The sequence below is a fragment of the Epilithonimonas zeae genome, assembly GCF_023278365.1.
Classification (GTDB): domain Bacteria; phylum Bacteroidota; class Bacteroidia; order Flavobacteriales; family Weeksellaceae; genus Epilithonimonas; species Epilithonimonas zeae_A.
The window spans coordinates 3517050-3574720 of sequence record NZ_CP075338.1; the positions used below are offsets into that span (position 1 = coordinate 3517050).

General features: G+C 35.8%; 47 protein-coding genes (2 of these 47 cut by a window edge). 23 read left to right on the top strand and 24 right to left on the bottom strand.

The features are described from left to right. From hisC to KI430_RS16145, 10 genes are all read right to left on the bottom strand, one after another. Positions 1–169, bottom strand: the start of a protein-coding gene (gene hisC, locus KI430_RS16100; protein WP_248875931.1) for a histidinol-phosphate transaminase. Its footprint begins 866 nt before the window's first position; the window shows 169 of its 1035 coding nt (coding positions 1–169); its start codon is at positions 167–169; its stop codon lies off the left edge, out of view. Positions 170–283: 114 nt separating this feature from the next. Next, complete coding sequence (hisD, locus tag KI430_RS16105) at positions 284–1588, bottom strand: histidinol dehydrogenase (protein WP_248878358.1); 1305 nt, start codon at positions 1586–1588, stop codon at positions 284–286. Beyond that, a complete protein-coding gene (gene hisG, locus KI430_RS16110; RefSeq protein WP_248875932.1) occupies positions 1588–2445 on the bottom strand; it encodes an ATP phosphoribosyltransferase in 858 nt (285 codons plus the stop codon). The genes hisD and hisG overlap by 1 nt, the downstream gene beginning before the upstream one ends. Before the next feature lie 231 nt (positions 2446–2676). Continuing rightward, positions 2677–3483, bottom strand: coding sequence for an aminotransferase class IV (locus KI430_RS16115; RefSeq protein WP_248878360.1), 807 nt, complete (start codon positions 3481–3483; stop codon positions 2677–2679). A 48-nt stretch (positions 3484–3531) separates the two neighbouring features. Further along, on the bottom strand, positions 3532–3918 hold the full coding sequence (locus tag KI430_RS16120; RefSeq protein WP_120213323.1) for an START-like domain-containing protein: 387 nt from the start codon (positions 3916–3918) through the stop codon (positions 3532–3534). A gap of 393 nt (positions 3919–4311) precedes the next feature. Further along, the gene (locus KI430_RS16125; protein ID WP_248875933.1) at positions 4312–5490 is read right to left on the bottom strand and encodes an aspartate aminotransferase family protein; all 1179 of its coding nucleotides are present in this window, start codon (positions 5488–5490) and stop codon (positions 4312–4314) included. Positions 5491–5752: 262 nt separating this feature from the next. Next, complete coding sequence (locus tag KI430_RS16130) at positions 5753–7501, bottom strand: OstA-like protein (protein WP_248875934.1); 1749 nt, start codon at positions 7499–7501, stop codon at positions 5753–5755. Next, on the bottom strand, positions 7501–7980 hold the full coding sequence (locus tag KI430_RS16135; protein WP_034976696.1) for a Fur family transcriptional regulator: 480 nt from the start codon (positions 7978–7980) through the stop codon (positions 7501–7503). The genes KI430_RS16130 and KI430_RS16135 overlap by 1 nt, the downstream gene beginning before the upstream one ends. A 28-nt stretch (positions 7981–8008) precedes the next feature. Continuing rightward, positions 8009–9988 carry a KUP/HAK/KT family potassium transporter gene (locus KI430_RS16140; RefSeq protein WP_248875935.1) on the bottom strand — a complete coding sequence of 660 codons (1980 nt, stop codon included), beginning with the start codon at positions 9986–9988 and terminating at the stop codon, positions 8009–8011. Positions 9989–10124: 136 nt separating this feature from the next. Next, positions 10125–10451, bottom strand: a complete 327-nt coding sequence (locus KI430_RS16145; protein ID WP_248878362.1) for a hypothetical protein — start codon at positions 10449–10451, stop codon at positions 10125–10127. Between the two features lie 41 nt (positions 10452–10492). On the opposite strand from KI430_RS16145, the gene KI430_RS16150 reads away from it, so the two are divergent. Together KI430_RS16150 and KI430_RS16155 are read left to right on the top strand one after the other, a co-directional pair. Next, positions 10493–10666, top strand: a complete 174-nt coding sequence (locus KI430_RS16150) for a DUF5522 domain-containing protein (RefSeq protein ID WP_177165167.1) — start codon at positions 10493–10495, stop codon at positions 10664–10666. Positions 10667–10721: 55 nt separating this feature from the next. Next, on the top strand, positions 10722–11258 hold the full coding sequence (locus tag KI430_RS16155; protein WP_248878363.1) for a DUF4136 domain-containing protein: 537 nt from the start codon (positions 10722–10724) through the stop codon (positions 11256–11258). A 115-nt stretch (positions 11259–11373) separates the two neighbouring features. Here the strand turns inward: KI430_RS16155 and KI430_RS16160 are convergent, their stop codons facing one another. The 3 genes from KI430_RS16160 to KI430_RS16170 all read right to left on the bottom strand — a co-directional run bounded on the left by KI430_RS16160 (position 11374) and on the right by KI430_RS16170 (position 15230). After that, positions 11374–12213 carry a restriction endonuclease gene (locus KI430_RS16160; RefSeq protein ID WP_248875936.1) on the bottom strand — a complete coding sequence of 280 codons (840 nt, stop codon included), beginning with the start codon at positions 12211–12213 and terminating at the stop codon, positions 11374–11376. Positions 12214–12396: 183 nt separating this feature from the next. Then, positions 12397–13713, bottom strand: coding sequence for a sensor histidine kinase (locus KI430_RS16165; RefSeq protein ID WP_248875937.1), 1317 nt, complete (start codon positions 13711–13713; stop codon positions 12397–12399). Between the two features lie 173 nt (positions 13714–13886). Beyond that, a complete protein-coding gene (locus tag KI430_RS16170; protein ID WP_248875938.1) occupies positions 13887–15230 on the bottom strand; it encodes a sigma-54-dependent transcriptional regulator in 1344 nt (447 codons plus the stop codon). 352 nt (positions 15231–15582) lie between these two features. Here KI430_RS16170 and KI430_RS16175 point away from each other — a divergent pair, with 352 nt between their 5' ends. The 11 genes from KI430_RS16175 to KI430_RS16225 all read left to right on the top strand — a co-directional run bounded on the left by KI430_RS16175 (position 15583) and on the right by KI430_RS16225 (position 33216). Beyond that, a complete protein-coding gene (locus tag KI430_RS16175; protein ID WP_248875939.1) occupies positions 15583–16824 on the top strand; it encodes an efflux RND transporter periplasmic adaptor subunit in 1242 nt (413 codons plus the stop codon). A 43-nt stretch (positions 16825–16867) separates the two neighbouring features. Beyond that, complete coding sequence (locus tag KI430_RS16180; RefSeq protein ID WP_248875940.1) at positions 16868–17644, top strand: GIN domain-containing protein; 777 nt, start codon at positions 16868–16870, stop codon at positions 17642–17644. A 35-nt stretch (positions 17645–17679) separates the two neighbouring features. Then, entirely contained in the window at positions 17680–19137 is a 1458-nt protein-coding gene (locus tag KI430_RS16185; RefSeq protein ID WP_248875941.1) for a DUF4932 domain-containing protein, read from the top strand. A 21-nt stretch (positions 19138–19158) separates the two neighbouring features. Next, the gene (locus KI430_RS16190) at positions 19159–20025 is read left to right on the top strand and encodes an aspartyl protease family protein (protein ID WP_072963168.1); all 867 of its coding nucleotides are present in this window, start codon (positions 19159–19161) and stop codon (positions 20023–20025) included. Between the two features lie 14 nt (positions 20026–20039). Then, entirely contained in the window at positions 20040–20762 is a 723-nt protein-coding gene (locus tag KI430_RS16195; RefSeq protein WP_120213337.1) for an ABC transporter ATP-binding protein, read from the top strand. A gap of 83 nt (positions 20763–20845) precedes the next feature. Next, complete coding sequence (locus tag KI430_RS16200; RefSeq protein WP_248875942.1) at positions 20846–23260, top strand: ABC transporter permease; 2415 nt, start codon at positions 20846–20848, stop codon at positions 23258–23260. A gap of 93 nt (positions 23261–23353) precedes the next feature. After that, positions 23354–25768, top strand: coding sequence for an ABC transporter permease (locus KI430_RS16205; protein WP_248875943.1), 2415 nt, complete (start codon positions 23354–23356; stop codon positions 25766–25768). An 87-nt stretch (positions 25769–25855) separates the two neighbouring features. Further along, the gene (locus KI430_RS16210; RefSeq protein ID WP_248875944.1) at positions 25856–28291 is read left to right on the top strand and encodes an ABC transporter permease; all 2436 of its coding nucleotides are present in this window, start codon (positions 25856–25858) and stop codon (positions 28289–28291) included. Position 28292: 1 nt separating this feature from the next. Then, positions 28293–29114 carry a GLPGLI family protein gene (locus KI430_RS16215; RefSeq protein WP_248875945.1) on the top strand — a complete coding sequence of 274 codons (822 nt, stop codon included), beginning with the start codon at positions 28293–28295 and terminating at the stop codon, positions 29112–29114. Positions 29115–29135: 21 nt separating this feature from the next. Then, a complete protein-coding gene (locus KI430_RS16220; protein ID WP_248875946.1) occupies positions 29136–30425 on the top strand; it encodes a TolC family protein in 1290 nt (429 codons plus the stop codon). 691 nt (positions 30426–31116) lie between these two features. After that, positions 31117–33216 carry a type IA DNA topoisomerase gene (locus KI430_RS16225; RefSeq protein ID WP_248875947.1) on the top strand — a complete coding sequence of 700 codons (2100 nt, stop codon included), beginning with the start codon at positions 31117–31119 and terminating at the stop codon, positions 33214–33216. Positions 33217–33331: 115 nt separating this feature from the next. Here the strand turns inward: KI430_RS16225 and KI430_RS16230 are convergent, their stop codons facing one another. Further along, positions 33332–34819 (bottom strand): glycoside hydrolase family 28 protein, encoded by a 1488-nt coding sequence (locus KI430_RS16230; RefSeq protein ID WP_248875948.1) that lies wholly within the window; start codon positions 34817–34819, stop codon positions 33332–33334. A gap of 385 nt (positions 34820–35204) precedes the next feature. Here KI430_RS16230 and fabV point away from each other — a divergent pair, with 385 nt between their 5' ends. Next, positions 35205–36407, top strand: a complete 1203-nt coding sequence (fabV, locus tag KI430_RS16235) for an enoyl-ACP reductase FabV (protein ID WP_248875949.1) — start codon at positions 35205–35207, stop codon at positions 36405–36407. An 88-nt stretch (positions 36408–36495) separates the two neighbouring features. Here the strand turns inward: fabV and KI430_RS16240 are convergent, their stop codons facing one another. From KI430_RS16240 to KI430_RS16250, 3 genes are all read right to left on the bottom strand, one after another. Then, positions 36496–37293, bottom strand: coding sequence for a lysophospholipid acyltransferase family protein (locus tag KI430_RS16240; RefSeq protein WP_248875950.1), 798 nt, complete (start codon positions 37291–37293; stop codon positions 36496–36498). Positions 37294–37389: 96 nt separating this feature from the next. Next, the gene (locus tag KI430_RS16245; RefSeq protein WP_248875951.1) at positions 37390–38019 is read right to left on the bottom strand and encodes an NUDIX hydrolase; all 630 of its coding nucleotides are present in this window, start codon (positions 38017–38019) and stop codon (positions 37390–37392) included. A 115-nt stretch (positions 38020–38134) separates the two neighbouring features. After that, a complete protein-coding gene (locus tag KI430_RS16250; protein ID WP_248875952.1) occupies positions 38135–39496 on the bottom strand; it encodes a TolC family protein in 1362 nt (453 codons plus the stop codon). Between the two features lie 173 nt (positions 39497–39669). Between KI430_RS16250 and KI430_RS16255 the strand changes: the two genes are divergently transcribed. The 4 genes from KI430_RS16255 (at position 39670) to KI430_RS16270 (ending at position 44296) form a co-directional block, all read left to right on the top strand. After that, positions 39670–40359, top strand: a complete 690-nt coding sequence (locus KI430_RS16255) for an ABC transporter ATP-binding protein (protein ID WP_248878364.1) — start codon at positions 39670–39672, stop codon at positions 40357–40359. A 109-nt stretch (positions 40360–40468) separates the two neighbouring features. Next, positions 40469–41698 carry an ABC transporter permease gene (locus tag KI430_RS16260; RefSeq protein WP_248875953.1) on the top strand — a complete coding sequence of 410 codons (1230 nt, stop codon included), beginning with the start codon at positions 40469–40471 and terminating at the stop codon, positions 41696–41698. Between the two features lie 87 nt (positions 41699–41785). Next, the gene (locus KI430_RS16265) at positions 41786–43054 is read left to right on the top strand and encodes an ABC transporter permease (RefSeq protein ID WP_248875954.1); all 1269 of its coding nucleotides are present in this window, start codon (positions 41786–41788) and stop codon (positions 43052–43054) included. A 45-nt stretch (positions 43055–43099) separates the two neighbouring features. Beyond that, entirely contained in the window at positions 43100–44296 is a 1197-nt protein-coding gene (locus KI430_RS16270) for an efflux RND transporter periplasmic adaptor subunit (protein ID WP_248875955.1), read from the top strand. Positions 44297–44361: 65 nt separating this feature from the next. Here KI430_RS16270 and KI430_RS16275 read toward each other — a convergent pair whose 3' ends face one another. The 4 genes from KI430_RS16275 to dapF form a co-directional block, all read right to left on the bottom strand. Then, positions 44362–45027 carry a hypothetical protein gene (locus KI430_RS16275; protein ID WP_248875956.1) on the bottom strand — a complete coding sequence of 222 codons (666 nt, stop codon included), beginning with the start codon at positions 45025–45027 and terminating at the stop codon, positions 44362–44364. Positions 45028–45122: 95 nt separating this feature from the next. Then, entirely contained in the window at positions 45123–47636 is a 2514-nt protein-coding gene (locus tag KI430_RS16280) for a TonB-dependent receptor (RefSeq protein WP_248875957.1), read from the bottom strand. Positions 47637–47662: 26 nt separating this feature from the next. Further along, positions 47663–48688 carry an endolytic transglycosylase MltG gene (gene mltG, locus KI430_RS16285; RefSeq protein ID WP_248875958.1) on the bottom strand — a complete coding sequence of 342 codons (1026 nt, stop codon included), beginning with the start codon at positions 48686–48688 and terminating at the stop codon, positions 47663–47665. A 20-nt stretch (positions 48689–48708) separates the two neighbouring features. After that, positions 48709–49473, bottom strand: coding sequence for a diaminopimelate epimerase (dapF, locus tag KI430_RS16290; protein ID WP_248875959.1), 765 nt, complete (start codon positions 49471–49473; stop codon positions 48709–48711). Positions 49474–49687: 214 nt separating this feature from the next. Between dapF and KI430_RS16295 the strand changes: the two genes are divergently transcribed. Then, positions 49688–50245 carry an RNA polymerase sigma factor gene (locus KI430_RS16295; RefSeq protein ID WP_248875960.1) on the top strand — a complete coding sequence of 186 codons (558 nt, stop codon included), beginning with the start codon at positions 49688–49690 and terminating at the stop codon, positions 50243–50245. Between the two features lie 15 nt (positions 50246–50260). Beyond that, complete coding sequence (gene lipA, locus KI430_RS16300) at positions 50261–51115, top strand: lipoyl synthase (protein WP_248875961.1); 855 nt, start codon at positions 50261–50263, stop codon at positions 51113–51115. Positions 51116–51149: 34 nt separating this feature from the next. On the opposite strand, the gene KI430_RS16305 is transcribed toward lipA, so the two are convergent. Next, entirely contained in the window at positions 51150–51338 is a 189-nt protein-coding gene (locus KI430_RS16305) for a hypothetical protein (protein ID WP_120213357.1), read from the bottom strand. Between the two features lie 175 nt (positions 51339–51513). Here KI430_RS16305 and KI430_RS16310 point away from each other — a divergent pair, with 175 nt between their 5' ends. Then, positions 51514–52857 (top strand): ammonium transporter, encoded by a 1344-nt coding sequence (locus KI430_RS16310; protein WP_248875962.1) that lies wholly within the window; start codon positions 51514–51516, stop codon positions 52855–52857. Positions 52858–52922: 65 nt separating this feature from the next. Here KI430_RS16310 and KI430_RS16315 read toward each other — a convergent pair whose 3' ends face one another. After that, a complete protein-coding gene (locus tag KI430_RS16315) occupies positions 52923–53621 on the bottom strand; it encodes a class I SAM-dependent methyltransferase (RefSeq protein ID WP_248875963.1) in 699 nt (232 codons plus the stop codon). Between the two features lie 130 nt (positions 53622–53751). On the opposite strand from KI430_RS16315, the gene KI430_RS16320 reads away from it, so the two are divergent. Beyond that, positions 53752–55083, top strand: coding sequence for a hydroxymethylglutaryl-CoA synthase family protein (locus KI430_RS16320; protein WP_248875964.1), 1332 nt, complete (start codon positions 53752–53754; stop codon positions 55081–55083). 94 nt (positions 55084–55177) lie between these two features. Here KI430_RS16320 and KI430_RS16325 read toward each other — a convergent pair whose 3' ends face one another. Beyond that, positions 55178–56095: a helix-turn-helix domain-containing protein gene (locus KI430_RS16325; protein WP_248875965.1), complete on the bottom strand. Its 918-nt coding sequence runs from the start codon at positions 56093–56095 to the stop codon at positions 55178–55180. Between the two features lie 210 nt (positions 56096–56305). Between KI430_RS16325 and KI430_RS16330 the strand changes: the two genes are divergently transcribed. Further along, a protein-coding gene (locus KI430_RS16330; protein ID WP_248875966.1) for an aldehyde dehydrogenase family protein crosses the window boundary here: on the top strand, positions 56306–57671 show its 5' portion. The gene runs 161 nt beyond the window's last position; 1366 of the gene's 1527 nt are visible here — the first part of the coding sequence; it begins with the start codon at positions 56306–56308; its stop codon lies beyond the right edge, outside the window.

Here is a 57671-nt window from a genome sequence, read left to right on the forward strand (position 1 = left end):
CTTTAATTTTTCTTTGATATGGGTCAGGATAACGGTTCAGTTCTCCGAATGGATTTTCGTTCGCATCCAGAAAAATCCCGTTATTGCCTTCAAATTCATCTCTTGCAGAAGAGTACGATCTGAGGTCAAGAATATTTTTGCGTGCTAATTTTTGTATTTCAATTGTCATTTTTTTAATTGTTTTTTGTCATTGCTAAAATTGGGAACACTTCGGCAATCCTTCGAGAACCTCAGGATGATAAAGTGTGACATCTCTGATACTAACTGTTTTAATTATCCATTGTCAGGCTGAGCCTGTCGAAGCCTTTTCTAAAGATTTTAATCGGATTGAAACTGCGTTTTTGTGAGCGGTTAATTCTTCTGCTTCTGCCATTACTTCAATGGTTTTTCCAAGATTTCTGATTCCTTTTTTTGTGATATTTTGAAAAGTAATTTTCTTCACAAAACTGTCCAGGGAAACACCGTTGTAGTTTTTGGCAAAACCATTGGTTGGTAGTGTATGATTGGTTCCTGAAGCATAATCGCCTGCACTTTCCGGACTGTAATTTCCCAGAAAAACTGAGCCTGCATTAGTGATTTTATTGGTGAAATTTTCAGCATTTTCTATTGCTAAAATCAAGTGTTCCGGAGCATAATAATTCGAAAATTCAATCGCTTCATCGATAGAATTAAACAAAATTGATTTGCTGTTTTGTAATGCAATTTCAGCAATATCTTTTCTGGGTAATCCTGAAAGTTGTTGTTGGATTTCAATATGAATTTCATCAATTATTTTTTCAGAATTACTTAAAAGAATCACTTGAGAATCGGTTCCGTGTTCGGCTTGTGAAAGCAAATCAGAAGCGACAAACTCAGCAATAGAAGTTTCATCGGCGATGACCAGAACCTCGCTTGGACCAGCCGGAATATCGATAGCAACATTATAATTGAGCGCCAATTGTTTCGCAGCTGTCACATATTGATTGCCAGGTCCGAAAATTTTATCCACTTTCGGGATTGTTTCTGTTCCAAACGTTAAACCTGCAATCGCTTGACTTCCTCCTACTTTGAAAATATTTTTAATTCCGATTAAGTTTGCTGTAAACAAAATCGCCGGATTGATTTTTCCATTTTTATCGGGTGGTGAACAAAGTGCAACGTTTTGACAACCTGCAATGTTAGCAGGGATTCCCAACATCAAAACTGTTGAAAACAACGGCGCAGTTCCTCCGGGAATATAAATTCCAATATTTTCTATCGCACGACTTTCTCGCCAGCAAAAAACGCCTTCGGTTGTTTCTATAATTTTTTTCTCCTCTTGTTGGGAATTGTGAAATTTTCTGATATTCTCAGAAGCCAATTTTATCGCTGATTTTAACTCATCGGAAACGAATTGTTCTGCATCATTAATTTCTGATTCAGAGACTTTTACATCCTGAATAGAAACTTTGTCAAACTGTTCTGTGAAGTATTTTAACGCTTTATCTCCTTTTTTTTCGACTTCCGAAAAAACTTGTTTAATCTGAGATTCGAGACTTTCCTGTTTTTGCAAAGGTCTTTCACAAAGCGATTTCCAGTCTTCTTTTTTTGGATATTTATACTGCTTCATCATAAAATCATTTTTTCAATTTCTAAAACTAAAATTCCTTGTGCACCTTCCTTTTTCAGGTTCTCAATCACTTCCCAAAATTGATCTTCTTTGATGACTGAATGAATAGATGACCAACCACTTTCGGCTAAAGGAAGAATAGTTGGCGATTTCATTCCGGGTAAGAGATTGATAATTTTTTCAAGATTCTGATTAGGTGCATTTAAAAGAATATACTTGCTTTCCGAAGCTTCTTTTACGGCATTGATTCTGAATAAAAGTTTGTTTAAAATCTCCAGATTTTCATTAGATAGATTCTCATTGGAAATCAATATAGCTTCACTTTCCAGAACAGTTTCAACTTCTTTCAAACCATTAGTCAGTAGAGTAGAACCGGTACTGATAATGTCAAAAATTCCGTCGGAAAGTCCGATTCCAGGTGCGATTTCTACACTTCCACCAATCTTTTCGATTTGTGCATTGATGTTATTTTCTTGGAAATAGTTTGAAAGAATCTCTGGATAAGAAGTTGCCACTTTTTTATTTTCGAAATATGGGATTCCGTTATAATTTTCTTCTTTAGGAATTGCCAGAGACAATCTGCATTGGGCAAATCCAAGCTTTTGAACAATTTCAATATTTTTCTTTTGTTCCAAAACTTCATTCAGACCGATAATTCCGATATCAGCAACGCCTTGCTCTACATATTGCGGAATATCATCATCACGAAGAAATAAGATTTCTAATGGAAAATTAGTGGAAACAGCCTTTAGTTTTCTGGTTCCGTTGGAGATTTTGATGCCACATTCTTCCAGCAGTTTCAGAGACTTTTCGCTCAGTCTTCCATTTTTTTGTATGGCTAATTTTAGTTTACTCATTTTTGATTTTATAGATAAGGTCTGAGTAAACGACAAGGAAAATTGGAAAACAAAAAACCGCCTGATTACTCAGACGGTTAATATTATTTTGAAGTTATGACATACCATTACCTTCCCGCCTGAACGTGAGAATGGTGATGATGATGCATAAGTTGTATAGACATTTCTTGCTTTTTTGTTGGGACAAATGTAGAACTAATTTTTAAATAATTATAAAATTATGTAAAAAAATTAATTAAAACTATTTTTCCATTGGGTAATCATTTCTGAAAATCTCGTGTTCTCAAAAGTTTTATTTCTGATTTTTGAAACTGTGTGAATGCCTTTTTCATCGGAGATTCTCAGGATTTCTTCAGCTTTTTGAGATTCGAAGGCGATGATTTCTGCTTCTTCAATTTCTGCCAGTTTATTTTTGTGAACAAAAGTGACAAAGTTTTCCATTAATGGTGAAATATAAGCACCTTCCGTTTGTTTCGGAATTTTAATCACATTATTCTGGAGAAACAAAAGATTTCCGAAGATACTTCTGGCAATTTTCTTGTTCGGATTCAGAAGAATAACGTCATCCAAATCATTTTCTTTGGCATAAATTTCAGCATAGATATTCTCGGCAGAATGAACACGGATGTTACTCAAAAGATTCGCATTAACATTGATTTCCTTAATGAGATCCAGTTCAATATTACCTTGTATATAAAGAATGTCTCCCGATTCTTCCACTTCAAAATAGAAAGCGGTTTCAGATTTCGGAAGCGGTTTGTCTTCCTGCTTTCTGTAAGCCATCAGTTGGATAATTCCATTCTCAATACCCTTACTCAAAACTTCTCTCTGAAACAGTTCCTGAAAAAATTCTAAGGTGTATGTCAGCGGAATATTCAGTCTCATTTTCCGCATCGATGCCATCAGAAAAAAATAAGATTCCTCGGCCATTATGAGATTTCCGTTTCTTACAAAGAACGATACCCAAACCGAATCACCATAAAGAAAAGAACGGTTGATAACTTGAAGATTTTCTTCAGTATAAACTAATTTTTGCATTGTAGTATAAAAAAATAATGAACGATAAAATCGTTCATCCATTTATTTTTAAGCGGCGCCTAATTTTATCTGTAAGTTCTCTATCAGGTTTTCCCAATAGAGTTTGTTTTCTTCCTCATCGCCAGGCTCACAAAAGTCGGTGATGTTAAGCGAAAGGTCATCCGTTATTTCATCAATGACGATAGAAAGCTCGAAGAAATATTTCGTCCCTTCATCCTCTTCCCAACGGAAACGCACAAAACTTTCCGGCTTGTAACGGATCAGCGTCGCCTTCTCAGCAGGGCCACCGCCCCAGCTGAAATAGAAATCGTCTCCACGTTCTACAACGTCGTCTGCAAACCATTCTGATAATCCTTCTGCACTTGCCAGATACTCATACAAAATCTCCGAGAGACAATGCATATTGTATTCATACTGCACTTTCGTTTTCGCCATATACTAATTCTAATTGTGGCGCAATATATAAATTAATTTCTTATTTCCAAATCAAAATGTCTATGGAAATTCAAATTTTTTATAGAAAATAAATATGATTTTTATTAGCTGATTTTGTACCGTTGATGAACACTAATTTTTAAAATTATTTGACATCATCCAACCTAAAGATTTGGGCAGCTTAATCCGCCTTCCGCTCCCAATCTTTTTTGCAGATCATTTCAGATTAAATAGAACTTGATGGTTGGCAAAAAAGGATTTCCGCTCAAGTCGGGCTGCAGATTCGTCATAAAAACAAAGGCTTCCCTCAAAACGAAATTTGTCATTCCGTAGGAATCTCGACAGCGACGTTTAGATTCCTACGGAATGACAAATTGGATGTTAATTTAAAATCTATTCCACTTCATTCAAAGCTTCCAGAATAATCGCGCAACCTTTTCGGATTTCGTCTTCGGAGATTGTGAGTGGAGGAGAGATTCTCAGATATTCGTTTCTGTACAGTTGCCAGAAAACAATCAATCCTTTTTCCATACATTTTGAAGCCACTTTCAAAGTATATTCCGGAGAACCGAGATTCACAGCTAACATCAGTCCTTTCCCGTTGACGTTTTTGATTTTCGGATGAACCAATAATTCCCGGAAGAGTTTTTCCTTCTTATCTGTCTCATTCATCAGTCCGCTTTCCAAAACTTCTTTCAGAGTAGCGTGAGAAGCCGCAGCAATCAAAGGATTTCCTCCAAAAGTGGTAATATGTCCCAACTTCGGCGAATGTGAAAGGCTTGACATAATTTCTTTCGAACTCATAAAAGCACCAACCGGAACGCCGCCGCCCATTCCTTTTCCCATTACAAGAATATCAGGGACAATCCCAAAATGTTCAAAAGCAAATAATTTTCCGGTTCTTCCAAACCCCGGCTGAATCTCGTCCAAAATCAGTAGCGCACCAACTTCTTCACAACGTTTTTTAAGCTGAATGAAATAATTATCTTTTGGCATAATAAAACCCGCCGCACCCTGAATAGTTTCTACGATGACACAAGCCGTTTTCTCTGTGATTTTATCAAAATCATTTTCATTATTAAACTCGATGAAATTGACCATTGGCAGCAACGGACGGAATTCTCTTTTGTGAACTTCGTTTCCTGCAACAGAAAGCGCGCCGTGGGTATTTCCGTGATAAGCATCTTTGAAGGCGATTATTTCTTCTCTTCCAGTATAGCGTTTAGCTAATTTCAAACTGCCATCAATCGCCTCCGCTCCAGAATTAACAAGATAAGTGACTTCCAAAGGTTCTGGTGTTGCTTCTGCCAAAAGTCTGCAAAGTTCCACTGGTTTTTCTTGCGCATATTCGCCGTAAACCATTACGTGCAAGTATTTGTCCGCTTGTTCTTTGATGGCGTTAACCACTTTTGGATGAGAATGTCCAAGCGTATTGGCAGAAACACCAGCTACAAAATCCAGATAAGCTTTTCCGTCTTTTCCGTAGATGTAACTTCCTTCCGCTTTTTCAACTTCGAAGCCTGCTGCATAAGGTGTTGTTTGAGCTTGGTATTTAAAGAAATCTTGTTTCATTTTTCAATGTAGATGTTAGAAATTAGATTTTAAAAGTTTCTATATCATTTAGTTTTTTGAATTTTTTGAGAACTTTTAAACTTTTGCAAAGGTCGTGAATTTTGAGTTTCGATTCTATGAAATGACAAAATTTTCGACTTGGCGAAGCGCGCCCCGACTTGAACGGAGCTCTTTTTCTTTTTTTTGCCAAAAAAGGAAAAAGCGGGAGTGGAAGGCGGATAAAGGCGCCCAAATTTCGACTCCGCTCAATGTGACCGATATTTTATTTTTTTACCCGAACTGGTGTCTTAGGTTTATTCTTTTCTTCCTGTTTTTTCCGTTCGGCTTCAGCTAGGTTGAAGAGAGTGTTGTCGGACTCGTAGACTATTTCGGGATAATTAGGTGTGTCGAGAAAAATATCGCTGGGTTTCTGTAAGCGGTCTTTGGTGTTCCAATTGAAATCTTTGAAAAAACGTTCCTCTTTTGAGATTTGACTCATCGGATAAGTGTCGTTATTCGCACCAATATTGCAGGAAACAATCTCCAGTCGGCGCTCCAAAAACTCTGCTGTAATCTCGCCACAAGTGGACAACATTACGCCAATTCTTTTCATTTGTTTTGTTTTTTTATCCTCGTCATCCGCATAAGTAATAGCTTGCGCATTGCCTACCGCTTTTGCACTATCTATGGCATTGTTGTTGAGATAGACAATCATATTCTTGCTTTTGATCTGATTGAACTCATCTTTCAAATTCAAAGAATCTGCTTTACTGATAGCGAAGGCATTGCCTAAAACTCTGATGGAATCTGTGATTTCTTTTTCGGGATTACTGTAAACACGGATTTCGTCTCCGGTAACTTGTTTTACACCCATCCAAAGAATTGGTTTTCTCATCAGGTGCATTTCGCCGTCAGTTTCATTAAAGCTTAATGAATCTCCGCGACCTTGCATATTGGTTTTGAAAATTCTTACTTTTCTGTAAGCTCGCAAATAGCTTTTTTTCTTCAGTGCGTTGGCCGAATCTGGTCTTTGAAATGTAATGAATTTCTCTGCAGAAAAATAGGCAGAATCTTTACTTAGAATCTTTACAGCATAAGGTTTGTCCGTAACCATTGCAGAGTCTTTCTTTTCATAGATCTCTCCATAGCCACCTTTGATAAAACGTTTTTGCTGAGGGTCGTCCAACGTTACATTGCCTGTTCCTTTGCCGAAGCCTGTATTTCTGTTGAAGTATAATTTGTCTCCAGTCAGGATTTTCCCATTATTATGGATTCTTGAATTTTTGTTGAGGAAAGATTCGCCTGTTTTGGAATTATGGGTTCCAAGTTCTGTATAGACATAGTTGGCGTAATTTTCCTTACTTCTAATGGTTGTTGGCCCTGTAAAATCTGAAACGCCTGTATTTTGATTGGTTTTGATATTATCGCTTATGATAGTGTATTTATCAGTTTCGATATTAGAACGACCAATGAAATCTATCATTTTTGAATTGAGATAATAGGTAGCAGATTTGGTGTACATCACACTTCCATCATTACTATAAATTGTTCCGCCTGTGTTGAAATAAGCCGTGTTCGGGATTTTATCGTAATAAAGCGTTTCTGTTTTGATGGTTTGTTTTGGGTCGGTAAGAACTACATTTTTGCGTGCAATTCCACGTTGGGTGTTACCATCGTATTCCATTTCTTCTGCCGTGATTCTGTTTCCGTCGGCAGTTGTTAATACAGCATTTCCAATGGCTTTCAAAAAATTTTCTTTCTCATACCAAACAACTTCATTTGCTGTAAGAACAGAACCTTGATGTTCGAATTGAACATTTCCAGAGAAAACCATATTTCCTTCATATTTATCAGGTTTTTTACCTGCAGTATCTGAATGGACGTGTTTTACTTTTTTAGAAGGCTGTGTTTGCGGATTTTGATTTTTGAAAAAAGGGTCTTTAACCACACCCGTATTTTGGGTTGGCGGAGTGACCTGCGAAAATATTCTAACAAAAATTAGAAGTAGAACAACAAAAAAGGATTTCTTCATTAATTTTCAGACTTCTTGTGTCCGTAGAAGTACAACGAGTGCGTATCAATACTTACGCCAAATGCTTTTTCTATTGAGTCTTTGATGCCTTGGATTCTCGGGTCGCAGAACTCTATAATCTCTGCAATTTCTTTATCAGAATCTTCTTTATAAATGACCAAATGGTCGTGCTGCTTATCAAAATAAGACTTCTCATAAGAAGATGTGCTCAATGTTTTTTCTCCGAATTGGTGCTTTCTAATCAAGCCTGCATCCAAGAAAATCTCTATAGTATTATAAATCGTAGCCTTGCTTACGTGGTATTTTTTCTGCATCATCAGCAGATAAAGGTCATCCACGTTGAAGTGGTGCTCCATATTGTAAATCTCCTCAAGAATAGTATATCTCTCAGGCGTATTGCGGAAGCCTTTATCCATAAGATATTGTCTAAGGACGTCTTTTATAGTTGCGATATTCAACTCTTTTTGTTTCGTATCCATAGTACAAAAATAAAGAATTTTTTCGGGATTATTCGAAATGCTTGTGTTCGACTTTTTCGATTCTCTCGATTTTGATTTTCTGGTCAAGAAGCGGCGCCGATTCTACCACAACATTATGACTTGCAACGCCATAAGCTGTGAAGTCGTTACTGCCAAGTTTCTTTACAAAATTATAAATATTAAGAATGATTTTATCTCTAATTGTAAGAAGGAAATCATTGATATAAACATTATCGATAATCACAAACTTCAAATCAGGCGGAATGTTATGTGCTCTCAAAGAGGGATGTGAACTGCGTGAAGGAATCGTTCCTTCTTCCATCATTTCTGCTAAAATCTGCTGAAAATAATCGTTGATTCTTCTGTCTCTTTTGAAGCCCAGCAAGAAACTTATCTTATAAATTGTTCCAGGCAAAACCTCTTCCACATTGTATTTGAAGCTGTATGGGTCTTCCTGATTCACAATATTCAAAATAAAATAATGGTCAGCTCTTTTAGGTTGTGCTCGGATGATGGAATAAATGATTTTCGATTCTACTTCATCCTCTCTTTTTGCTCGACTAATGAAAGCAAGATTGGTCGCATACTTAGGAATCGTTTCATCCAGCTTCATATCTTTTATTGTAGAAACATATTTTTGAAGTTTTACAAATTTGATGAACGTTGTTTTGATAAGTCGCCCATTATACCAGGCATACATACAGATTCCTATAAATCCTGCCAAGAGAACGGACATCCAGCCACCTTCGAAAAATTTAATAATATTGGCACTGAAAAAACCACCTTCTATCACAATATAAACCAATGCAAAAAGTGCAATCCAGAGTTTGTTTGTTCTCGTTTTCAAAAACCAGAATACCAGCAGGATGGTTGTCATTAACATTGTCACGGTAATGGAAAGTCCATAGGCAGCTTCCATTCTTCCGGATTCTTTAAAATAGATCACAACAACAAAGCACAAAAGCAAAATTCCCCAATTGATTTTCGGGATGTACATTTGGCCTTTTATTCCGGAAGGATATTCGATTTCCTGATTAGGCCAGAAATTGAGGGCCATTGCTTCGGAAAACATTGTGAATGCTCCTGTGATTACCGCCTGGCTTGCGATGATTGCCGCAGCTGTTGCAATTACAACGCCCGGAATAATAAACCATTCCGGCATAATTCCGAAAAATGGATTTTTACCACGGAATACTTCGTGATAGTTGCTCAACAGCCAGGCACCCTGGCCAAGATAATTGAGGATCAGCATAGCTTTCACGAAAATCCAGCTCACTCGGATATTCTTGATACCACAATGCCCAAGATCGGAATATAATGCTTCTGCTCCGGTAGTACAAAGAAAGACAGCACCAAGGATGACAATGGCACTAGGAGAGTTATAGATCAATTTAATGGCATAATAAGGATTAAAAGCTTTTAGAATCATTGGATGTTCAACTAAATGAACAAGACCAAAACCTCCTAAAACCAAAAACCAAAGTACCATTACCGGTCCGAAAAACTTCCCGATAAAGCTGGTGCCAAATTGCTGAACCACAAAAATAATTACCAAAATGGCCAATGTGATAGGAACAACAGGTGGCTTGTGCGTAACGAGTTCCAGCCCCTCAATGGCGGACATTACAGTAAGAGAGGGCGTGATGATACTGTCCGCTACCAGAGCAGCTGCTCCGATGATGGCAATGATATAAAGCCATTTTTTCTTAAACCTTTTGACGAGTGAATAAAGTGATAGAATGCCACCTTCTCCTTTGTTGTCGGCTCTCAAAGCAATAATAACGTATTTTATCGTCGTTTGTAAAGTCAGAGTCCAAATAATACAAGACAATGCACCTTCTATGTATTCCTCAGAAATAATTCCGCCGGCTTTTCCTGCATTGATGATCGCTTTCATTACGTACAACGGCGAAGTTCCGATGTCTCCGAAAACAATTCCTAATGAAACCAAAACGCCCACTGCGGACAGTTTTTTGAGGTCAAAATGACCGCTGCTATCTTGCGACATAATAAAGTCTTATTGTAAAAATAATTCTGCAAATTTAGATTATTTTACAGATTAAGAAATTTTTTTGATGAAAATGTAATATTCGATAAAAAAGTAATTCTGGAATTAATTCTCCAAATCATTTCTCATATTGATTTTAGAGATAATTGATGAAGCTCCAAAATTTTCTTTTTTTCAAGTAATCCAAGTTTTGGTCATTGGCATAAGCCTCTCTTTCGAAACTAATATTTCTATAAGCTAGATGTGGATTTTTGTACTTCAGATATTTGAGATAATATTCTGAAAGATACCAAATATAAAATGGAATAATCAATAATTCAATCTGCTGACGGATATGAATTTTCTCATGATTGATTAAGACTTTGTTTTGCCTGTATTCTTTTTTTCTCAGCAATATAAACGGGAACAATGTAATCCCCGAAATTTTAGTATTTTTGAGTAATCTTTGGCAAACAATAATTATCATCAATCAAAGATAAAAATTTTGGTACAGTTTTTTAACTTATGAAACTAAATGACATCAAAGAGAATGAAGACTTTTATTATAACGAGCAGGGTTATAAAGTTTTTACAGAAAAGTTCCATTTGAAACGTGGTTATTGCTGTAAAAGCGGATGCAGACATTGTCCGTATGGTTATGATAAAAAGACGGATACTTTTATTAAAAAACCTAAATAATCTTAATATTATGAAATCGAAGATTCACGAATTCCAAAATAAAAATATATTAGCGATGAGTAAAAAATATTTCTTCATATTATTGGCTGCGGTTTCTCTTGGAATCACTTCTTGTAGCCCATTTCAAGTGAAATCTGATTATTCTGCTACAGCAAATTTTACAAACTATAAAACGTATTTGCTAAGAACAGATGATTTGAAACTGAATGATCTTGATAAAGACAGAGTTTTGAATGAATTATCAAAACAATTGCAATCAAAAGCTTTGACGTCTGGACAAAATCCGGATTTGATTGTGAATGTGAAAGCGTCCCACAAAAAAGTTCAGGACATTACCACCTCGTACGGCGGAGGCTGGGGTTGGGGAAGACCTTGGGGCTGGGGTGGCGGTTTTGGTATGGGAAATACCTGGACCAACAACTACAACAGTGGAACGATTGTGATTGACATTATTGATGCAAAAACTCAAAAATTGGTTTGGCAAGGCGCAGGTAGCGGAATTTCTGTAGATTCGCCAAGGTCAAAACAAAAACAAATTCCACAAGTTGTAGCTGAGATAATGGCTAATTATCCACCACAAAAAGGGAAATAATTTTAAATATATCTCTTAGATTTTATAGATTTCGCAGATGAATATTTGAGAAAAAATCTGCCTAATTACAAAAATCTGCGAGAAGCATAAAACCGCTATCATTTAGCGGTTTTTTTTATTCCGAAATTTTTGTTGTCATCAGTTCTTTAGCTTCTTTCAAAACTTCTGATTTCTTTTCTTGATTAAGTTCTAAAACATTCAACAAATTCTGATTATTGAATAATTCTTTTACCAAAACACATTTGTTCTCCAGCAATTTCTGTTTTTGTTTTCCATCCAAAGTCGTAAGACAAGTGATTGGATATAATGCATTTTGGTCAACCAGATTTTTGATGGATTTATTTTTCGGAAAATCCCAAGACAACAATCTCAATCCATAATATTCTGAAAAAGCCACAGAATCCTTGGTAAAATAAGTATTAGTAATCAGCCAACCATCTGTAAATTCGGTTTTGGTTCCGAAAAGATTGTACTGAATATCAGAAATATCTTTGATTCTTGACAAAACGTACATTGGCGTCGTAACAGAGATTTTCGTGTCTTCCGCATTCCGGAATTTACATTCTACCCAATACGTTTTATCGTCTTTATTGGCGATAACATCCGCTTCGTGAGTCACCGAATGTCCTTTTATTAATTGTCCCGTTTCGGTTTTGTAACCAATATTTTGAAACACTCGTGAGATCCACTGCTCAAAATAGAATCCCGCAGGTCCCAATTCCAGCAAAGCTTTTTTCAAACTGTATCTTGCCGCTGCAGAATTTGAGATTTTTTTCAGTTCATCAAACGCCATTTTATACAACTCTCTCGTCGTGATTCCGTCAAAGCAATTTGGTAAAATATTTTGGAGTACTTTTTTTACAGAGCTTTCGTCCGCTCCGGAGTTCCGAAGTGAGTTTTCTAGCTTTGAAATTTCAAATTCTACCGTTTCGCTGGCATTATTTTTTATTTTCATAATTGTGTCAACTTTTTTAACGCAAGGGCGCAAGTTTTTTTATTTTAATTATTAATAAAAGTCGCAAAGATCCAATTCTACTTTTTTCATCGAAGATAATAACTTTGTGACTTCTCAACTTTGAATCTAATAATTTTTGTGCCTTTGCGATAATTTTTTTCGAATCTAAAGTCTTTTTTCTTTTTATTCCACAAACCAAATCTCAAACCGGCTTCCCTGTTCCAAAGGTTTATAATTCAAGTAGCCTTTATGGGCTTCGATAATACTTTTACTGAGCGTTAAACCAATTCCGGAACCATTGCTTCTTGTCGTGAAAAACGGAAGGAAAATCTTATCCTGGATTTCCTTTGAGATTCCGGTTCCATTATCTTCTACACTTAGAATGATACGTTTGTTGTGAGTTTTGATTTCGGTTTTAATTGTTCTTTCAACATTATCGGAAACAGCGTAAATAGCGTTGAGATAAAGATTAATTAAACATCTTTCAATCATCTTTTCATCAGCAGAAATCAGATGATTTTCCAATGAATTGATAATGGTGATATGTTTTTTTTCAAATTCAGGCTTAAGAAAATTGAGTGAAGATTCTACAATATTAGATATAGAAATTGTTTTAAAAACAGGTTTTGGAAGTTCGGCAACTTGGCGGTAATCGTCTACAAAATTTAATAATTGTTTTGATTTGGAATTGATAATCATCAGACTTTCCTTCATATCCTGCTGGTCTTCCTTTTCGATAATTTCCTGATTGGCAATGTATTCAAGATTCTGAATCAGACTGTTAACAGGCGTTAAAGTATTCAGAAGTTCGTGGGAAATTACTTTCATCAGGTTATTCCAGGCTAATTTTTCTTTTTGTTCAATAATTTTCTGAACCGATTCTAAACTGATGATGCAAAAGCGGTTTTTTACATTCTGAACTTTTTTCGTCCTTAATGAAAACGATTGTTTTGTATTTTCATTAATCGAAATATCAAAAAATTCCTGAGAGTTTTCGTAATTCGTTTGTTTGATGATTTGGTAGAAATCGGGCGCTTTATTTTCGTAAAGATTCCACGAATTATACTTCGGGATTTCTAGAATTTCAAGAAAAATAGGATTCACATAAAAAACTTCCCAATCATCATTTTTCATTGACAAAATCATCAAACCTATTTCGAGTTGATTCAAAATTTCCTCATACAATAGTTGGTAAGATGATAACGAAAGATGCTCTTCTTTACTTTGATAATACAATTTCACAGCATTATCAACCAGACCGTTTTCCTCAGTTTTTGGAAACAATGAAAAATCCTTTTTCTGAATTGCTAAAAGCAGTTTTTCCGTTTTCTGGATGTAAGACAAAGCCGAGGTCTGCGCCAAAATAATGCAGACCAAACCGACCAATGAAAACAAAACGCAATTGATCCATTTATTTTGAGAATAAAAATCAAAAGCAAAAATCCCGCTGACAATCGAAAGCAGAATAAATATCAGCCAAAAAAACTGTTGTTTTTTCATAGTTTTCTATAGATATATTTTCCTTAAAGTTCTTAATTTCAATAAACTTGTTTATTCATATTTAAAAATTCAGAAATGAAGAAGTTATTGATTCTAAATTTAAGAATTGATAAATCAATTTGATTAAGAATTTTAAGTTGAAATATTTTACTTAACTTCTAAATGTTTTAAAATTAAAGCTCAAATTTTTCCATTCTTCTGTATAACGCTGCTCTAGATAATCCCAAATCTTCCGCCGCCAGAGAAATATTTCCACGGTGTTTCTTCAACGCTTTTTTAATCAGAATTTCTTCCATTTCTTCGATGTTCAGATTCACGATTGTATTTTCTGATTCTTCATCTTGGGGCATCAGCAATTTAAGACTTTTCTCGTTGGAAAGAATTACGCTTCGTTCGATGCAATGGTCGAGCTCACGGATATTTCCAGGCCAGGAGTAATGGGTTAATTCAGAAATTAAATTTTCATTTAAAGCCAAATCAGGTTTGTGATATTTCTGTTTGTATTTTTCTAAAAAATAATCAGCTAAAGTTGAAATATCTTCAATCCGTTCTCTCAAACTCGGAATATTCAATTCAACCGTATTGATTCTGTAATACAAATCCTTTCGGAAACGGTTTTCAGCAACGGCTTTTTTGAGGTTTTCATTGGTTGCAAAAATGAATCTCACATCCAACAAACGTTCTTTGCTTTCTCCGATTCTCGACAGTTTTCTGTTTTGAATCAAACTTAACAATTTAGTTTGGAGATGAAGCGGAAGATTTCCGATCTCATCAAGAAAAACGGTTCCGTTTTCGGCATTTTCGATTTTTCCGGCATAATCCTGATGCGCATCCGTAAATGCACCCTTTTTATAACCGAATAATTCCGATTCAAAAAGATTTTCCGAAAGACTTCCCAAATCGATATGAACAAAAGGCTGATTCTTCCTTTCCGACAATTCGTGAATGTGTTCTGCCAAAACATATTTTCCGGTTCCGTTTTCTCCCAAAAGCAAAACATTGGCATCGGTTGCAGAAACCCGTTCAATCTGGTCCATCACTTCCTGCATTGCCGGAGATTGGGTTTCCAATTGATATTGATTGGTTTTGATACTGATATTTTCCCATTGATTCAGCTTCTTATTTTTTCGGGAAATATCGACAGCCAAATTTACGGAAGCGTATAATTTTTCATTATTCCAGGGTTTTAGAATAAAATCGGAAGCACCGTTTTTCAGGGCTTCAACGGCTAATTCCACTTCACCGTAAGCCGTCATCAAGATAATCGGAAGCTGGGGTTCCAGCGTTTTGATTTCATTCATCCAATACAATCCGTCCTGTCCGTTTTCAAAACCTTTCCGGAAATTCATATCCAGAAGAACCGCATCCACTTGCTGTTCGGATAAAAATTTCAGAATATTCTTGGGCTGACTGAGACAGCTCACTTCCGTAAAAAACTTTTTGAGCCAGACTCTCGCCGAAAACAAAATATCTTCGTCATCATCCACAATTAAAATATGAGCTTCTTTTTTTCGCATTTAAAATTTAAATTTTGGCTAAAGCCTTTTTGTTTTGTCCACTTTTAAATGGGCTAAAGCCCATTCCTATTGATATTAATGCTAATTATTTTTAAGCATTAAAATTATATTTGTTTAAAAAAATCGAATTCTCGTGCCAGTGGAACGACAATTAAGTTATCAATTTTTCCTTAAAATAAAATGATTTATCATTTATAATTAATATGTCCGTTTCCGTACAAAAAGTGTCCGATAATGAACAGTTTTAAAATTAATAAAATTATATTTAATCACATTTACAGAGTGTTACAAGATTATAAATTTATGGTATTTACATTGTGTAATTATCTGTAAGTAAAACAGTTATCTAAATATGGATACGAAAATAGTAAAAAAGAAATCTAAACTAAAATTTGTCTCAATTATCATCATATCTGCATTAGCGGTTTCGGTTTTCGGATGGTATTTTTTGAATCAGAAAAAAACGTATAATGTAAAGTCAGAAGATATTACGATTGATGAAGTGACGAATGGAAAATTCGAAGATATGTTGATGGTAACTGCACAGACGCAATCTCTTAATTCTTCTCTTGTGAATGTTTTGGAAGGTGGCGCGGTAAAAGAAATTTTTGCGGAAGACGGACAAATGCTGACAAAAGGACAACCTATTGCAAGAGTTTACAATCCCAATACAGAATTCAATTACCTGAATCAGGAAACGGGGATTATGCAGCAGATCAGCCAGATGAGAAGTTCGCTTTTAGAATTGAAAAATCAGGAGTTTAGTCAGGATAAAGAATTATTGCAGTCTCAGAATGATTATAATACGGCGTTGCAGACTTTTAATCTTCAGAAAAGATTGTACGATGCGGAAATCGGAAAGAAAACCGATTATGATATTGCTTTACAAAATCTGAATTATCAGAAAGACAGAAAACGAATTGTTGAAAAAGGAGCTTCTAATGAGAAAACTTCGAGAAATGCCCAGTTTGCAGCCATCAATAATTCCATTAATCAGATGGAAAAAAGCTTGAATATTCTTCGTTCCAACAAAAATAATTTCCTGATAATGTCGCCGGCTTCGGGAAGGTTGTCGTCATTCAATATTTCTCTCGGACAAAATCTGACAAGTGGAGAAAGCATCGGGAAAATCGATTTGATGGGCGGTTACAAGTTGGTCGCAAAAGTGGATGAATATTATATTAATAAATTAACCAACGGAATCAAAGGAACGCTTGACAACAATGGAAAAGAATATGAAGTTATCATCACGAAGATTCTTCCGGAAGTGAAAGACGGACAGTTTTCTGTGGAACTGAATTTCATTGACGCAAAAATTTCAACCCTGAAAATAGGGATGACTTTCGGCGTAAAACTGAAATTATCTGCCGACACACAAAGTATGATGATTCCGAAAGGGAATTTCTACAAAGACACGAACGGGAAATGGATTTTTGTAGTGAAAAATAACAAAGCCGAAAAGCGAAACATCAGTCTCGGAAGAGAAAATCCTCTGTATTATGAAGTGGTTTCCGGACTGAAGCAAGGCGAGTCTGTCATTACTTCGGATTATTCTGAATTGAAAAAATATGAATTATTAGATATTCAAAAATAACAGTCAGAGCCTGATTATTAAATAAAACTAAAAAAATATAACGATGCAAAAACTATTATTACTATTAATAACAATGATTATCGGACTCTTTTTGTCCACAACAACATTGAAAGGAAATTATTTTTCGAATGGGATTCAGAAATCAGAAACAAAGACTTTTAATTTGAGTTCATTCAATGCTGTGAAAACTTCCCAGGCAATCGAAGTGGAAATTATAAAATCAGACGAAGAAAAAGCGGTTGCGACAAGCACGCATTTGTCAGAACTTAAAATCGAAGTGAAAAATAAAACGCTTTACATCCAATACAGACCTAATGTTTCGCTTCAGAATGCCGATACAAAAGTGGTTGTTTACGCAAAAGAGCTTGTAAAAGCAGAAGCCGGAAATGCCTCTTCTATAAAAGTGAAAAGTGTTTTTGAAACTGCTGAACAAACTTTTGAAAGCAATGGAAGCGGAAGAATTGTTGCAGATTCTAAAGCTTCGGTTGTTAATATCAATACCGATAGTGCAGGTGGATTTTCAGGAAAAATCAATACGAAAAATCTGAATGTTGATGCTAATTCTGCAAGTTCGGTAAAAATCAGCGGTTCTGCAGATAATGCGAAAATCAATGTGGATAGTGCAAGTTCTGTAGATGCCAAAAATATGAATATTCAAACTGCAAAAGCAACTGCAAGTGCGACATCATCGATAACTTTGAGTGTTTCAAAAGAATTAACCGCTTCTGCAAGTTCATTAGCTAAAATCAGATATAAAACATTGTCAGGAATTAAATTCTCTGCAAGCAGAAGTTCTGGAGGAACAATCGATTCAATTTAAAATAATAAACTATAAACCTAGAAAACTCAGATTAAATGAAGACCTTAAAGATGATTAATAAAAGCATTTTGACTTTGATGATGTTTTTATTGGCGGCAAATCTGAAATCTCAATCAAAAGTGGATGTGGAATTCAACCCAAATATTGCCACATATTCCATTGTCGAATATCTTGTAGCGAAGCATCAGGGAAGGCTTTTCTACATCGACGGGAAAGCGGACATCAGTCATTTACCTTTGGCAGATTTGGCGAACAGGGAAATGGAAAAATATGATAATTCGAAAATCATCAAAGCGATGCAGGATTATCTGCAGGTTGCCGGCCAGCAACAGGATTTGACTTATCAGGTTTTACTGAAGCACAATATTTTTCCTGCAAAAGGTTATGCTTACCAGATTGAGGAAAATGATAGTGCAAAGAAAGAAGCAGTGGAAAAATTCGCTGAACAGTTGAGAGAGTTTTATATCGAAAGAAATCTGGGAAAATTCTTCAAAGACCAGAGTCATTTTTTAGAAGGTGCAAAGAAAGAGGTCAGAAAAAATATTCCGGCTGGCTATATGGCTAAAATGGAGCAATATTATGGTGAGAAGTTTCTGGCTTACAGATTCTGGATTAATCCGTTGGATATTATGCCTAACATTTCGGTCTTCTGGCACGGCAACGGCCCAATGATTAAGTCTGACAAAGGGCAGATTGCCAATATGATCAGCAGTCCTTATCTTCCGCTGGAAAAGAAAAATAATATCAGGGATTATAAAGAATTTGGTTTCGATCATCCGGAAACGCTCAACTTTTTAATCACGCACGAGTTCGGTCATTCGTTTGTCAACCAGCATTTGGGCTCATATGAAGACAGGATTAACAAGAGCAGTAATCTGATGTCTGAGGCTCTTGTTGATAAGATGGCGATGCACGGTTATTCTTACTGGCCGTCTTGTGTTGCCGAGCATATCGTAAGAACAGGAGAAATCCGAATTGCGTTGGCTGATGGCAATCAGAAATTGGCTGAAAATTTACGAAAACAACATATGAATGACTATTCTTTTGTTCTGATTCCGGAATTTGAAAAGAAAATGGAAGTATATGAAAACAACAGGAAAAAATATCAATCGTTTAAAGAATTTGTTCCTGAATTACTAAATGTTTTGGATGAAACCAGTGTCGAAAAAGTGAGAACAAAATTGGGTTTATCTAATGTAAAATACGAAGTGAATTTAACGGTAAATGTTCCCGAAAACAGCGGTGATGTTTATATTACAGGTAATCAGTCAAGCATCGGGAATTGGAATCCTAACGTCATTAAACTTAATAAAACCGGTGAAACAACCAGACAAATTACATTCAAAACTTACCCTGATTTGAAATTCAAATTAACCAAAGGAAGCTGGGAAACGGAAGGGGAAATCGACGTAATCGAAGAAGGGAAAGATGTTTCTTTGTCACTGGATAAAAATACAAGTCTGAATTACACGGTGAAAAACTGGAAACAATAATTAAACAATCAATAAACTAAAATGCAAAATCGATTATTGTTTTTAATTACAGTCATTATAGGTCTTTTTGTTAAAGGGCAAAGTATTGATTTTAAATGGGAAAAAGATTCTATTAACGGGAAATTGGTTGATAAAATCGCAATGAGCGTGCCTTTCACTATCGAAAACAAAACGTATCGGTTTCAATTTGATTTAGGCGCCAATACGACTTTAATCTATGATAAATGTTTTGAAAAAACAGAGTTCATTAAAAATAAGAAAGTAGAAGAAGCAATGGAAGCAGCCGGACACAAAGTTTTCACTGTCGATCATCAGAATTTCAGTGTTGGAAAATTAAAAATTGAGAATTATAAACTTAACGGGCTTTTGAACTTCGAACAGGAGGAAGCTTGCGGTGTTGTAGGAGCAGATTTGTTTCAAAATAAATATCTGATTATTGATTTTCCTAACCAAAAAATAACTGTAAGTGAACAATTAAAAACCACTAAAAAAATTGATCTTGTTGACATCAAGATTATCAATAACAAACCGATTCTTCCGGTAGAGATTGATGGCAAAGTGTATCATTTTCAGTATGATACGGGCGCAAGTATTTTTCCAATAGTTTCTTATAAAAAGAATTTTCAAGACTTAATTGATTCATCCAAAATTATTGAAAACTTTAATATCAGAAATTTTAATAATCCTCTGGTTGTAAAAGCAATAGAAACCAATAAAAATGTGATCATCGGAAAATCGTCATTCAGTACCAAAGAGTTTTGGTTTACAGACGAAGATTACTTTTCCTTTGAACAACAGGGGCTCGACGGAGTAATGGGAAATGTTTTTTTCCTCGACAAAACAATAGTCATTGACTTTAAAAATAAAAAATTCGGAATCATAATTTAAAAAAATATACTACAATGATAAACATTCAAAACCTTTCAAAAGTCTATAAAACTGAAGATGTCCAAACCAATGCGCTTAACAATGTAAGCCTGCAAATCAAAGAAGGCGAATTCGTTGCGATAATGGGACCTTCCGGTTGTGGAAAATCCACTTTTCTTAATATTCTTGGACTTTTGGACAGCGCTTCTTCAGGTTCTTACCAATTTGAATCGGTTGAAACTATTGGAACATCTGAAAAGAAAAAATCAGAGATCAGAAAGAAAAATATCGGTTTCATTTTCCAGAATTTTAATCTGATTGATGAATTGACAGTTTACGAAAACATTGAATTGCCATTAATTTACAACGGTGTTTCTTCCTCGGAAAGAAAAAGAAGAGTGGAAGAGATTATGGAGAAAATCAATATCGCTCACAGGGCAAAACATTATCCACAGCAGCTTTCCGGAGGTCAACAACAGAGAGCAGCGGTTGCAAGAGCTTTGGTAACAAGACCAAAATTAATTTTGGCCGATGAGCCAACCGGAAACCTCGACAGCTCCAATGGAAATGAAGTAATGAATCTCCTTGCAGAACTCCATAGAGAAGGTTCTACGATTGCAATGGTAACGCACTCGTCTTACGATGCAGGTTACGCTTCCAGAATCGTGAATATGAAAGACGGCGAGATTTTCTCCGAAGAACACTCTTCGCAGAGAAAAGATGTTTTCGAAAAAGCAGACGCAAAAAACTTCGAATAATTGTTAAATAAGGATGTCTGATGATGGATGTTAGGTGAAAAATTTCCGACATCCAGCATCCTTCCTGCAACAAAAAAATAATTATGTTTAAAAATTGGCTCAAAATTGCCTTCATCAATTATAAAAAGAACTGGTTGTCTACCATCATTAATTTGTTTGGTTTAACCATCGGTTTGACAGGATTTATGCTCATCCTAATGCACTGGAATGACGAAGAATCCTTTGAAAAATGGAATCCGAAAAAGGATGACATCTATTATTTCCAGACTTATTACAAAAAAGATAATGTTTATGGAGGTGCTATCTCAATTCCTTTGGCAGAAAATGCATTAAAACGAATCTCGGAAATCGAAGATTATGTTTTGATGAACGGTTCTGATATGTCCTACAAAATGACCACCAAACATACGACGGCTTATCAGAAAGGCGGGATGTCGGTCACAGAGAATTTTTTCAACTTGTTCCCATTCAAATTAGTTGCCGGGAGCTATAAAGACGTTCTCAAAAATGATAACAACATTGCTATTTCTAATGTTGTGGCAAAGAATCTTTTCGGAAAAACGGATGTCGCAGGCGAAACGATAAAAATTAATACAACAGATTATATTGTTACTGCAGTCTATGAACTGCCGACCGGAAACAGCCAGATGAAGCCTGATTTTGTTTATAAACCTGCTGAGCAAATCAAAAATGATAAAGAAGCTTGGGGAAACTTCAATTATGCCAGCTTTTTTTTACTGAAAAAAGGCGCTGATCCAAGAAGCTTTGAGAAAAAATTCCTGGATATTATTATGCTTCGGGCAAAAATAAACTCTAAAGGTTCCGGAATGACACCTCAGCAGTTTATTGATACTTACGGACCGACAGATACATTGCTAACTCCGCTTGATAAGATAAAACTGCATTCAGAATCTACCTGGTTCGGGAAACCGGATTTCAAATCGTTGATGATTCTGTTTACTTTATCTGTTCTGATTGTAATTTTATCGGCCATTAATTTTATTAACCTTAAAACAGCGCAGGCTTCACAGCGAGCGAAAGAAATTGGGGTTAGAAAAGCGATTGGAAGTACAAAATCCAGTCTGGTTCTGCAGTTTTTGATGGAAACTTTCCTGATTTGTTTTGCATCTTATCTTTTATCATTAGCGCTCACAGAAATTCTTTTGCCAAGTCTTAATAAGTTTTATAATAAGGAAATTGTGATGAACGACTGGCATATTTACTTCTATTCATTGGTGATGGTTGTTTTGGTTACGATAATTTCCGGTCTTATTCCTGCTTTATATTTATCCAATTTCAAAGCCATAGAAACCCTGAAAGGAAACTTTGCAAGAAGCAGAAACGGTGTTTGGCTCAGAAACGGAATTCTGACTTTGCAATTAATCATTTCGTCATTCTTTATCATCGGTGGATTGATTGTCAACCAGCAGGTAAAGCATATGATGAACAAAGATTTAGGTTTCAATGGAAATCAGATTTTTCAGATAAATTTCAATGAATTCAACAACGGGAAACCTTGGCTGAAATATGAAAGACTGAGAACAGAAATGGCTAAAATACCGGGTGTAGAAAGTATTTCTTTTTCAGAAGCGCCTCCGGGAAGCAACAATCAAAGCAGCTCGAATATGGATTATCTGAATACCAGTATTCAGGCTCGCCACGGTTCTATAGACTACAATTATCTTCAGTTTATGAATGTTAAACTTCTGAAAGGACGTTTTCTAAATCCTAAATTATCATCAGATACAATTGACAATGCATTGGTTAATGAAGCATTTTTGAGAAAGTTCGGATGGACCAATGAGCAGGCAATGAAAAGGGAAGTCAGACCGGGATTCGATAACAAGCCTTACCATATCATAGGAATTGTGAAAGATTTCAACATCAGAAGTTTGAAAAGCGAAGTAGAGCCGATGATATTCTTCCACTACAGAGAAACCGAATGGAAACGATACAATGTAAGTAATATTCAATTAAAATTAAAAGCAAACGATATCGACGGAACTGTAAAAAGATTGAAAACCTATTGGCAGAATAATGTAGAACCGGGTTATCCATTCAATTCTTATTTTATTGATAAGCAATTTGCCAAAACTTTTGAAACTTATCAGAAACAGCAGACACTTTTCACCATCCTGAACGCAATGGTTTTGATGGTAGCTTTATTAGGATTATTCGCTTTGTCTTCATTAATGATTGAACAGAAACTGAAAGATGTGGCGATTAGAAAAACACTGGGCGCATCAGACGGAACTTTAATTTTTGGTTTGACGAAACAATTTCTTTGGATTACGTTAATTGCGGTTCTAATAAGTATTCCGATCAGTTATTATCTGATGAACGAATGGCTGAAAGATTTCGCGTACCGAATTGATATGCCGGTTTTCCCATTCATTCTGAGTATGATTTTATTATTGATACTGACTTTTGCAGTCGTAAGTATCAAAGCTTATCAGGCAACGAAAGTGAATTTAGTTAAATATTTGAAATACGAATAAAGATGGAAGCTAGAAGATAGATGCTGGAAGTTTTTCCATATAATAATTAACATCCATCTCCCCTCATCCATCTTCCAACCTAAAAACGAAACTATGCTAAACAACTGGCTCAAAATAGCATTCATCAATTACAAAAAAAACTGGCTTTCCACCATCATTAATTTATTTGGATTAACGATTGGACTGACAGGATTTATGCTCATCCTGATGCATTGGAATGATGAAGAATCCTACGAAAGATGGAATCCAAAAAAGGAAAACATCTACGCTTTCCAAACTCATAACAAAGCAGAAAATACCTACGGAAATAATATTTCTGTTCCAATGGCAGAGCGAGCTATAAAAGTGATTCCGGAGGTTAAGGATTTTGTCTTGTTCAATGGCTCGGGGATGGGTTATAAAATGACTACGAAAGTCAAAACTGTTTATCAGGGTGAAGGAATGTCGGCTTCAGAAAGTTTTTTCAATTTCTTCCCGTTCAGATTGGTCTCCGGAAGCTATAAAGATGCTCTGAAGGGTGATAAAGTAATGGCACTTTCCACAAAAGCAGCCAAAAATCTCTTCGGTAAAACCAATGTTGCAGGAGAAACTGTGAAAATCAATAATAAAAGTTTTGTTGTAACCGCAGTTTATGAATTGCCGGAAGCAAACAGCCAGATAAAACCGGATTTTATCTTCTCGCCGTATGAGCAGATGAAGGGTGATAAAGAACAATGGGGGAATTTCAATTACGGCTGTTTCTTTTTGCTGAAACCCGGAACAGATGTAGAAGCTTTACAACAGAAATTCTACGACAATATCTTTTTGTATAGAGCAAAAATCAGTGCGCAAGGTGCAGGGGTTACACCGCAAAAATATCTGGAATTGTACGGTCCTACAGGAAGTTTGTTTACGCCGATTGACAAGATAAAACTGCACGCCAAAGCCTCTTGGTTTGGAAATGGAGATTTCAAAACGATGATGATTCTGTTTACGCTTTCTGTTTTGATCGTTGTTTTATCAGCCATTAATTTTATTAATCTTAAAACCGCTCAGGCATCTCAGCGTGCTAAAGAAATCGGCGTCAGAAAAGCAATTGGAAGTACCAAATCCAATCTTGTTCTTCAGTTTTTGTTGGAAACTTTTGTGATCTGTTTGGCGTCATATCTTTTGTCTTTGGCTTTAACAGAGCTTCTTTTACCAAGCTTCAACAAGTTTTACAACAAGGAAATCGTGATGAATGACTGGCATATTTACTTCTATTCATTCTTAATGGTTTTGGCGGTTACATTGATTTCGGGATTGATTCCTGCTACTTATTTAGCCAACTTCAAAGCTATTGAAACGTTAAAAGGAAATTTCGCCAGAAGTAAACACGGTATTTGGCTACGAAACGGGATTTTGACATTGCAATTAATCATTTCGTCATTCTTTATCATTGGTGGTTTAATCGTTAACAAGCAGGTGAAATATATGATGGATAAAGACTTGGGCTTCAGCGGGAAGCAGGTTTTCCTGATTAATTTCAGTGAAAATAGCGACAAGCCCTGGCTGAAATATGAGCGCATCAAAAATGAAATGAGAAAAATAGGAGGTGTTGCCGATGTGTCTTATGGAGAAGCGGTTCCGGGAAGCGGGAGATTCAGCAATTCTAATATAGATTATATGGACAAAAGCATCTTTGCGCAGCACGGTTCTATGGATTATAATTACCTCCAGTTTATGGATATAAAGCTTAAAAAGGGACGTTGGCTCAATCCGGATCTTGCTTCCGATACTATTACCAATGTCTTGGTCAATGAAGCTTTTGTGAACAAATTCGGTTGGACGGATGATCAGGCATTTAAGAATGAAGTTCGCCCGGGATTCGATAACAGACCTTACCATATTGTAGGGATTGTAAAGGATTTCAACGTTCTGAATCCCCGAAGAGCTATTGAACCCATTGTATTTTTCCATTACAGAGAAACAGATTGGAAACGATACAATGTCTATAACATCCAGTTGAAAATAAAACCGGACGATATCGATGGAACGGTAAAAAGAATAAAGTCTTATTGGCAGAAAAATGTAGAGCCAGGTTATCCTTTTGATTCTTATTTTATCGATAAAAAATTCGCTGAAAGTTTTGTTAAATATCAGAAACAGCAAACACTTTTCACCATCCTGAACGCAATGGTTTTGATGGTAGCTTTATTAGGCTTATTCGCATTGTCATCATTAATGATCGAGCAGAAGCTGAAAGATGTTGCCATTAGAAAAACTTTAGGCGCATCAGACGGAACTTTAATTTTTGGGTTGACGAAGCAATTCCTTTGGATTACGTTCATTGCAGTTCTAATAAGTATTCCGATCAGTTATTATCTGATGAATGAATGGCTCAAGGATTTCGATTACCGAATTGATATGCCGGTTTTCCCGTTCGTCCTTAGTTTGATTTCTCTATTGATACTGACTTTTGCAGTCGTAAGCATAAAAGCCTACCAAGCTACAAAAGTGAATCTTGTGAAATATCTGAAATATGAATAAAAATTCGTTGATGGTTGTCGGTTGATAGTTGATAGAAACTCTCCCGACAGCCAACAACTGACAACTGACAACTAACAACTGACAACTATGCTGAAAAACTGGCTCAAAATAGCATTCATCAATTACAGAAAAAACTGGCTTTCCACCATCATCAATATTTTGGGATTGGGTGTTGGGTTGTGTGTTTTCCTTTTGATATTTATCCATTGGCAGGATGAGAAGTCCTATGAGCAGCATAATCCTAATAAGGACAAGATCTATTTTATAGAAAATGGAAATGCTTCTTTCGGGATTATGCCTTCTTCCAGTTATCCGGAATTGACAGTATCGAAAGAGAAATTTTCTGAGATAGAAGATTATGCGATTGCCAATTCTTGGAGCCATTACAAGACAAGACTTATTGCAGGGAAGAATTCAGCTTATACTTCATCTTGCCGGGCTTCGGGTTCTTATTTTGATTTTTTTCCATTCGAAAGAATTGCGGGAAGTTTCAAAAATGCCATCAGTGAAGATAATAAAATGGCTCTTTCTGTGGAAACTGCAAAGTCATTATTCGGAGACGAGTATCAGAATTGTATTGGCAAAACGGTTAAAATTGATGATTCCCAGAATAAAGAATATGTGATTACGGCAGTTTATAAAAACCCTGCAGAAAATTCTGTTTTCAAACCTGGTTTTATAATGAAACATCCTGATATTGGAAAACAGAATAATTCGCAATGGACCAATTACAGTTATATAGGTTATTTCAAAATTAAACCAGGGACTGATATTCAAAATTTGGAGAAAAAACTTTCCGACCAGCAGGCTGCTCAGGAAAGGATTTTGTCAGAAAAATGGGGCGAGAAATATGATGAAAAAAATAGTGCGAAAGTTTATTTGACACCGATCAGCAAAATGAAATTGGAGGCCAAAAGTGAAGGTGTGCAGAAAGGTGATAAAAAATCAATTATAATTTTATTGAGTTTATCTGCATTAATTTTGTTGCTGTCGGGAATTAATTTAATCAATTTGAAAACGGCGCAGGCTTCTCAAAGAGCTAAGGAAGTGGGTGTGAGAAAAGTGGTTGGAAGTACAAAATCGAAACTGGTTTTACAGTTCCTATTGGAAACATTTATGATTTGTTTTGTAGCTTATATTGTAGCTTTTGCGATGGTTGAACTCCTGCTTCCCAATTATAACAAATTTCTAAACAAAGCAATCAAACTGGATGACCCGAGTCTATTTATCTACACAGGATTATTATTGATTGTTTTTTCCTTGATTTCAGGTTTGATTCCGGCACTTTACCTTGCTAATTTCAAACCAATCAATACTTTGAAAGGCAATTTCGCCAGAAGCCGACACGGTATTTGGCTAAGAAATTCTATTCTGACTTTGCAGTTGATTATCTCATCATTTTTCATTATTTGTTCCTTGGTTATTCATACTCAGGTCAATTATATGATGAATAAAGATTTGGGATTCAAAGGAGACCAAGTCATTAATATTCAATTCAAAAAAACGGATTGGCAGAATGATTATAATTCAAAAAAATATATTCGACTGAAAAATGAAGTTTCAAAAATAGCAGGTGTTGAAGACATCACAGGTTCTATCAACTCCATAGGTATGGGATTTTCGAATGCTTCCGTTGTAAGAAGTGCATTAGATACACTCAAGTCCGTGGAAAATGTTATCGTAGGTGCAATTGATTATAATTATTTCAAATTCTACAAAATCAAATTTGCTTCCGGGCGAGATATGGATTTACGTTTTGCTTCTGACACGATTTCCGGAGCGATTGCCAATGAAACTTTCATTAAGAAAATGGGCTGGAATCAGAATCAGGCGCTTGGAAAAGAATTGATTACAGGTTGGGAAGAAAAAGGTCACAATTATAAAATCATTGGTGTTGTCAAAGATTTCTATATGACGGGAATGGATAAACCGATTGAACCAATGGTATTTTTCAATTATGATAGAAACTGGGCAAAAAATAATATGGGAAATCTCCAGATAAAAATCTCAGGTAATGATATCAATGGAACCCTTGAACGAATCAAAGAATTCTGGACAACTAAAGCAGAACCTGGTTATCCTTACGATTTCGAATTTGTAGATAAACAATTTGCTAAAACATATGAGAAATTCCAGAAGCAGCAGACCTTGTTCACCACTTTGAACATTGTGGTTCTGGTGATTGCATTATTAGGATTATTCGCTTTATCATCATTATTAATAGAGCAAAAACTGAAAGACGTTGCTATCAAAAAGACTTTAGGTGCAGACGAAAGAACAATTGTTTGGGATCTAACGAAAAGATTTCTATTGATTTGTGTGATAGCGGTTTTAATAAGTATGCCTTTCGGATATTACGCGATGAACGAATGGCTGAAGGATTTCGCTTACCGAATCGATATGCCGGTTTGGCCTTATGTTTTAAGTTTGCTTTTATTATTGATTCTGACATTTATAGTCGTGAGTTTCAAAGCTTACAGAGCAACCAAAATCAACCTTGTTAAATACTTGAAATACGAATAAAATGAAAAAAATAATCATCTTAATATTTACATTAATTATCAATCTATTTTTCGCACAGACCAACAGATTCATTTACGAAATGGAAATGAAACTTAAGGATAAACCAATGAAAATGAATATGGTTTTGGACATTGATAAAGATTATACAAAATTTTACGATTACGATTTTCTAAAAAATGATTCTATCAGCAAGAAAACCGGGGAAAATTGGCAGACCAATACACAATCTGACCAGTTGATTCTGAGAAAAGCTAATTCCAACGAGAACAGAGCTTTTCACGACAATATGTTCGATTATTTTGTAATTGACTCCAAAGACGAAATGAATTGGAAAATCGAAAAAGAAACCAAAAAAAGTGCTGAATATTCATTACAAAAAGCAACCACGGATTTCGGTGGAAGAAAATGGACTGCTTGGTTTTGTTCAGCCATTCCTTTTCACGAAGGACCTTACAAATTCAGAGGTTTGCCAGGATTGATTTTCGAACTGCAGGATGATAAAGGTGATTACAATTACACATTGTCAAAAAGCATCAATCTTCCCGAGACTTTTGTAACCACTAATTTTCTGGAAACCCATTATGGGAATCAGCCTGTTAAAGTGACTTTGAAACAATTCCAAAAAGTAAAGCTCGATTATTACAGTGACCCGGTTGCCGAGATGAGAAATAATCTGAAAACTGGCGGAACGGTGATTATTGGAGGAGAGAAAATCACAAGTCAGGAACAGCTTGACCAGAAAAGGAAATTCATTCAGGAGAGCATCAAAAATTATTATAATCCGATAGAATTGGACAAAACGATTCCATATCCCAAAAATTAAAATTGTCAACGACAAACTATTATGAAAAAATTACTCTTCATATTATTAATCAATCTTCTTCCCGCTCAGCAGAGTTGGACACTCCAACAATGTCTGGATTATGCTTCAGCCAATCATCCATTGGTAAAACAATCTGCGGTTAATATTCAGAAAAATGAAAGACAGATTTCTGCTGCAAAAGGAATGTTGTTGCCGTCTGTTGATGCTGGAGTCAATCACAATTATAATTTCGGAAACGGAATCAATCAGCAGAATAACCAGCGTGAAGCGATTAATACGCAAACGGATAATCTCTATGCACAGGCTAATTGGGAACTGTTGAACTGGCGGAATTACCTCAATATTTCTTTGTCCAAAATCAACAAGGAAAGTTCGACTTTCAAAATGAAACAGGCTCAGAATGAAGTTAGACTGAATGTCATTCAGATGTTTTTCACTTATCAGAACAGCAAAAGCTGGCTCGAGGTTTTAGAAACACAGCTTTCCGGAATCGAAGACCAGATTAAAAGGACCGAGAAAGAAGTCGAAATCGGGAACCGCCCGAAAAGTGACATTTACGATATCAAAGCCAACCTTGGAACAATGCAGGAACAATGGGTTTCTGCGAAAAATCAGAGAGACCTTTCTAAAATTAATTTATTAAATTCTTTGGCGATTACAAAAGATACGCTGGATTTTACAATAGCCGAAGAAAATCTGGCAAGTTCAAATTTTAACGATGCTAATTTCATCCAAAATCTTCTGGAAAAAAATCCGGCTTATCAAACGACTCTCGCAGAAATCAAAGCCCAGCAGAAAAGTGTAGAGGTTGCAAAATCCGGCTATTTGCCAACCTTGAACGGCTCTTACATCTGGTCAAGTTTTTATAACAAAGTCTTGGGACAGCCAGCTCCGTCCAATTTTTCAGACCAAATCAAAACCAACAAAAACCAGCAATTAAGTTTCGGACTCAATATTCCGATTTTCAACAAACTGCAGGTTAAAAACAATGTCGAGATTGCCAAACTGAATGTCATCAATTCCAATTATGATAAAGATATTGTCATTAATGATTTGACAAAAAGCATCAATTCCATCAAAGCCCAATTCCTGAATGCTCAGGAAAAATACAATCTTTTGGAAGCCAATTTCGAAAACCAAAAATTATCATTCCAGAAATCCGAAGAAAAATACAAAGAAGGATTAATGGATGCCTACACATTTTTCGTAGTAAGGAACAACTGGCTTCAGGCGAATTATAACTTGATTAACAGCAAAAATGACGTTGTCCAGCAGACAGAACTGCTTAAAGTTTTTGAAACTGGCTTATAACATTTAGATTCACAATGTCAGTCTGAGTATTTCGACTACGCTCAATATAAACTACGTCGAAGACTTTCATCAAAAAATTCTTATTATTATTATTTTCTTATGAATCCTTCCAAAGACTCACACTTTGGAGGGATTTTTTATTGAAAATTATTTGACTTTGTGGAACCAATTCGTTAGGTTTGGGCGCCTTTATCCGCCTTCCGCTCCCAATCTTTTCACTCCACTACGTTGCGTAAAAAGGATTTCCGCTCAAGTCGGGGCGCAAATTCAGCATAAAACAATATTAGTCATAGTACATAATGTTTGGCATTCCGTAGGAAACCTAACAAAGCCGTTCGACGGAGTCAATTTCAGCAGTCTAGATTCCTACGGAATGAAGAACTGGATGTTTTTAATTTTATTTCTTTGATGAGCGAAGCATCTTGCGACCCCTAAAAATATTTTCAATAATAATAAAAAAATCTTTGCACTCTTTGCGTTCAAAAATAAAAATTAATTCCAATTTTAATATAAGCGAAGTGCCTATGTGAACCCTAAAATGTTTTCAATCAATTAATAAAATCTTTATGAACTTTGTGTTCAAAATCCCTCGCTTTTTAAATTTAAAAATCGCATTTTTGCAAACCTTCTCAAGCATAATCAATGAAACGTCTTGACGTTCCATCTGGCTTTAACAACAATAAAAATTAAGATGAAACTTTGTATTGCCGAAAAACCAAGCGTTGCGCGTGATATAGCCAAAGTTTTGGGCGCTACAACTCCCAAAAGCGGTTATATGGAGGGAAACGGCTATTGCGTTACCTGGACTTTCGGTCATCTTTGTACTTTGAAAGAACCGCACGATTACGCTGAGCATTACAAATCCTGGGATTTGATTTTTTTGCCTATAATTCCCAAAAACTTTGGAATAAAATTAATTCCCAATAATGGTGTTGAGAAACAATTTCAAACCATAGAAAAACTGGTTCAGGAATGTGATGAGGTCATTAACTGTGGGGATGCCGGGCAAGAAGGAGAATTGATTCAGCGTTGGGTTTTGCAGAAAGCGAAATGTGACAAACCAATGAAGCGGTTATGGATTTCTTCTTTGACAGAAGATGCCATAAAAGAAGGCTTTGAAAATCTGAAACCGGCTGATGACTACAAAAATCTTTATTTGGCAGGTAATGCCAGAGCTATTGGCGATTGGCTTTTGGGAATCAATGCAACACGATTATTCACGAAAAGATTTGGTGGCAATAAAGGTGTTTTGTCGATTGGACGAGTTCAGACACCAACTTTGGCGATGCTTGTTCAACGTCAAAAAGAGATTGACGCTTTTACGCAGGAAGAATATTGGGAACTCAAAACCAAATACCGGGATGTGCTTTTCAGTGCGTCAATTGACCGATTGAAATCGTTGGAAAAAGCAGAACGAGGCCTGGAATATCTTAAACAGAATCAATTTGAGATTGTCTCTTTTGAAATCAAAGAAGGAAAAGAAAAAAATCCGAGATTATTCGATTTGACGGGGCTTCAGGTTGAAGCGAATAAAAAATACGGTTTCTCTGCAGAACAGACTTTGAATTACATTCAAAGTCTTTATGAGAAAAAATACACCACTTACCCAAGAGTTGACACCACTTATTTATCTGAAAATCTTTATCCGAAAATTGACGGGATTCTAAGAAGTATGACTATTTATTCGGAGTTTACAGCGCCGTTGCTGGCTCAGCCTATTCCGAAAACAAAAGCAGTTTTTGATGATACGAAAGTGACCGACCACCACGCCATTATTCCGACAGAAATTCCGCCTTCGTCCAATCTTAGTAGAGAAGAGAAGCTGGTTTATGATTTGGTAGCGAGACGCTTCATCGCTGTTTTTTATCCTGAATGTAAAATTTCAAATACTTTAGTAGAAGGTCAGGTTGGAACGATTCCTTTCAAAGCTTCTGGAAAACAAATTTTGGAACCGGGCTGGAGAATCATTTATGCCAAAGACAAAAAAGAAGAAAAGGACGAAAAAGATAAAGACGAGGAACAAACAATTCCCGAGTTCACTGCTGGTGAAAAAGGAGACCACGAGCCATTGATTCATCAGGGAAAAACTTCGCCCCCAAAACCTTACACAGAAGCAACTTTGCTAAGAGCAATGGAAACGGCTGGGAAACAGGTTGAAGATGAAGAATTGCGTGAAATGCTCAAGAATAACGGCATCGGAAGACCGTCAACACGAGCAAATATCATCGAGACACTTTTCAAAAGAAAATACATCGAGAAGAAACGTAAAAATCTCATTGCCACCCAAACTGGAATCGAATTAATCGACACGATAGAAGACGAGCTTCTCAAAAGTCCGGAACTTACGGGAGAATGGGAATCAAAACTGAGAAAAATCGAAAAAGGGGAGTATGAGGCCAATCAGTTCAAAGAAGAATTGATAGAAATGGTAACGGATTTGACGGATAAAGTTGTCAATGGGAAATCTAAAGTTATCGCATTTCACGAGGAGAAAAAAGTAACTCCAAAAGAAAAAAGGCCAAGAGCAAAAACCGAGATTGTCTGGGAAGAAACACAATGCCCAAAGTGTAAATCTAACAATCTGATGAAAGGCAAAACCGCCGTTGGCTGTTCCGATTATAAAGGTTGTGGTTTCAAAGTTCCATTCGAAATATTGGGGAAAAAATTATCAGAAAAACAACTTCAGGATTTGATTCTGAAAAACAAAACTTCCAAACTGAAAGGCTTTACAGGTGAACAGGAAGAAGGTGTTCTAATCATAAACGAAGATTTTTCAATTAGTATAAAATAAAAACCCTTTCAGATTTTTAATATCCAAAAGGGTTTTATAATATTTTTATCTCGCCGATTTTACAGATTAGGCTGATGAATCTGCAAAATTTGCCAAATCTGCGAGGGCTAAAAGACTACTTCACAACAATTGCCTTTTTCAAACCACTATCGATTTTATAGTCAGTCGAGTTATTGATTTTCACATTTTCGAAAACAATATTCTGAGCGTTCTTACCAACAATTCCTTTCTTACTCATGATATTCAAGTTTTTAAAAAAAAGATTCTCAATCAGTTTTTCAGGAAGTCCATTAAAGCTAAACGCAGTTTCAGACGAAGAACAATTCACATTACTCACATAAAAATCGTGGAAATAAGGCACTTTTTCGCCCGTATGTTGTGCTGCTTCACTTTCTTTGGTGCTTCCAACAGGTGCGTCTGCATAGAATGTATCAAACAAAACTGCTTCTTTGATAATGTTTTTCATTTCAATATTATCGATGAAAATTTGGCTCACATCGCCGCCTCTTCCCGAGTTACTTTTCACACGAATTCCGATGTCGGTTCCATCGAAAGTACAGTTCGTAACGTAGATATTTTTCATTCCGCCATCGGTGTTACTTCCAATGACAAAACCGCCGTGACCTTCATTCACAGTACATTCTGCGATGATGACGTTTTGTAAAAGTGCTTCTCCATTTTTCGGGGTTCCGCTCGATTTCATACAGATTCCGTCGTCGCCTGCACTCACTTTGGTGTTGTAGATAATCACGTTTTTTGAAGCGCTGATATCAATTCCGTCACCATTTTGAGCCCATTTTGGATTATAAACCGTTGTATTTCTAATCACAAGATTCGTAATTTGTTTTGGATTAATCACAAACTTTGGCGAGTTTCTGAATGTTGGTCCGTCAATCAAAAGATTCGTCACTTTTGATAAAGTGAACATCATTGGTCTCAAGAAATGATGAAGTTGCTCGTACATATCAATCGTTGCATTCGGCATTTTGGTAATCACTTTGGCCAGTTCTTCCCCACGTTTTGCCGCTTCGCTTGGATACCAGATTTTCCCGTCATCACTCAACACGCTCCCAGATTTTGCAACCAACTCCTGCCATTGTCCTGCTGTAGTTTTAAATTTTTTCACAGGTCGCCACGCTTCTCCGGCTCCATCGAAAATTCCTTTTCCTGTAAACGAAACGTCTTTCAGATTATTTCCCCAAATCGGTGGTGTCACTTCAAATTTCCCTGACGAAGTTTCTCTCATAGGAAATTGCTTAATATCGCTGCTGAACTGCACAATCGCACCTTCTTCTACGTGAAAATCGATTTTACTTTTTAATTCGATGGGACCTGTTAACCAAGTTCCGGCAGGAACAACTAATCTTCCACCACCATTTTGAGCAATCGCAGAAATCGCTTTTTCAAAAGCTTTTGTGTTTAATGTTTTTCCATCGGCAACACCTCCAAAATCCTTAAAGTTATAATCCTTTTGAGGAATTGTCGGCAAAACCATTTCTCCAAATTTGAAAGGCGCTTTTTCAATGTAATAATTAATGTCGTTTTTCTGTGCAGAAATTATTGCTGCAAAAGAAAATGCAAGACCTATTAAAAGTTTTTTCATTGTTTATCTATGTAATTTATTCTATTCTAAATTTTTGTTTAGGCATCTTATCCCCCTGCAGTTTATCCTGAGCTTGTCGAAGGGCTTCCAATCTTTTCTCCACTTCTTTGCGTAAAAAGGATTTTCGCTCAAGTCGAACTGTGAGTAATTCTACGTTCTTGGATTGTATTTAATATTTTAAATAATATACTTTACAATTTCGAATGTTGGTAAAATTAAATAAAATATTCACTTGCGCAATCGATTGCGCAAAATAAAAACAACGACTCTCCAAAAGCATTATTAACACTCGAAAAACAGAAAACAGTGATACGCTTTTTTCCAGATAATTCTTAATATATGATTCAAATTTCTTTAATTTGCAATGCTAAAAATAATTTCAACAATGATTATTCAACCTAGAACAAGAGGATTTATATGTTTGACGGCACATCCAGACGGAGCGCATCAAAGCATTAAAAATCAAATAGAATATGTAAAGTCCAAAGGCGAAATCAAAAACGGACCAAAAAAAGTATTGGTAATCGGAGCTTCTACGGGATTCGGGATTGCTTCAAGAATTACTGCAGCTTTCGGTTCTAATGCTGCTACAGTTGGTGTTTTCTTTGAAAAACCAGCATCTGAAGGGAAAATGGGAACAGCGGGTTGGTACAATTCTGCAGCTTTCGAAAAAGAAGCGCACGAAGCTGGACTTTATGCAAAAAGTATCAACGGCGATGCGTTTTCTGACGAAGTGAAAAAAGAAACAATTGAGTTGATTAAAAAAGACCTTGGTCAGGTTGATTTGGTGGTTTATAGTTTGGCTTCTCCAAGAAGAACGCATCCAAAAACAGGTGTTGCTTATGCATCAGTTTTAAAGCCGATTGGCAAGCCCTTTACCAATAAAACGGTTGATTTTCATACAGGTGTAGTTTCTGACATCACCATTAATCCGGTTGAAAACGACGAAGATATTTCCAACACAGTTGCTGTAATGGGTGGTGAAGACTGGAAATTCTGGATAGAAGATTTGAAGGCGGCAGGTGTATTGGCAGAAGGCGTTCAAACCGTTGCTTATTCTTACATTGGTCCTGAACTGACTTTCCCAATCTACAGAAACGGAACAATCGGACAAGCGAAAAATGACTTGGAAGCGACTGTAACAGTTTTGAATGATTTATTAAAAGACCTCAACGGAAAATCTTATGTTTCTGTGAACAAAGCTTTGGTAACGCAATCTAGTTCAGCGATTCCTGTAGTTCCATTGTATATTTCTTTGCTTTATAAAGTGATGAAAGCAAAAGGAACGCACGAAGGAACAATTGAACAAATCCAAAGATTGTTTGCTGACAGATTATATACTGAAAACGGAAATGTTGAATTAGACTCAGCAGGAAGAATCAGAATTGATGATCTGGAAATGGCGGAAGATGTTCAGGCGGAAGTAGCGAAACTTTGGGAACAAACTTCAACTGAAAACCTTTCCGAAATCAGTGATATCGAAGGTTACAGAAAAGAATTCTTCAATCTTTTTGGTTTCCAGTTTGACGAAATCGATTATGAGAAAGATGCAAATGAGAACGTGCAAGTTCCAAGTATTGAAGCTTAAGAATAGAAATTAGAGTTTAGATATTAGAATTTTAGACTTTAATTAAAATGATAAAATAGAAACGGCTACTTTTTCAGTAGCCGTTTTTTTATTGTTGAGATTGAGATTTTATCTCTTTTTGTTTAACATCGTATTCGTGCAGAAGGTTGTGTTGTGGAGTCTGCTCTATGGCGTGCATTATTTTGTCCAGAATTTGTGTCGCCGACTCATTATCGTAATCGATATCCAAAGCAGGTTTGAACTCCATTGTAGGTTTAACACCAGTTACTTTGATTTTCAATCCTTTCTTATCAAAAGCTCTTCGGAATCCATCAATTTTAATTGGAATTACTGTTGGTCTTTGGTTTTTAATCAGCTTTGCCGTTCCTTTTCTACCTTGTGCATAAGCAGAAGTTGTACCTTGAGGAAAAGTAATAACCCAGCCGTTATCCAAAGCTTTCATAATGTTTTCAACTTCGGTAAGGTCAACCATTCGGTTTACGTTTTGACCTTCTGCTCTCCACGTTCTTTTTACTGTAACTGCACCGGCGATTTTAAAAATTCTCGCCAAAATTCCTTTATTCATTGTTTCTTCTGCGGCCACATAATAGAAATCTACTTTTGGGTTCAGAAGGTAAACAGGATTTTTTATTGTGTTGTGATAACCGTTATTCACAGCGCAAAATGCGTGATACATCGCCGCAACATCCGCAAAATAAGTCTGATGATTGGAAACGAAAAGAACATTGCTGTCTGGCAAATCAGAAAGATTTTCAGTTCCGGTAATCTTCAATTTATTAAAACCATTGAATCTCCTGTAGGAAACAATTCCCAGAATGAAAATAATTATTCTTTTCAGAATATAAATATTTCCAAAAGAATCGGTAAAAATATTTTTTTTTGCCATTGCTTTTTTAATTAGATTTTAAAACTAAAAATCTTTATTAATTTAATAAATTGATTAACCAATTTTCATTCCCAAACTGCGGGAATATTTGCAAAATTAAACATTTTTTAACAAGTTGCTGAACTCGCTCAAAATCATTGATGTAGCTCCCCAAATGATGTAACCATTGAAATCGATTACGGGAACTTCATAACCTTTCGTAGAAGGTAAAGCCATTATCTTTGGCTGGTCGGGAAGACTTAATAAAGATGAAATAGGGAATTCAATCAATTCTACAGCTTCTGTTTCCTGTAAAACGAATTCAGGATTTTTCTTCGTGTAAGACACAAAAGAATGAACATAAAAATTACTTGGCGGAATATAAATCGGAGACATCTCACGAATGATTCTTACATAATGTTCATCAATTCCTAATTCCTCAGAAGTCTCGCGTTTAGCTGTATAAGCAAAATCTGGGTCTTCTTTTTCTCTTTTTCCACCAGGCAATGAGATTTGTCCGCTGTGCCTGTCGTTTTCATTCACGCTTCTTACAATCAGAGGGAAATGCCATTCATTGTTTTTAAGATAAAGTAGAATATTAACAGCTGCAAACTTTGGATTTTTAGTCAGAATATCTTCGTAACTGAAAACAGGACGATAGGGCGGAGAATAAATTTTGTGGGCATTTTCACCCAACAATTCCGCTGCTTTGATATCTCTGAGTAAATCTTTTCCAAAAATCTGCATATCTCAAAGATAAGAAAAGTTAAAGAATTTCTTATCGCCGTTCAATATAAAAAAAGTCGCAAAGACTAACTTTACGACTTTAGAATATTATAATTTATGAATGTTTGATATATAGTTACAAATTAATCCCACGTCCAGCGTAAAAATCTAAAACTTTGATACTGAACAGATAATTGTATTTTGCCTGTGCTACAGAACCTTGTGCATTTGCATAATTGTTTCTGGCAATTGTTACGTCGTAGATTGTAGAGCGTCCGGCTTCATAACTTTTCTCAGCAAAATCCAAAGCTAACCTAGTGCTTTTTTCAGCTTCGATAGCAGCAAGATAGATTTCATAATTAGAATCTGCATTAAACTGCGCCTGCTGAATATCCTGCTTCAACTGGAATTTCTGTTGCTCCAGATTATTTTTCGCAACCACTTCATTGATTTTGGTTTGCTCAACCTGAAGTTTTGTAATTCCTTTATTGAAAATAGGGATATTAGCTGATAAGCTCAACTGTTGTCCAAAATTATCTTTGTATTGTTGTGTGAAATTTCTTTCGGTTATGGCGACAGGATTTCCTGCTGCATCTACACTGTAGCCAATTGTATTTTTATTCAAAAGATTATTATAAAAACTTCCAATCCCGGCAGTAGCAGATATTGTAGGATAAAAATTAGTTTTCGCAACTTCAGTTTGTGCTTCAGCTGCTTTGATTCTAATTTCCGCTGCTTTTACAATGGGTTGAGAAGTGTAAGCAATATTCAGGACTTCTTCTACAGATTCTGTTTGTGGTGCCAATTCATCCGGAACTGGAATGTCTACCACATCAAATGTTTTGTAATCTTGTAATTGAAGAAGCTGAGCCATTGCAAACAATGCTTTATCTACATTAATTTGAGCTGTTTTTACATTCTGTTTCTCTCTCGCCAAAGACGCCGTTGCTTCTGCTAAAACCGTCTGAGCTGTAGTTCCAACATCTGTTGTGATTTTCGCTCGGTCGTATAATCTTTGTGCATTTTCCATTGCACTTTCTGAGATTTTTTTGATTTCTCTATTCAGCATCACATTCAGATATTGCTGAGCAATTTGAAGTGAAATATTATTTGTGATGGTTTCGATATCCTGTAAACTAGCATCCACATCGAAGCTGGTTTTCTTGATAGTTTTTTCTAATCTTCCGTTATTATAAACCAAAATATTAGCTCCTAAATTGGCACCGTTATAATAACTGTCATTTCTGATACTGCTGGTTCCTACTAAGGATTGCCCAAAATTGGCATTGTTATTAATGGTGCCGGAAACCGAAGGCAAATACTCCTTTTTTGCCATTTCCAGATTTTTTGTCTGCACATCCTTGTTGTAAGCCTGCGCTTGGATTTGCAAATTGTTTTTAATTGCATAATCCACACATTCCTGAATTGTCCATTTTTTCTGAGAAAATCCCAAAACTCCTATTGACAAAAGCGAAATACAAAAAACTTTTTTAAGCATAAAAGAAAAATTATACCCAATAAGACTCCGGAATTATAAAAATGTTACGCCAGTAATTAAAATTTTTTCAAAATCTGATTAAATACAAAAATCACAAAATATTTTTTCGTGTTCTGTAACATTTGTATTCTCCGGTTTACTTATAATGTAAAATCCAGACAATGTCTCATCCCATTCTGAAAATAGAAGATATTAACAAATCTTACGATACAGGCAAGAGCAAACTTCACGTGCTGAAAGGTATTAATCTTAATATCAACCAAGGCGAGTTTGTTTCTATTATGGGAAGTTCAGGTTCCGGAAAATCGACTTTGCTGAATATCATCGGGATTTTGGATGAAGCTGATAATGGGATTTATGAACTTGATGGATTTCCGATTAAACATCTCACAGAAGTAAAAGCTGCTGAATACAGAAGCCGTTTCATTGGATTTATTTTTCAATCATTTAATTTGATTAATTATAAAACGGCGTTGGAAAACGTAGCACTTCCATTATATTATCAAAACGTTTCCAGAAAGGAAAGAACAAAAAAAGCCTTAGAGTATCTGGAAAAAGTAGGATTGAAAGAGTGGGCAGAACACCTTCCAAGTGAACTATCCGGCGGACAGAAACAAAGAGTTGCTATTGCAAGAGCGTTAATCTCTGAACCAAAATTAATCCTTGCCGATGAACCTACCGGAGCTTTGGATTCCAAAACAACTCACGATATTATGAAGCTGCTTCAGGAAATTAACAACGAGGGAAAAACAATTGTTGTTGTAACGCACGAGAACGATGTTGCGGCACAAACCAAAAGAAACGTTGTCCTGAAAGATGGCAGAATAGAAAGCGATGAGTATATCCAACAAATTGTTTTATAAAGCTGGATGATGGAAGTTAATGAATTGAAAACAGAGAAATTAAAAAATAAATACTGCGAAAAGCTGGAAGCTTCCAAACTTCCAACTTCGAGCTTCCAACCTGAAAATTATGTTTGATTTAGACCGCTGGCAAGAGATATTTAGTTCCATTCGCAGTAATGTATTGCGGACGGTACTTTCTGGTTTTACGGTGGCGTTGGGACTTTTCATTTTCATTGTTTTATTTGGGATTGGAAACGGACTTAATAATTCCTTTGCGAAGGCGTTTACAAGAGATGCAACCAATCTGATAATGGTTTGGGGCGGAAAGACAACTATTCCTTACGCTGGTTTGCAATCGGATAGGACCATTACATTTAATAATGATGATTTTGATGCAATTGTAAAGGAGAGCAAAGGAAAATTAGAGTACGCTTCACCAAGATATACGACGAATCTTACTGTGAAATATGGTAAGGAAAGTGGCAGTTATCAAATCAACGGTGTTTTGGGAGATGAAAAATTTCTTGAAAACAGAACGATGATAGACGGTCGTTACATCAATGAGCGAGATAACGAACTGAAACAAAATGTAGCATCCATTGGAAGAATGGCTTGGCGGGATTTGATTCGTGATGGTAATCCGATTGGGAAAGATTTGGAAATCAATGGAACGATGTTCAAAGTCGTTGGGGTTTTCTCTGACCCAGGTGGTGATTGGGATGAACGCCATATTTCTATTCCGCTTTCCACACTACAACAGATGAAGAAAAGTTCGGACACCATCAGTACTGTGATGTTGGCTTATAACCCGGATATGACGCCGGATGAAGGTATAAAATATGGAGACCAACTTGAGAAAAACATTAAAGCAAGACAAAATATTTCTCCAGAAGACCAACAAGGAATCAGAGTTAGTAATAATGCTAAAAATACACAGGATTCTTTTGCTTTCTTGTTTGTGATTACTGCTGTTGTTGGATTTATCGGGCTTGGAACTTTGCTGGCGGGAATCATTGGAATCAGTAATATCATGGTTTACATCATCAAGGAAAGAACCAAAGAGATAGGCGTAAGAAAAGCAATTGGCGCAAAACCAGCCGGAATTGTGGCTTTGATTTTACAGGAAAGTATTGTAATTACTGTGATTTCCGGATTTGTTGGAGTAGGATTAGGTGTTCTGGCTTTGAAATTAATTGGTAATAATCTGGAAGATTTCTTTATCACAGAACCATCCGTAGGTTGGGGATTAATTGCTGCAGCATTTTTCTGTTTGGTACTTTCTGGTGCAATTGCAGGATTTGTTCCAGCTTACAAAGCATCGAAAATCAAACCGATTGAGGCTCTGAGAACAGATTAAGTTATAGAGTGGGAGAGTTTTAGAGAATTTGAGAATATTGTAATAAAAGCATTTATCAATCATCATTAATCATTTATAAACAAAAACGTGAATATACTTTTCAAAAGAGATACCTGGCAGGAGATTTATTATTCCCTTCGGAATAATAAGCTCAGAACGTTTCTTACGATGATAGGCGTGGGCTGGGGTATGTTTTTGTATGTTAGTTTGTTAGGTGCTGCAAAAGGGATGGAAAATGGTTTTAACAAATTGTTTTCCGGGCTTGCAACCAACTCGATATTCCTTTGGCCACAAAATACCAATATCCCTTACGAAGGTTTTGCGAAAGGCAGAAAAATGGACCTTCATCTGAAAGATATAGAATATATCACGAAGAAAATTCCAGAAATCGATTATATTTCGCCTCAAAGTGTGCGAGGTAATTTTGGGACGCCAGGCGAGCAGATTTCCAGAAATGGAAAGAAAAACACCTATATGATAACGGGCGATTTTCCTGTTGGTAATCAGATTTCCAAGAAAAAATTATTATTCGGACGATATATTAATGATGCAGATATTCAGTCTAAAAAGAATGTGATTGTCATAGGAGAGGATATTTATAAAAATCTTTTTGATGCGAAGAAAAATGAAGACCCTATTGGGAAATCAGTCAATCTGAAAGGTATATTTTTCAATGTCATTGGTGTTTTCAGAGTTCCAAGAGGTGGTGGGATGGAGAATGACCAATCAGCTTATATTCCGTTTTCCACTTATTCCGGGATGTATAACGAGGGTGATAAAGTTGGATTTTTCGCTATCGTTGGAAAGCCAAATGCCGAAGCTGCAATTGTGGAAACTAAAGTGAAAGACGAATTGAAAAAAATCAATCACGTTTCGCCTGAAGATACTAATGCATTCGGAAGCTTTAACCTGGCAAAAGAATTTAAAAAAGTAACAGGATTTTTGACCGGAATGCAGTTGTTGACAATAGTTGTAGGAACATTAACGATTTTGGCAGGTGTCATTGCGATTTCAAATATCCTATTAATTACAGTAAAAGAAAGAACCAAAGAAATAGGAATCAGAAGAGCTTTGGGAGCAAAACCGGCTGAAGTTCGAAATCAGATTTTGCTGGAAAGTGTTGTGATTACTTTATCATCAGGATTATTAGGATTTTTATCTGGGATTTTTCTTCTCATTATTCTGAATGTTGCAACAATGAACAATGATGCTTTCCCATTCAGTAATCCGACTGTGGATTACGGAAATGTATTTTCGGCAATGGGAATTATGATTTTCCTCGGATTGGTTATCGGATTGATTCCTGCACAAAGAGCGGTTAAAATCAAACCAATTGAAGCCTTAAGAACAGAATAAAAAACTAACAGTTAATCATTTATAATTAAACTATATTTCTACATAATGGAAAAGGAAAAAAAGAAATTTACATTCAAGAAAGCGATTTCCATATTTTTGGGATTACTATTCGCGGTCGCTTTGGTTGGCGGAATCGGTTATCTTATTAAATCCAATTCGGCTGAGAACGAAGTGTTCCTGACCAGAAAACCAAGCATCAAAAATTTGGATGATAAGGTAATGGCAACCGGGAAAATAGAACCTCGCGAAGAAATCGAAATCAAACCAAACATTGCCGGAATTATCCAAAGCATCAATGTGGATGAAGGTGACAAGGTGGAAGCTGGACAATTGATAGCAACCATCAGAATTGTACCTAATATTACGGATGTTAACAATGCAACGATGCAAATCAATAATTCTCAAATCCAGTTGACGAATGCAAAAATCAATGTTGAGAATCAACAAAAGCAATATGAGATGCAGGCGAAATTGTACAAACAGGGTGTGATTTCTAAACAAGAATATATTACAGCTCAGCAACAATTGGAAACGACTGTTCAGCAACAAAAATTAGCTGTGCAACAGTTGAACGCTGCTCAAAAACAATTGCAAATTGTGAGAACTGGAGCAACGCCGGAATTGCAAAGTATGGCGACTACTCAAATCCGTGCAAAAGCGGCTGGAACAGTTTTAGAAATCCCTGTAAAAGTCGGAAGTCAGGTAATTGAAGCCAACTCGTTTAATGCCGGGACAACAATCTGTTCTATTGCAGACCTTAATTCATTGATTTTTAAAGGTGATATCGATGAAGCTCAGGCTGGAAAACTGAAGCAAGGAATGGATATGAGTGTGGTAATCGGTGCGCTTCAAAACAAATCTTTCCCAGGAAAATTAACCCTGATTGCTCCAAAAGGAACCGAGGAAAGTGGAACGATAAAATTTGCTGTAGAAGGTGATGTTTTCAATAAAACCGGAGAATATATTAGAGCGGGATTTAGTGCCAACGGAGAAATTTTGTTGAGTTCTAAGAAAAATGCATTACTTTTGGATGAGTCACTGATCCAATATGAAAAGGGTAATAACAAATCTTTTGTAGAAGTAAAACAACCGAATGGTGGCTTCAAGAAAGTATATGTTAAGTTAGGTTCAAGTGACGGAATCAATGTTCAAATCCTTTCTGGAATTGATAAAAATGCAGAAGTAAAAGTCTGGAACCCATCTGATAAAGACAAGGAAGAACTGAAAGATAAAAAGAAATAATAGACCTTTAATTATAATTGTTAAAAGAATCCGTCTCGTTTTTATAGCGAGACGGATTTTTTATTTTAAAACATTTTGCCGTAGAAAGATGTGATGTCAAAGTAGTATCGAACTTCAGTTCCATCAGCTTTTTTGAGAGAAAGAATGTCATACATTTTTCCTTTGTTTTCTGAAAGAGACTGGCTTTGCATTGTACAGTCCGAACAATTTTCTCTTATATATTTGTATTCGTCGGGCACGCTTTTTACTTTGATGGCTTTTTCAAAGGATGAACCGTCTTTTACAGATTTACTTTTGTTATTAAAATCTTTGCGGGTGTCTATGAATTCATAAGGATTTTGATTCATATCTACACTGATCTTATCGGACTTGAATTTTATATGATTTTTGTCGATGACTTGGTAGGTGTAAGTATCTGTCATTCCAGATTCTGTGTGCGCTTCGAAAAATTTTCCGTCTTGGATCCACCAATTTCCGGTCTCAACACTTTTTTGACTTTCCCCATCTTTACAGAATGTAAAATCTAAGACAAAAGTGCCATCATTGTTTCTTGTCATAATCCATTCTTTTGCCATTCCTTCGATCTGTTCATCTTTTTCTGAGCCTGCCCATTCGCCGGATAAACGTTTGTCGATTTGTTTTCCGTTGGATAAAGTTGTCATTGAACTTCCACAAGAAATTAAAAAGAGGCTGGAAATAGCAACAGCCATACAGTTGATTATTAGTTTCATTTTTTTTTTTTTTTTTAAATAAATTATTATTTAAATATTATTCAAAAAAAATACTGCAATTGTTTTGCAGTATTTATATTTCTATTGTTTTAGGATTACATTGGTGGCATATCGTCACCTCCATTGCTATTAGAATTGATGTCTTTTTTACGTTTTGGTTGCTCAATCTTTTCTCCTTGTTTGAAACGGTAAGTCAAAGATAAAGAAAACTGTCTAGGATTCCATTGCATATACATATCTCGTGTATAGTTCGGTCCATAGTTCGTAGTTTCTCTTGCTCTTGTATTGAAAATATCTTGAATATTAAAAGCTAAAGTACCGTTACCTTTCCAAATTGTTTTTGTTGCACCGAGATTGAAGAAATAAATTGATTTTTGATTTTGACTGGCATTCTTTTGTCCTCCTCTAAAATTAGATTGAATTTGAATACTAAAGGTTTTGTCGAATCTAAAAGTATTAGCTAATCTTGCTCTGGAAGAAAAACCATCACCATTATAAGATTGGACTAAAACATTATTGATATAAAGATCACCTCTTGTTTTATAACCAAATAAATCAATATTTCCCATTATTTTCCACCACGAGAACGGATCATAAGTTCCATTAAAATCTAAACCGTAACGATCTTCGCTTCCAACATTATTAGGTCCAAGTGTGAAGGCTCCCGGATCTGTAATGTCCTGTATGATGGCAAATTGAATATTGTCCTTTTCTTTTCTATAGTATAAAGTTGGATTGATTGTTACTTTACTTTTCGACAAATTATATCCAAGTTCAAATGAATCAATATACGAAGGATTCAAATCTGGATTTCCTTGAAAAACGTTTCTTACATCATTAGGAGAAGAAATAGGAATCAAGAAAAATGATCTTGGTCGATCAATTCTTCTAGAATAATTTAACAAGATTTGATTGTTTTTTGCAAAATCATAGCTTAGGAACACACTTGGGAAAAGATTGTTGTAATTCTTCTTTTTATCTGTAGTCTGTCCAGTATCTACATCTGGTTGCAAAAGATTTCTTGTGGGATAATTAAAATTAACATTCGTAAGTTCATCTCTCAAACCTACTTGATAAGAAAGTGCGCCTATTTTACTCTTGAACTGGAGGTAAAATGCATTGAACGTTTCTGTGTAATTTGCAGGCCCAGTAAATCTACCTAGAATAGTAGGATTTGTTTCATCAGCAAGTAATCTTTGTGTGAAGAAATCATAATCATTGTTGTTATGATCTAGTCTATATCCAGCATTGAACAACGAGTTTTCTCCAATTGGTAACTCATAGTCTACTTTAGCAATTACAGATTTGTTTTCTGTCTTGGTTTTAGATGTTGTTAATGAACTAAAGATATTATTGTCCGTAGCTGTAATTTTAGAATCATTACTTGATTGATTACTTTGAAGACTTAATGATAAGGAAATATTTTGACCTTTGTCATCAAATTTGTGATCAATACCAAAATCACCTTGCATTCCAGTATTAGTATTTCTACCGATTGCATCTCTAGTGGTAAAATCTATACTTCCATCTCTATTGTAATTGGTGTATTTTATAGGGTTAGTGCTTTCATTTTCGAAAGTTCTAATAGTACCGCTTAAGTTAACGGATGTATTCGGAGAAATATCATAAACTACTCCAAGATTTGCATTGTAATTATTGTTCTTGGACTCGTTTATACTATTTTGGTTAAAGGATAACAAATCTCCAGATGTGTAATTTGTTGTCGATCTGTTGGTGTTTTTATTTTCCTGATAACCACCGCCACCATTTAAGAACCAACTCCAGTTTCCTTTTTTCCAGCTCAGGTTGGTGTTGAGATTAGTTTTTGGAAGATAACCCAAGGTTCCAATTACGCTTCCGTTGAAGCCTAATTTTGTTGTTTTTTTCAAAATGATATTAAGAATACCTGCGGTACCTGAGGCATCATATTTTGCAGATGGATTGGTTATGACTTCAATTCTTTCTATTTGATCTGCCGGTATGGCTTGTAATGCATTTGCTCCATCATCAATGCCTAAAAGTGCAGATGGTTTTCCATTTACTAAAAATCTGACATTAGAGCTTCCTCTCATAGAAACTGTTCCGTCTGTATCTACAGAAACAGATGGAACATTTTGCAAAACATCTTGCAAGTTACCACCAACTGCAGTTAAGTCACTTTTTACGTCGTAGGTTTTCTTGTCTAGCTCAACTTTATAAGGTTTTGTAGATTGTGCAGTAATCACAACGCCTTGGATGTCAGTTGTATTATTAAGGTTAGCTTTTCCGTCAGAAACAACAACGAAGGGTGCAATGGCGCCAGCTTTCTCTACTCTGATTGTTTGCGTGAATTTTTTATAATCAACTGCTTCAATGCTTACATCATAGCTTCCTGGCGCCAAGTCTAATTTATAGTTTCCGTCAGCATCTGCCAAAGCTGCATCACTTAATTGAGAATTTTGTTGATTTTTAAAAGTTATGGATGCATATCCAACACCGCCATTTGTATCTTTTACGTTTCCAGAAACATTCACTTTTTGCTGAGCCATTATAAAACTCGTAGCTCCAATGGTTAAGGCTAACCCAAAGAATTTTTTCTGAAATACACTTACAATTTCCGTTCGTTCCATTATTGTTTATTTTTCGCTTTTTCTCTTTATTTTATTTGTTTGCTGTTCAGCCAGTCTTGATAGGCTTTTGCATTCTTGGCGTGTTCCGCATCATTATCTGTGAATTTATGATAACCGAATCTCGCAGGATCGGCGCACATAAAAATGTAGTTGTTTTTTTCTGCTTCTAAAACTGCGTTCAATGAGTTTTTGTCTACAATACAAATGGGGCCTGGCGGAATTCCCTTGTTCGCATAAGTGTTATAAGGAGAAGGTTCTTTCAGGTGTTTGTAATAAACTCTCTTAATTTGTTGAGTGAAGTTACTCGCTTTGTTAACTGCATAAATAACCGTCGGGTCACTCTGCAATTTCATTCCTTTTTTATAACGATTGATGTAAAGTCCGGCAATTGTTCTTTGTTCATCAGGTTTTCCACCAGATTCTTTGTAAACGATAGAAGCTAGTGCGTAGATTTGATCTCTGGTTAATCCGGATTGTTTTTCTTTTTCGATTCTGTCAGCTGTCCAAAAATCTTTGTAATCTGATTCGAATTTGTTGAAGAATTCTTTTGGTGTTACCGTCCAGAAAAAATCATATGTATTATTGAAGAAATATTTTTTAAGGTCTTCTGCGTTTTTGTAACCTTTACTGATAGCAATTTCGTTCAGTTGATTAGCAAATTTCAAAGAATCAACTTCTGTCTTTTTGGTAACTCTTCCAATCATCTGGTAAACATCATCGAAATCTTTAATCCTGAAAGAATTAGGCGTTTGATTTCCTGCAAGAATCATATTGGCAATTTCGCGGTTGTTCATTCCTGGTTTCAGTTCGTATCGCCCAGGGTTGTAATTTTCTTTCAGATTTTTATCGTCTGCAATACTCGCAAAGTTGTCTTGATTTTTAACGAAAGGCGAAATTGAATCCAAAATTTGTTTGTAAGAAGAATGATGTGGAATCAAAACAAATCCTTCTTTTTCCACATTATTACCAAGATATTTATTGTAAAATCGCAATCCACAGAAACCAAGGATTGCTATTAATACAACTGATATGATAAGAATTATTTTTTTCATAGTTTTAAGTCTTCAGGCTTTTATAAATTAGTCTCTCCTTTAAAAACCTGAACAGCTGGACCTTCTAACCAAATGTTTTTGAATCCGTCTCCATTTTTTTCGGCATAAACTTTCAAATTGCCGCCCATTACTTTAATTCCAACAAACGTTTGATTATTATTTTTCATAAAAGTTAAAGCTGCAGCCGTAACGCCGGTTCCGCAACTGTAAGTTTCATCTTCAACACCTCGCTCATAAGTTCGTACAAAAAGTTCCTTGTCAGACAATTTTTCTACGAAGTTGACATTGATACCTTCTTGCTTATAAGTTTCGGAATTTCGGATTTCGTTACCGTTTTTGTAAACATTATAATTATTTAACATTTCCACGTATTTAACATAATGTGGCGATCCCGTATTCAGAACAAAATTATTTCCGTCTTTATTGATGTTGTTTACATCACCCATTTTCAACTTTACAATACCATTTTTGATTTCCGCTTCGTGGATTCCGTCAATAGCGGTAAAAGTTGTTCTATCTTCAATCATATCCAGAAAATGAGCAAAAGCCACAGAGCAACGTGCGCCGTTTCCACAGAAACTTTTAGAACCATCTGAGTTGTAATAATCGACTTCAAAATCAACATCTTCTGCGGAATTAATTTTAATTAATCCATCTGCACCAATGCCGAATCTGCGGTCGCAAAGTTTCTGTATGTTTTCGATAGAAAGATCATCCCATTCGCCTAAACGGTTGTCTATCATCACAAAATCATTTCCTGTTCCTTGATATTTATAAAATTTCATTATTTATTTGTCTGATTTTTAAATATTTATTTTGATTTTTCTAATCCAAGATCAAGCCAGTAAAAATACTTCTTTTAAAATAATTCAGTCTTGATATTTGTTATTTAAATTCACTCTAAATCTCAAAAAAATTCCATTCAAAATAATAGAAATTCTCAATCTCTCCAAATTAATATTTTTTAATAATATATAGCTATCTTTGTTCATTGAAAAAATGAAAGAAGACCAGTTACTAGCTCTCATCATAAAAGCCAGAGATAAAAATCAAAAGGCTCAGACACAGTTGATTAATCTATTTTGGGTTGATGTTTTTTCTTTTGTGATGAATAGAGTGAAGGATGAAAATGATGCAGATGAAATTACGGTTTCGGTATTTTCAAAAGTTCTTAACAAGCTGGATTTATTTGACCCTAATTTTCAATTCAAGACTTGGATTCTGACAATTGCTCAAAATACAATCATCGATTTCTGGAGAAGAAAAAACAGAGAGAATGAAGATGCAAGTGGCGGATTGGAGAATGTAAAGAACGAATTTGCAAGATCGCCGGAAGAACTGATGATTTCTGAAGAAGACCAACAGAAAATCATCAAAATCATAGAAACAATGGATGCTAAAAATCAGGATATTATTCGTCTGAGATTTTTTGAAGAAAAGAGCATCAAAGAAATAGCGGAAGAACTCAATCTTTCCGTAGCCAACACAAAAGTAAGGATAATGAGAGCTAAGAAAATTCTGGCCGAATTATTAAAAGAAGACGAAACAGATTTTTAATTTCAAAAAATCAAAATGGAAGAAACAGTGACTCAAAAACCCAAATGGATTCGTGTAAAATTGCCAACAGGTAAGAATTATCGCGAGCTAAGAAATTTGGTTGATAAATATAAACTTAACACGATTTGCCAAAGTGGAAGCTGTCCGAATATGGGCGAATGTTGGGGCGAAGGAACGGCAACATTTATGATTCTGGGAAATATCTGTACCAGAAGTTGTGGTTTCTGTGGCGTGAAAACCGGGAAACCAATGGATGTCAATTGGGACGAACCGGAAAAAGTAGCACGTTCTATCAAATTAATGAAAATCAAACATGCGGTTTTGACTTCGGTTGACAGAGATGATTTGAAAGATATGGGTTCGATTCTTTGGGCAGAAACAGTGAATGCTGTTCGCCGTATTTCTCCAGGAACAACTATGGAAACGCTGATTCCGGATTTCCAGGGTGTGACAAAACACATCGATAGATTGGTAGAAGTTGCTCCGGAAGTGATTTCCCACAATATGGAAACAGTAAAACGTCTGACAAGAGAGGTGAGAATCCAGGCAAAATATGAACGTAGCTTGGAGGTTTTAAGATATCTGAAAGAAGCAGGACAAAACCGTACAAAAACCGGTGTGATGCTTGGTTTAGGTGAAACAAAAGATGAAGTGTTCCAAACGATCGAAGATATCAGAAATGCTAATGTAGATGTGATTACATTAGGTCAATATCTTCAGCCGACTAAAAAACATCTTCCTGTTCAGAGATTTATCTCTCCGGAAGAATTTGATGAATATGGAGATTTTGCAAGAAATTTAGGCTTCCGTCACGTGGAAAGCTCACCTTTGGTAAGAAGTTCTTATCACGCAGAGAAACATATTCACTAAGAATTTACTTCATATACAAAATAAAAAAAGACTCCTATATGGAGTCTTTTACTTTTGGTTCCACTGGCTGTACTTTATCAGTTTGGTTCATCTGTTCCACTTGTTGCGGAATAAACATCATATACGCAAAATATCCTAAAAGGAATAAAACGACAATAATGATAATTGCCATCATGGGACCTTTGTTGGTCTCACTGTCAGGTTTTGGAATATCTGGTCTCATAATTTATTTTTATTGATAATATATCAAAACTGATGCCTTGTTGTTTTAATTTTTCAAGATATTAGTAACTGTGAGTGTATTTGTTTTTATTAATGAAAAATTAAGGGTTTGATTTTGAATTTTTATGATTATTTGAAATTAACCCCATATATTTGCAGGGTTAAATTCAAAATATATGAAAATTGAAAAACGTTGGGTGATTTCATTTGTGATAATTAGTCTCATTTCAATTGCGGCATTATTCTGGCCGGAACAAACTTCTTTGCCAAAACCCGGGACTTTTCTAAAAGAGGATAATATTGTAGGTTCTGATGTAGCCTGGATCCTTGCTTCTTCCGGATTAGTTTTGCTAATGACACCAGGTCTTTCTTTCTTTTATGGCGGAATGGTTGGGAAAAAGAATGTTATTTCAACAATGTTACAAAGTTTTATTGCACTTGGTGTTATAAGTATTCTTTGGGTTGTTGTAGGATTTAGTTTGTCGTTTGGCGATTCAATCGGAATTACCATTAATGGAGAACATTATGGTTTGATTGGAAATCCGACATCCTATTTGTTTTTTAACAACGTTGGTGTTTTTCCTCACAGCCAGATGGCTTCAACAATTCCATTTATTTTGTTCGCAATGTTTCAAATGAAATTTGCGGTGATTACACCAGCTTTGATAACAGGATCATTTGCAGAAAGAGTTAGGTTTATTTCTTACTTACTATTTATGGTTTTGTTTAGCCTGATTATCTATACACCGCTTTGTCATATGGTTTGGCATCCGGAAGGTTTATTGAACAAGTATTTCGGTGTTAAGGATTTTGCAGGAGGAACAGTCGTTCATATGAGCGCAGGATTTGCAGCTTTGGCTGGTGCAATGATGATAGGAAAACGTAAAAATCCACATCACGAACCGTCTAATATTCCATTTGTGATTCTCGGAACGGGAATGCTTTGGTTTGGCTGGTTTGGTTTTAACGCGGGTTCGGCTTTGTCGGCTAATGCAACAGCAGCAATGGCTTTTGGAACAACTACGGTAGCTTCGGCAACCGCAATGCTAACCTGGATTTTCTTTGATAGAGTTAATGGTCGCAAAGTTTCCGCTTTAGGTGCTTGTATTGGTGCTGTTGTTGGTTTAGTTGCGATTACACCTGCAGCAGGATTTGTGACCATTCCGCACGCTATTTTCATCGGATTTATTTCAGCTATTGTTTCTAATCTGATGTGCAATTGGAAAAGATTGAAAAAAGTAGACGATACTTTGGATGTTTTCGCTTGTCACGGCGTTGGCGGAATTATGGGAATGATTTTGACGGCAATATTGGCTCAGGGCGAAAATGCAAGCTTGCTTCACGGCGGATTTGAAGTGTTTGCTCATCATATGATGGCGCTGGTTTTGGTTTCTGCATTTACATTTTTAGGATCTCTGATTTTATATAAATTCACAGATTTAATAATTCCGCTCAGAGTTGCAGAAGATTCCGAAAATATAGGTTTGGATTTGTCTCAGCACGATGAGACTTGCATATAATAAGGTTTTTGATTTTGTTTAAGAAGGATGCCTCATTTGTTTTTTAACAGTGAGGCTCTTTTATTTTATCTCTTAGAACAAACCAAAATATGTTCGTTTTCACTTAAACCAAAAAAATCATCTTTTTGGAAAGTCTGAACATCAACAAAAAATCCACTTTTCTCCAAACGTTCTTTCAAGCCATTGATCGAATAGATACGAACGTGATCATCTTGTCCGAAATGTTTTAATCGATCTTCTTTGGTTTTGATGGAAAAATCCTCATAAGTTTCTCCATCTTTAAAAGGTGTTTGGATGAGGCAGGTTCCATCAGCTTTTAAAACTCGGAACAGTTCATTCATTGCTTGTTGGTCAGAATCGATATGCTCTAAAATATGGTAGCAAATAATCAAATCAAAACTTTCAGATTCCGCAGCAATATTAGTGATATCAAAACGATAATCAGCTAAAAATTCATTCTCAAAATCCGTGGAAAAATAAGTGATGTTTTTATTTTTTTTGAGATTCCTGTAAATCGCTCTGGAAGGTGAAAAATCTAAAATTTTAATTTCAGGTTTTAAGTATTTTTCATTCAGAAGTTTCCAAAGCCGTCTCGTTCTTGGCAAGCTGCCACAGACAGGACAAACCAAATTTCCATTTTCTACCAAAACAAAATCTTTCAAGTGCTTTTTGCAAATGTTACATTCGTGATTTTCACCTTTATAGAGCGGATAAATCAGCGAACGCAACAGAACCTCATTTTCAAAAAGAAATTTTTGAGGCATAATATTTTTGACGACTTTTTTTAAAGTTTTGTACATCCGGAATAAAAAATGAACCGCAAGATAATAAACATCCATTATATTTAGGCGCTTTCCCTAAGATTTTCTAAATTCGTGTCTTAAAATTTTTAAAATGACGAAATTCGGAGTTGATGCGGCCAGTTTTTATGTGCCTTCTTTATATTTAGAAATCAAAGAACTTGCAGAGAAAAGAGGAATAGAACCAGCAAAATTGGAAAAAGGTTTGGGCTTACATAAAATGGCTTTACCTGATGTTCACGAGGATGCAGCTACTTTTGCGGCGGAAGCTTTACTAAAATTGATTCAAGATTATAATATCAATCCGAAAGAAATATCAAGAGTTTATCTCGGAACTGAAAGCGCTTTGGACGCTGCAAAACCAACTGCAACTTACGCCGTTCAAATGGTGGAAGAATTGCTGAGTGGTGAATTTGGGGAAAGAAGTTTCAAAAACTGTGATGTTGTGGATATGACTTTCGCTTGCGTTGGAGCAGTTGATGCACTTCATAATTCGCTGGATTTTGTAAGAGCTAATCCTTTGAAAAAAGCTATTGTCATCGCCAGTGATTATGCTAAATATGAGTTAGCTTCTTCCGGAGAATATACGCAGGGTGGAGGAGCCGTGGCACTTTTGGTTTCTGCCAATCCAAGATTGATTGAGATTGATAATAATTGGGGCGTTGCAACAGAGAGCGTTTTCGATTTTTTCAAGCCGAGACGTCATCATTCTAAATCAGAATTCAATTCTGCACCAGAAAATTATCCGGACAAAATCGAAGTTTTTACAGACGAACCTGTTTTTGATGGTCAATATTCCAATCAATGTTATCAGGACAGAATCCGTGAAGCTTATCAGCATTATAAAGAACAGACTTTCACCGTTAGACCTTATGAGGATTGGCGATATTTGATTTTCCATTTGCCTTATGCGTTTCACGGGAAAAGAGTCTTCACCGAGATTTATAGTTTAGAAAATCATCTTAATTTTTCTGATGCCGAGAAACAAAAAGCAATTGCGAAATCCGAAGATTATATCAATTTCATCAATGAAAAAATTGAGAAATCTCAGAGAGCTTCTTCCGAAATCGGAAATATGTACACGGCTTCTATCTTTATGGCATTGCTGTCTGCACTACAAACTTCGTTTAACGAAAATGAAGATTTAACGGAAAAAGAAATTGGTTTCTTAGCTTACGGAAGTGGTTCCAAATCAAAAGTGTTTGTAGGAAAAATCTCTCCTGAATGGAAATCTGTTGTAGAAAAATGGAACATTTTCGAAAGCTTGAAAAACAGATTAGCAATTGATTTTGATACTTACGAGAAATTGCATCGCAAACAACTAGATTCTTCTGTGAATCCGGATTATAAAGGATTCGGATTGACAAGAGTTGAAAAAGAAAGTCCTGTTCTGAAGGGCGCAAGATATTATTCTTATCAAAAATAAGATTCTTACAATTAATTTGAATAAAAGCGAAGACGAGCAAATGATGTATTTGCTCGTCTTCTTTTGAAAATCTATAACTAACTACTAACTTAATTCAAAATAATTTTTTGGACTGAAAGATTTTTGGTGTTACGCCCTCCATTTGCTTGAAAACCCGGATGAAATAATTCGTATCCGAAAAACCAGTACTGAAAGCCGCTTCACTCACAGAATTATTACGAATCAATAATTCTTTCGCTTTTTTAATCCGCTCCTGAATAATAAATTCATTAGGAGAAAGCCCCAATTCTTCTTTGAACATCTTGAAGAAATTCGATTTGCTGACATAAGCCATTTTTGCAATCGCATCAATGGATAATTTTTGATGTAGATTTTTCTTGATATAATCCGCAACAAAACCAATTCTTGACTTATTTTTCAAAGTGTTTTTCTCAACCAGATTTCTCGCCTGAGTTTGCATCAGTCTTATCAAAAGTTCTTTCAAAGCAAAATCTGCAATTACATCTTTATAAGAATTATCGTCCATTGCAATTCTCATAATATTGTTAGTTGCAGAAGCCAGAGCTTTGCTGTTAAGCAGATAAAATTCTTCCAAAGAAATATTCCATTGCGAATAATCATCCACCTTTGTCGCATTGAAATTAAGATGGTCTAATGACTGCTGCACAAATTCAGGATTTAATGTCAACGAAATACACTGCGAAGCATCTTTATCAGCATCAGGAAAATCAATCACCATTGTTTCTCCAGGCGCAACCAAAACGCTTTCTCCAGGCAGATATTCAAAATAATTGCTCTTGTCTTGGAGCTTCATCCATTTCTTTCCTCTCAACATTCCTGTGAATGCCAGATGTTCAAAATGCAATTTCACGTCATATGCACTCTGATGCGTCTCATAAATACTGAATTCACAATTATTTAAACTGAACTTGGTTTGATTTTCCACCAATGTGTTCAGTTTATGTTCCTGCGTCAGATTAGGTTTGTTAAGTTGGAAATGATTTGGATTCATTACTCAAGATTTTTATAACATCTTGTTTCTCAAATATAATAAATTTAAAATTAAAGCCAAACATAATTTTTTCTTAATGAAATGATAAAGAATCTTAAAAGTAGGATTTTACTATTTTTTTGGACAATTGTGCTATTCTGTTGTTAATAATGGAATTAACTTAGTCTTAATCAAATGTTAACTGATTATTAATTACAAAACAATATTATTATGAGCACAACAGTAGAAAAACAAAACCCGACAACATTAGCCTGGCCAGAATTCAAAGCTAAATATGATAATTACGTCGGTGGAAAATTTGTACCATCAGCTGGCGGACAATATTTCGATGTAGTTTCTCCGATTAACGGAAAAGTTTTCACCCAAGCTGCACACTCCAACAAAGAAGATTTGGAAAATGCTGTAAATGCGGCAGCAGAAGCTTTCAAAACTTGGAAGGACACTTCTCCGACAGAACGCAGTATTATTTTAAACAAAATCGCAGACAGAATCGAGGAAAATCTCGAATATATCGCAACAGTCGAAACAATCGATAACGGAAAAGCAGTAAGAGAAACTTTGGCCGCAGATATTCCTTTGGCGATTGACCATTTCAGATATTTTGCTTCGGTTATCAGAGCAGAAGAAGGTTCACATAACGAGTTGGATAAAGACACCGTTTCATTAATCGTGCACGAACCACTTGGCGTCATTGCACAAATCATCCCTTGGAATTTCCCGATCTTAATGGCCGTTTGGAAACTCGCTCCAGCTTTGGCAGCAGGTAACTGCGTCGTTCTGAAACCGGCGGAAAGTACACCAATCTCGATTATGGTCTTGATGGAACTGATTGGAGATTTGCTTCCAGCAGGGGTTGTAAACATTGTTAATGGTTTCGGCGCAGAATTAGGAAGAGCTTTGGTAACCAATCCAAAAGTCAACAAAGCGGCTTTCACTGGTTCTACAGCAACTGGACGTCTGGTAATGCAATATGCAACAGAAAATATCATTCCTGTGACTTTGGAATTAGGAGGGAAGTCACCTAATATTTTCTTCAATTCCGTGATGGATGCAGACGATGAGTTCCTGGATAAAGCAATTGAAGGCGCCGTTCTTTTTGCTTTAAACCAAGGTGAGATTTGTACTTGTCCGTCCAGATTATTGGTTCAGGAAGACATTGCAGACGAATTCATCGCAAAAGTAATCGAAAGAACCGAGGCCATCAAAGTCGGAAATCCATTAGACAAAACGGTGATGATGGGTGCGCAGGCTTCTAAAATTCAAAAAGATAAAATCGAAGGTTATTTGAAACTCGGTAAAGAAGAAGGGGCAGTAGTGTTGACTGGCGGAGAAGCCAACCACATCGAAGGTCTGGAAGATGGTTACTACATCAAACCTACCATTTTCAAAGGTAATAACAGAATGAGAATTTTCCAGGAAGAGATTTTTGGTCCGGTGCTGGCGTTCACAACTTTCAAAGATGAAGCGGAAGCTTTAGAAATTGCTAATGATACGATTTATGGTCTTGGAGCCGGCGTTTGGACTAGAGATGCGCATCAGTTGTATCAGATTCCTCGTCACGTGCAGGCTGGTAGAG

What these genes read in the sequence shown, in the direction of transcription:
- hisD (WP_248878358.1), bottom strand. Translation starts at nt 1,588, where the DNA reads ATGAAGCAGTATAAATATCCAAAAAAAGAAGACTGGAAATCGCTTTGT.
- hisG (WP_248875932.1), bottom strand. Translation starts at nt 2,445, where the DNA reads ATGAGTAAACTAAAATTAGCCATACAAAAAAATGGAAGACTGAGCGAA.
- KI430_RS16115 (WP_248878360.1), bottom strand. Translation starts at nt 3,483, where the DNA reads ATGCAAAAATTAGTTTATACTGAAGAAAATCTTCAAGTTATCAACCGT.
- KI430_RS16120 (WP_120213323.1), bottom strand. Translation starts at nt 3,918, where the DNA reads ATGGCGAAAACGAAAGTGCAGTATGAATACAATATGCATTGTCTCTCG.
- KI430_RS16125 (WP_248875933.1), bottom strand. Translation starts at nt 5,490, where the DNA reads ATGAAACAAGATTTCTTTAAATACCAAGCTCAAACAACACCTTATGCA.
- KI430_RS16130 (WP_248875934.1), bottom strand. Translation starts at nt 7,501, where the DNA reads ATGAAGAAATCCTTTTTTGTTGTTCTACTTCTAATTTTTGTTAGAATA.
- KI430_RS16135 (WP_034976696.1), bottom strand. Translation starts at nt 7,980, where the DNA reads ATGGATACGAAACAAAAAGAGTTGAATATCGCAACTATAAAAGACGTC.
- KI430_RS16140 (WP_248875935.1), bottom strand. Translation starts at nt 9,988, where the DNA reads ATGTCGCAAGATAGCAGCGGTCATTTTGACCTCAAAAAACTGTCCGCA.
- KI430_RS16150 (WP_177165167.1), top strand. Translation starts at nt 10,493, where the DNA reads ATGAAACTAAATGACATCAAAGAGAATGAAGACTTTTATTATAACGAG.
- KI430_RS16155 (WP_248878363.1), top strand. Translation starts at nt 10,722, where the DNA reads ATGAGTAAAAAATATTTCTTCATATTATTGGCTGCGGTTTCTCTTGGA.
- KI430_RS16160 (WP_248875936.1), bottom strand. Translation starts at nt 12,213, where the DNA reads ATGAAAATAAAAAATAATGCCAGCGAAACGGTAGAATTTGAAATTTCA.
- KI430_RS16165 (WP_248875937.1), bottom strand. Translation starts at nt 13,713, where the DNA reads ATGAAAAAACAACAGTTTTTTTGGCTGATATTTATTCTGCTTTCGATT.
- KI430_RS16170 (WP_248875938.1), bottom strand. Translation starts at nt 15,230, where the DNA reads ATGCGAAAAAAAGAAGCTCATATTTTAATTGTGGATGATGACGAAGAT.
- KI430_RS16175 (WP_248875939.1), top strand. Translation starts at nt 15,583, where the DNA reads ATGGATACGAAAATAGTAAAAAAGAAATCTAAACTAAAATTTGTCTCA.
- KI430_RS16180 (WP_248875940.1), top strand. Translation starts at nt 16,868, where the DNA reads ATGCAAAAACTATTATTACTATTAATAACAATGATTATCGGACTCTTT.
- KI430_RS16185 (WP_248875941.1), top strand. Translation starts at nt 17,680, where the DNA reads ATGAAGACCTTAAAGATGATTAATAAAAGCATTTTGACTTTGATGATG.
- KI430_RS16190 (WP_072963168.1), top strand. Translation starts at nt 19,159, where the DNA reads ATGCAAAATCGATTATTGTTTTTAATTACAGTCATTATAGGTCTTTTT.
- KI430_RS16195 (WP_120213337.1), top strand. Translation starts at nt 20,040, where the DNA reads ATGATAAACATTCAAAACCTTTCAAAAGTCTATAAAACTGAAGATGTC.
- KI430_RS16200 (WP_248875942.1), top strand. Translation starts at nt 20,846, where the DNA reads ATGTTTAAAAATTGGCTCAAAATTGCCTTCATCAATTATAAAAAGAAC.
- KI430_RS16205 (WP_248875943.1), top strand. Translation starts at nt 23,354, where the DNA reads ATGCTAAACAACTGGCTCAAAATAGCATTCATCAATTACAAAAAAAAC.
- KI430_RS16210 (WP_248875944.1), top strand. Translation starts at nt 25,856, where the DNA reads ATGCTGAAAAACTGGCTCAAAATAGCATTCATCAATTACAGAAAAAAC.
- KI430_RS16215 (WP_248875945.1), top strand. Translation starts at nt 28,293, where the DNA reads ATGAAAAAAATAATCATCTTAATATTTACATTAATTATCAATCTATTT.
- KI430_RS16220 (WP_248875946.1), top strand. Translation starts at nt 29,136, where the DNA reads ATGAAAAAATTACTCTTCATATTATTAATCAATCTTCTTCCCGCTCAG.
- KI430_RS16225 (WP_248875947.1), top strand. Translation starts at nt 31,117, where the DNA reads ATGAAACTTTGTATTGCCGAAAAACCAAGCGTTGCGCGTGATATAGCC.
- KI430_RS16230 (WP_248875948.1), bottom strand. Translation starts at nt 34,819, where the DNA reads ATGAAAAAACTTTTAATAGGTCTTGCATTTTCTTTTGCAGCAATAATT.
- fabV (WP_248875949.1), top strand. Translation starts at nt 35,205, where the DNA reads ATGATTATTCAACCTAGAACAAGAGGATTTATATGTTTGACGGCACAT.
- KI430_RS16240 (WP_248875950.1), bottom strand. Translation starts at nt 37,293, where the DNA reads ATGGCAAAAAAAAATATTTTTACCGATTCTTTTGGAAATATTTATATT.
- KI430_RS16245 (WP_248875951.1), bottom strand. Translation starts at nt 38,019, where the DNA reads ATGCAGATTTTTGGAAAAGATTTACTCAGAGATATCAAAGCAGCGGAA.
- KI430_RS16250 (WP_248875952.1), bottom strand. Translation starts at nt 39,496, where the DNA reads ATGCTTAAAAAAGTTTTTTGTATTTCGCTTTTGTCAATAGGAGTTTTG.
- KI430_RS16260 (WP_248875953.1), top strand. Translation starts at nt 40,469, where the DNA reads ATGTTTGATTTAGACCGCTGGCAAGAGATATTTAGTTCCATTCGCAGT.
- KI430_RS16270 (WP_248875955.1), top strand. Translation starts at nt 43,100, where the DNA reads ATGGAAAAGGAAAAAAAGAAATTTACATTCAAGAAAGCGATTTCCATA.
- KI430_RS16275 (WP_248875956.1), bottom strand. Translation starts at nt 45,027, where the DNA reads ATGAAACTAATAATCAACTGTATGGCTGTTGCTATTTCCAGCCTCTTT.
- KI430_RS16280 (WP_248875957.1), bottom strand. Translation starts at nt 47,636, where the DNA reads ATGGAACGAACGGAAATTGTAAGTGTATTTCAGAAAAAATTCTTTGGG.
- mltG (WP_248875958.1), bottom strand. Translation starts at nt 48,688, where the DNA reads ATGAAAAAAATAATTCTTATCATATCAGTTGTATTAATAGCAATCCTT.
- dapF (WP_248875959.1), bottom strand. Translation starts at nt 49,473, where the DNA reads ATGAAATTTTATAAATATCAAGGAACAGGAAATGATTTTGTGATGATA.
- KI430_RS16295 (WP_248875960.1), top strand. Translation starts at nt 49,688, where the DNA reads ATGAAAGAAGACCAGTTACTAGCTCTCATCATAAAAGCCAGAGATAAA.
- lipA (WP_248875961.1), top strand. Translation starts at nt 50,261, where the DNA reads ATGGAAGAAACAGTGACTCAAAAACCCAAATGGATTCGTGTAAAATTG.
- KI430_RS16305 (WP_120213357.1), bottom strand. Translation starts at nt 51,338, where the DNA reads ATGAGACCAGATATTCCAAAACCTGACAGTGAGACCAACAAAGGTCCC.
- KI430_RS16310 (WP_248875962.1), top strand. Translation starts at nt 51,514, where the DNA reads ATGAAAATTGAAAAACGTTGGGTGATTTCATTTGTGATAATTAGTCTC.
- KI430_RS16315 (WP_248875963.1), bottom strand. Translation starts at nt 53,621, where the DNA reads ATGCCTCAAAAATTTCTTTTTGAAAATGAGGTTCTGTTGCGTTCGCTG.
- KI430_RS16320 (WP_248875964.1), top strand. Translation starts at nt 53,752, where the DNA reads ATGACGAAATTCGGAGTTGATGCGGCCAGTTTTTATGTGCCTTCTTTA.
- KI430_RS16325 (WP_248875965.1), bottom strand. Translation starts at nt 56,095, where the DNA reads ATGAATCCAAATCATTTCCAACTTAACAAACCTAATCTGACGCAGGAA.